The organism is Stenomitos frigidus ULC18, from assembly GCF_003003795.1.
Taxonomy (GTDB): domain Bacteria; phylum Cyanobacteriota; class Cyanobacteriia; order Leptolyngbyales; family Leptolyngbyaceae; genus Stenomitos; species Stenomitos frigidus_A.
The window spans coordinates 1-57,671 of sequence record NZ_PVWK01000010.1 but is presented as its reverse complement, the minus strand read 5'-3'; the positions used below and the strand labels follow the sequence as shown (position 1 = coordinate 57,671).

General features: G+C 52.1%; 47 protein-coding genes (1 of these 47 running past the window's edge). 23 read left to right on the top strand and 24 right to left on the bottom strand.

The genetic code is table 11. From position 1 onward, the window contains the following. Positions 1–1,046, bottom strand: the 5' portion of a protein-coding gene (locus C7B82_RS33515; protein ID WP_245939682.1) for an S-layer homology domain-containing protein. 94 nt of this gene lie to the left of the window's left edge; 1,046 of the gene's 1,140 nt are visible here — the first part of the coding sequence; the start codon lies at positions 1,044–1,046; its stop codon lies beyond the left edge, outside the window. 306 nt (positions 1,047–1,352) lie between these two features. Next, positions 1,353–2,351: a zinc-dependent alcohol dehydrogenase family protein gene (locus C7B82_RS01540; protein ID WP_106254547.1), complete on the bottom strand. Its 999-nt coding sequence runs from the start codon at positions 2,349–2,351 to the stop codon at positions 1,353–1,355. Positions 2,352–3,037: 686 nt separating this feature from the next. Between C7B82_RS01540 and C7B82_RS01535 the strand changes: the two genes are divergently transcribed. After that, complete coding sequence (locus C7B82_RS01535; RefSeq protein WP_106254546.1) at positions 3,038–3,259, top strand: DUF4327 family protein; 222 nt, start codon at positions 3,038–3,040, stop codon at positions 3,257–3,259. Between the two features lie 28 nt (positions 3,260–3,287). On the opposite strand, the gene C7B82_RS01530 is transcribed toward C7B82_RS01535, so the two are convergent. Both C7B82_RS01530 and C7B82_RS01525 read right to left on the bottom strand, forming a co-directional pair. After that, positions 3,288–3,665 carry a hypothetical protein gene (locus C7B82_RS01530; protein ID WP_106254545.1) on the bottom strand — a complete coding sequence of 126 codons (378 nt, stop codon included), beginning with the start codon at positions 3,663–3,665 and terminating at the stop codon, positions 3,288–3,290. A 218-nt stretch (positions 3,666–3,883) separates the two neighbouring features. Next, positions 3,884–4,234, bottom strand: coding sequence for a hypothetical protein (locus C7B82_RS01525; protein WP_106254544.1), 351 nt, complete (start codon positions 4,232–4,234; stop codon positions 3,884–3,886). A 110-nt stretch (positions 4,235–4,344) separates the two neighbouring features. Between C7B82_RS01525 and C7B82_RS32910 the strand changes: the two genes are divergently transcribed. The 4 genes from C7B82_RS32910 (at position 4,345) to C7B82_RS01510 (ending at position 7,775) form a co-directional block, all read left to right on the top strand. Further along, positions 4,345–4,485, top strand: coding sequence for a hypothetical protein (locus C7B82_RS32910; RefSeq protein ID WP_219903877.1), 141 nt, complete (start codon positions 4,345–4,347; stop codon positions 4,483–4,485). Between the two features lie 8 nt (positions 4,486–4,493). Then, positions 4,494–5,423, top strand: a complete 930-nt coding sequence (gene cdf31 / locus C7B82_RS01520) for a CDF family zinc efflux transporter Cdf31 (protein WP_106254561.1) — start codon at positions 4,494–4,496, stop codon at positions 5,421–5,423. Positions 5,424–5,705: 282 nt separating this feature from the next. Beyond that, positions 5,706–7,277, top strand: a complete 1,572-nt coding sequence (locus C7B82_RS01515; protein WP_106254543.1) for a metallophosphoesterase family protein — start codon at positions 5,706–5,708, stop codon at positions 7,275–7,277. A gap of 306 nt (positions 7,278–7,583) precedes the next feature. Next, positions 7,584–7,775 (top strand): hypothetical protein, encoded by a 192-nt coding sequence (locus tag C7B82_RS01510; protein ID WP_106254542.1) that lies wholly within the window; start codon positions 7,584–7,586, stop codon positions 7,773–7,775. Between the two features lie 300 nt (positions 7,776–8,075). On the opposite strand, the gene C7B82_RS01505 is transcribed toward C7B82_RS01510, so the two are convergent. Then, positions 8,076–9,674, bottom strand: a complete 1,599-nt coding sequence (locus C7B82_RS01505) for an Hsp70 family protein (RefSeq protein WP_106254541.1) — start codon at positions 9,672–9,674, stop codon at positions 8,076–8,078. A gap of 171 nt (positions 9,675–9,845) precedes the next feature. Continuing rightward, positions 9,846–12,032, bottom strand: coding sequence for a type I DNA topoisomerase (gene topA, locus C7B82_RS01500; protein ID WP_106254540.1), 2,187 nt, complete (start codon positions 12,030–12,032; stop codon positions 9,846–9,848). Positions 12,033–13,032: 1,000 nt separating this feature from the next. Between topA and C7B82_RS01495 the strand changes: the two genes are divergently transcribed. Next, the gene (locus tag C7B82_RS01495) at positions 13,033–14,385 is read left to right on the top strand and encodes a cytochrome P450 (RefSeq protein WP_106254539.1); all 1,353 of its coding nucleotides are present in this window, start codon (positions 13,033–13,035) and stop codon (positions 14,383–14,385) included. A 44-nt stretch (positions 14,386–14,429) separates the two neighbouring features. Here C7B82_RS01495 and C7B82_RS01490 read toward each other — a convergent pair whose 3' ends face one another. Further along, the gene (locus C7B82_RS01490) at positions 14,430–15,326 is read right to left on the bottom strand and encodes a pentapeptide repeat-containing protein (RefSeq protein WP_106254538.1); all 897 of its coding nucleotides are present in this window, start codon (positions 15,324–15,326) and stop codon (positions 14,430–14,432) included. A 134-nt stretch (positions 15,327–15,460) separates the two neighbouring features. Between C7B82_RS01490 and C7B82_RS01485 the strand changes: the two genes are divergently transcribed. Beyond that, positions 15,461–17,164, top strand: a complete 1,704-nt coding sequence (locus C7B82_RS01485) for an aldehyde dehydrogenase family protein (RefSeq protein ID WP_106254537.1) — start codon at positions 15,461–15,463, stop codon at positions 17,162–17,164. 84 nt (positions 17,165–17,248) lie between these two features. Here the strand turns inward: C7B82_RS01485 and C7B82_RS01480 are convergent, their stop codons facing one another. After that, positions 17,249–18,148 (bottom strand): DMT family transporter, encoded by a 900-nt coding sequence (locus tag C7B82_RS01480; protein ID WP_245939681.1) that lies wholly within the window; start codon positions 18,146–18,148, stop codon positions 17,249–17,251. A 135-nt stretch (positions 18,149–18,283) separates the two neighbouring features. Continuing rightward, positions 18,284–18,583: a ferredoxin gene (locus C7B82_RS01475; RefSeq protein WP_106254536.1), complete on the bottom strand. Its 300-nt coding sequence runs from the start codon at positions 18,581–18,583 to the stop codon at positions 18,284–18,286. Between the two features lie 642 nt (positions 18,584–19,225). Here C7B82_RS01475 and C7B82_RS01470 point away from each other — a divergent pair. Next, positions 19,226–20,278 carry a Fe(3+) ABC transporter substrate-binding protein gene (locus C7B82_RS01470; protein ID WP_281258902.1) on the top strand — a complete coding sequence of 351 codons (1,053 nt, stop codon included), beginning with the start codon at positions 19,226–19,228 and terminating at the stop codon, positions 20,276–20,278. A 219-nt stretch (positions 20,279–20,497) separates the two neighbouring features. Here the strand turns inward: C7B82_RS01470 and C7B82_RS01465 are convergent, their stop codons facing one another. Further along, the gene (locus tag C7B82_RS01465; protein ID WP_106254534.1) at positions 20,498–22,186 is read right to left on the bottom strand and encodes an ABC transporter permease; all 1,689 of its coding nucleotides are present in this window, start codon (positions 22,184–22,186) and stop codon (positions 20,498–20,500) included. 113 nt (positions 22,187–22,299) lie between these two features. Between C7B82_RS01465 and C7B82_RS01460 the strand changes: the two genes are divergently transcribed. From C7B82_RS01460 to C7B82_RS01445, 4 genes are all read left to right on the top strand, one after another. Then, a complete protein-coding gene (locus C7B82_RS01460; RefSeq protein WP_106254533.1) occupies positions 22,300–23,379 on the top strand; it encodes an ABC transporter ATP-binding protein in 1,080 nt (359 codons plus the stop codon). A 406-nt stretch (positions 23,380–23,785) separates the two neighbouring features. Continuing rightward, positions 23,786–25,492, top strand: coding sequence for an iron uptake porin (locus C7B82_RS01455; protein WP_106254532.1), 1,707 nt, complete (start codon positions 23,786–23,788; stop codon positions 25,490–25,492). 163 nt (positions 25,493–25,655) lie between these two features. After that, complete coding sequence (locus C7B82_RS01450) at positions 25,656–27,437, top strand: ABC transporter ATP-binding protein (protein WP_106254531.1); 1,782 nt, start codon at positions 25,656–25,658, stop codon at positions 27,435–27,437. Positions 27,438–27,441: 4 nt separating this feature from the next. Beyond that, positions 27,442–28,275: a hypothetical protein gene (locus C7B82_RS01445; protein WP_146141018.1), complete on the top strand. Its 834-nt coding sequence runs from the start codon at positions 27,442–27,444 to the stop codon at positions 28,273–28,275. Between the two features lie 13 nt (positions 28,276–28,288). On the opposite strand, the gene C7B82_RS01440 is transcribed toward C7B82_RS01445, so the two are convergent. Then, a complete protein-coding gene (locus tag C7B82_RS01440) occupies positions 28,289–30,109 on the bottom strand; it encodes an ABC transporter ATP-binding protein (protein ID WP_106254529.1) in 1,821 nt (606 codons plus the stop codon). A gap of 371 nt (positions 30,110–30,480) precedes the next feature. Here C7B82_RS01440 and C7B82_RS01435 point away from each other — a divergent pair, with 371 nt between their 5' ends. Then, positions 30,481–34,305, top strand: coding sequence for a glycerophosphodiester phosphodiesterase family protein (locus C7B82_RS01435; protein ID WP_106254528.1), 3,825 nt, complete (start codon positions 30,481–30,483; stop codon positions 34,303–34,305). Positions 34,306–34,853: 548 nt separating this feature from the next. Here C7B82_RS01435 and C7B82_RS01430 read toward each other — a convergent pair. The 3 genes from C7B82_RS01430 to C7B82_RS01420 all read right to left on the bottom strand — a co-directional run bounded on the left by C7B82_RS01430 (position 34,854) and on the right by C7B82_RS01420 (position 35,935). After that, positions 34,854–35,213 (bottom strand): HepT-like ribonuclease domain-containing protein, encoded by a 360-nt coding sequence (locus C7B82_RS01430; RefSeq protein WP_106254527.1) that lies wholly within the window; start codon positions 35,211–35,213, stop codon positions 34,854–34,856. Next, a complete protein-coding gene (locus C7B82_RS01425; protein WP_245939680.1) occupies positions 35,194–35,541 on the bottom strand; it encodes a nucleotidyltransferase family protein in 348 nt (115 codons plus the stop codon). The genes C7B82_RS01430 and C7B82_RS01425 overlap by 20 nt, the downstream gene beginning before the upstream one ends. Positions 35,542–35,734: 193 nt before the next feature. Further along, positions 35,735–35,935, bottom strand: coding sequence for a hypothetical protein (locus tag C7B82_RS01420; protein ID WP_106254526.1), 201 nt, complete (start codon positions 35,933–35,935; stop codon positions 35,735–35,737). 130 nt (positions 35,936–36,065) lie between these two features. Between C7B82_RS01420 and C7B82_RS34090 the strand changes: the two genes are divergently transcribed. Further along, positions 36,066–38,939: an NACHT domain-containing protein gene (locus C7B82_RS34090; protein WP_146141017.1), complete on the top strand. Its 2,874-nt coding sequence runs from the start codon at positions 36,066–36,068 to the stop codon at positions 38,937–38,939. 217 nt (positions 38,940–39,156) lie between these two features. Then, entirely contained in the window at positions 39,157–39,735 is a 579-nt protein-coding gene (locus C7B82_RS01400) for a Uma2 family endonuclease (protein ID WP_106254525.1), read from the top strand. A 252-nt stretch (positions 39,736–39,987) separates the two neighbouring features. On the opposite strand, the gene C7B82_RS01395 is transcribed toward C7B82_RS01400, so the two are convergent. Next, complete coding sequence (locus C7B82_RS01395; protein ID WP_106254558.1) at positions 39,988–40,692, bottom strand: CADD family putative folate metabolism protein; 705 nt, start codon at positions 40,690–40,692, stop codon at positions 39,988–39,990. Between the two features lie 377 nt (positions 40,693–41,069). Here C7B82_RS01395 and C7B82_RS01390 point away from each other — a divergent pair, with 377 nt between their 5' ends. Continuing rightward, entirely contained in the window at positions 41,070–42,719 is a 1,650-nt protein-coding gene (locus C7B82_RS01390; protein ID WP_146141016.1) for a protein kinase domain-containing protein, read from the top strand. A 129-nt stretch (positions 42,720–42,848) separates the two neighbouring features. Here the strand turns inward: C7B82_RS01390 and C7B82_RS01385 are convergent, their stop codons facing one another. Then, on the bottom strand, positions 42,849–43,505 hold the full coding sequence (locus tag C7B82_RS01385; RefSeq protein ID WP_106254523.1) for a sigma-70 family RNA polymerase sigma factor: 657 nt from the start codon (positions 43,503–43,505) through the stop codon (positions 42,849–42,851). Between the two features lie 238 nt (positions 43,506–43,743). Then, positions 43,744–43,881, bottom strand: coding sequence for a hypothetical protein (locus C7B82_RS01380; RefSeq protein WP_181357304.1), 138 nt, complete (start codon positions 43,879–43,881; stop codon positions 43,744–43,746). 83 nt (positions 43,882–43,964) lie between these two features. Here C7B82_RS01380 and mtnA point away from each other — a divergent pair, with 83 nt between their 5' ends. Beyond that, a complete protein-coding gene (gene mtnA, locus C7B82_RS01375) occupies positions 43,965–45,050 on the top strand; it encodes an S-methyl-5-thioribose-1-phosphate isomerase (protein ID WP_106254521.1) in 1,086 nt (361 codons plus the stop codon). Positions 45,051–45,126: 76 nt separating this feature from the next. Here the strand turns inward: mtnA and C7B82_RS01370 are convergent, their stop codons facing one another. From C7B82_RS01370 to C7B82_RS01350, 5 genes are all read right to left on the bottom strand, one after another. Then, the gene (locus C7B82_RS01370; RefSeq protein ID WP_106254520.1) at positions 45,127–46,305 is read right to left on the bottom strand and encodes a nucleotidyltransferase family protein; all 1,179 of its coding nucleotides are present in this window, start codon (positions 46,303–46,305) and stop codon (positions 45,127–45,129) included. A 281-nt stretch (positions 46,306–46,586) separates the two neighbouring features. After that, a complete protein-coding gene (locus C7B82_RS01365; RefSeq protein ID WP_106254519.1) occupies positions 46,587–47,432 on the bottom strand; it encodes a segregation/condensation protein A in 846 nt (281 codons plus the stop codon). 202 nt (positions 47,433–47,634) lie between these two features. Next, positions 47,635–48,006, bottom strand: a complete 372-nt coding sequence (locus tag C7B82_RS01360) for a lipopolysaccharide assembly protein LapA domain-containing protein (RefSeq protein WP_106254518.1) — start codon at positions 48,004–48,006, stop codon at positions 47,635–47,637. Positions 48,007–48,428: 422 nt separating this feature from the next. Then, positions 48,429–49,511, bottom strand: coding sequence for an AI-2E family transporter (locus C7B82_RS01355; protein ID WP_106254517.1), 1,083 nt, complete (start codon positions 49,509–49,511; stop codon positions 48,429–48,431). Positions 49,512–49,855: 344 nt separating this feature from the next. Beyond that, on the bottom strand, positions 49,856–51,319 hold the full coding sequence (locus tag C7B82_RS01350; protein ID WP_106254516.1) for a TM0106 family RecB-like putative nuclease: 1,464 nt from the start codon (positions 51,317–51,319) through the stop codon (positions 49,856–49,858). A 108-nt stretch (positions 51,320–51,427) separates the two neighbouring features. Here C7B82_RS01350 and C7B82_RS01345 point away from each other — a divergent pair, with 108 nt between their 5' ends. Next, positions 51,428–52,624: an aminotransferase class V-fold PLP-dependent enzyme gene (locus tag C7B82_RS01345; RefSeq protein ID WP_106254557.1), complete on the top strand. Its 1,197-nt coding sequence runs from the start codon at positions 51,428–51,430 to the stop codon at positions 52,622–52,624. A gap of 12 nt (positions 52,625–52,636) precedes the next feature. Next, entirely contained in the window at positions 52,637–53,770 is a 1,134-nt protein-coding gene (locus tag C7B82_RS01340) for a glycosyl transferase (RefSeq protein WP_339375092.1), read from the top strand. A 54-nt stretch (positions 53,771–53,824) separates the two neighbouring features. Here the strand turns inward: C7B82_RS01340 and C7B82_RS01335 are convergent, their stop codons facing one another. Further along, the gene (locus tag C7B82_RS01335; protein WP_106254515.1) at positions 53,825–54,421 is read right to left on the bottom strand and encodes a porin; all 597 of its coding nucleotides are present in this window, start codon (positions 54,419–54,421) and stop codon (positions 53,825–53,827) included. A gap of 201 nt (positions 54,422–54,622) precedes the next feature. On the opposite strand from C7B82_RS01335, the gene C7B82_RS01330 reads away from it, so the two are divergent. Next, a complete protein-coding gene (locus tag C7B82_RS01330; RefSeq protein ID WP_181357303.1) occupies positions 54,623–54,865 on the top strand; it encodes an RNA-binding S4 domain-containing protein in 243 nt (80 codons plus the stop codon). Positions 54,866–54,917: 52 nt separating this feature from the next. Here C7B82_RS01330 and purS read toward each other — a convergent pair whose 3' ends face one another. After that, entirely contained in the window at positions 54,918–55,199 is a 282-nt protein-coding gene (purS, locus tag C7B82_RS01325) for a phosphoribosylformylglycinamidine synthase subunit PurS (protein ID WP_106254514.1), read from the bottom strand. On the opposite strand from purS, the gene C7B82_RS31840 reads away from it, so the two are divergent. From C7B82_RS31840 to C7B82_RS01315, 3 genes are all read left to right on the top strand, one after another. Then, positions 55,187–55,327 carry a hypothetical protein gene (locus C7B82_RS31840; protein ID WP_181357306.1) on the top strand — a complete coding sequence of 47 codons (141 nt, stop codon included), beginning with the start codon at positions 55,187–55,189 and terminating at the stop codon, positions 55,325–55,327. The two genes, purS and C7B82_RS31840, sit on opposite strands and share 13 nt — an antisense overlap. A 128-nt stretch (positions 55,328–55,455) precedes the next feature. Then, complete coding sequence (locus tag C7B82_RS01320; protein WP_106254513.1) at positions 55,456–55,863, top strand: Fur family transcriptional regulator; 408 nt, start codon at positions 55,456–55,458, stop codon at positions 55,861–55,863. Positions 55,864–55,946: 83 nt separating this feature from the next. After that, complete coding sequence (locus tag C7B82_RS01315; RefSeq protein WP_106254512.1) at positions 55,947–57,281, top strand: ATP-binding protein; 1,335 nt, start codon at positions 55,947–55,949, stop codon at positions 57,279–57,281. Positions 57,282–57,671 lie beyond the last annotated feature (390 nt).

Genomic DNA, 57,671 nt, shown 5'->3' with positions numbered 1-57,671 from the left:
GCGGGAGGGATGAAGAGTTTGTCACCTTGCTGAAGGACAATATCGCGGCTACGATCGCCCTTCTCAAGCAATTGCCGAACATCCACATTGATGACTTGTCTGGCGGATGTCTCACTAATCCGATGGATTTGTACTTGACGCAGATCAGCACCGTCTAACGCCCCACCGGCTCGTTGAATCGCGCGACTCACGGTTGGCACACCAGCATCTGCCGGCGAATCGACTCGGCTACCGTTGGCAACAGTATAGATCCCAGGACGGGGCACCGCGCCACTCACTTGGACGGCCATCGTTAACGGTGCTGATTGTCCTGTTGCGAGCGCCTGGTAAATGAAAGCCGCTGCATCGGCACGTGTGGGAGTGCGATCGGGGTGAAGCTGTTGCAACTCTCTGTAAGAGACCGGCGATGTTGTGAAGGCTTTCTGCGTCATCAAGGCAAACTGACCCGCTGTTACACTCTCATCAGGACGAAAGCTGCCATCATGAAAGCCTCGTACAACGCCCTTTGCCGCTAACGACTCGATAAAGCTTTGAGCCCAGTGCCCTTTGAGATCGGATAGTGGCGTGTTGACGGACGTGAAGGGTAATGATTGAGTGCTGCCAACCCGCAGTCTGCTCTGCTCGAGCATGTCTGCTTTCTTCTGATCGTCTGCATCAGATAGCGCCATGCCAGGAGCATTCTGCATGGCTCCGTTGTCAAAGCTCGGACGGTTTAACCGAGTTGGCAGTGATCGCATCGTTGGCGGCACATTAACCATTGGTAAATTCCTTAAAGAAGCGGTACGACCAGCCTCTGCTGCGGTTTGTCTAGCTTTTGCAAGCGCACTGGTGCGACCATCAATCGTTGCTAACGGCAGGGTTTCAGGAGCCGCGATCGCACTGTTAGTAGGTGTCTTTGCCGGCTCTGCTTTCGTAGCATCCTTCTTAGCATCGGATGCTGAGTCATCATCGGGATGGAACAGATGGGGGAAGAGTGCAGCACAACCGTGATACAAAGCAAACGTAGCCAACGTGCTACAAACAACGGTTGTTGCAGTTGTTGTCATGGGGATACGCATAAACTTAGTTCAATAATGGGGCTTGAGTGTCTGGTAGCGCGACTAAAGGCATGCGCAGCAAACTAAGGACGCGTTAAACAACAGCGCTCATCCGCAGGCGATCGAGGATTCACAGGAACTACTACCCAATACGGTACTTCGCTCGACCATCAGGACAGAATGTTGAATTATCGGTTTGGGAGTGGTTAGAAGTGAGGAGTCAGGAGTCAGTGGTCAGTATTGTATTCCTAGCTGATGGCTGATGGCTGATAGTTGACCGCTGATAGCTAACCGCTGACCGCTTTCCCCGCCTCACTAATCCATCACCAAGACGAGCTTGCCTGTCGTTGAACCAGATTCGATCGCCTGATGTGCTGCTGCTGCTTCAGCAAGGGGAAAGGTCTGACCCACGTGCAGCTTGAGGTGTCCTGCATCAATTAACTCGGCACACTGCTGCAAAATAGCTGCCTGCGACTGCTGCACTGCCATTAAGCCCTGCAGCATCGGCAGTAGCATCAGCTCAAAACTCACACGCTGGTTGCGGGTGCGCGCCAGTTTCCAGTTGGTAGCGGGATCAGCATCGAGAATGGTCACAATGTCGCCGTAAAATTTCGTGGCAGCAAAGGATTGACCGAGCGCAGCCCCACCAACTGTGTCAAAGGCAACATCCACGCCCTGTCCATGTGTCCAATTCATGACGGCCTGTGCAACCTCTGTGTCTTTGTAAAAAAGGACTTGACTCGCACCTCGATCGCGTACAAACACTGCTTTGGCTTCTGTGCTGACGGTGGTACAAACTTCAGCACCGCGCCATTTTGCTAGCTGAATGGCGACATGCCCGACACCACCAGCCCCTGCATGAATGAGCACACGTTGTCCTGCCTGGAGCCTCGCACGATCGAATAACGCTTCCCATGCCGTAATGAGCACTAGAGGTGCGGCAGCTGCTTCAGCAAAGCTCATCGTGGTGGGTTTGTGAGCGGCAAAGCGGGCATCCACGATCGCCCATTCTGCATAGTTGCCGGGATGCCCACCCAGACCACCATTGCAGAAATAGACCTCGTCTCCTGGTTGAAACTGGCGCACTGACGCGCCCACGGCTTCGACAATGCCAGCGCCATCACAGCCCAAAATGGCAGGCAGGCGATCGGGGAAAAAGGTGCCTCGTCGCCGCAGCTTCGTGTCGATCGGGTTCACTCCAGCTGCTTTCAGGCGCACTAAGACTTCTGTCTCTTGCTGAATCGTTGGCTCCAGCACTTCGCCTAGCTGCAAAACGTCTGGTTCTCCAGGAGCCGTCATCAAAGCCGCTTTCACAGGATATCTCTCAAGTTCACAATATGTCTTACTTTAGGAGATTTCCAAGGAAAATTTACCCTTGGGTAGGGGCCGGTTTGACACCAAAGCGATCGGATGGAGGCAAAGACGCTGACGCTGGCAAAACCTGCCCTCTACCAAGCGGCACCTTTTTTTCAGAAAGGGCCACCGACAAGTGTTTTCATCTGGTGAGACATTTTCATCTGGTGAGACAACAGTGAAGGGTTAGGAGCGCAGCGGTGATACGAGCCGTTTGTGATCATCGGAGCGAATCGATGTGGTGACGATCACACGCAAAAAATCGCACAAGGTGGGAAACTAAGAGCTTCTTGGCGGTCATGGCAACCTCCAAGTGGCTCAAAATTTCTGGCTGTCACATAACATTTGTTAATATATCGCAACAGAGTTTTCAATGTCTCGCTGAACCTACCGAGGACTAGGCGTTCTAAGATCAGAGTTCAGCGGAAATTAGTTAGGGTTTGATGACTTTTTCAACGGTTCTTAATACAATCAAAGAGGGTTTAGCGCGAAAATGAAATTAGTTCGGTATAGAGGACTACATTCTTTTTCCGCTAAATTTAACGATCAGTTTTTATCTATTTTCTACTCCTAAAACTACTTTCAGTCACTCTATACAAGCTCTTTGCTTCTCACCAAACCTCCATTAGCCAGTATCAAGGGTGATTATGCTTCAGTCTGCACAGTATTCTCTCGATATGATCCAAGACGAGGCACGCGAGCTCGTCCATAAAGGTAAAGTTAGTCGTCAACAGCCGATTTATCTTCTCTGCCAGTTCATTCCTGCCCGCGAATGGGCGTTCGTTGAATGCGAACTAGAACGCTGCAACTTTTTGCTGCGCGATCGCATCGGCGATTTAGTTGGTCGCGAGCATTGGGACAACGACTAACTGAGCACGGCTAGGGTTTTTGAGCGGGTCAGGAGGATGTTTCTTGATTTCTGATCCGTTCTAGCTCAGCACGCATCGCGACGATTTGCGCCGTTAGTTCCTGTAGCTCTAGCTGAATATCGGGTGGAGCAGAGGGCGTCGTTGCTGTCGTACCAGTCGTTCCCGAAGGCGTGGATGGCTGTGCCCGCTGATTAAGCAGCGTATCCACAAAGTTACGCGCCTCTTGCTCAGTCACTTCGCCCTTTTGCGCCCATTGTGCTGATAGCTCGCTCCACTCCTGGTTTAGCTTGGAGAGGTTCTCATGTCGCTTTTCCGAATCTTGCAGCACTTCTACTAAGGAGGCTGTAGCGCCAAGCGTCACGCGAAACCCTTGTTGAACCAGTTGCACAAAAGTGTCAGAATTCATCTCAACCGTATCCTTTAAGCATCATGCGAACAGTCTAAGCCTATTCTACAAATACAGGCATGAGACGCCAGAGTTCGGAGAAAAAAGCAGATTTTGGTTGTAGCTAACTGATTTTTTGCAGCCACGCCTTTGTTGGCTAAACCTTTGACTAAAATCGTTGAATGAGATCAGCGCCTCGTTTTTCGGGCTTGCTTTCACCGTTGCGCACGTTACCAACTCTAGGCAGTTTGCTCGATATATTGGTTGAGGTCTTCTATCAAACGGCTGAGTTCCGCTTCGGTGGTCAGGCGAATACGATCGTCCCGTAGCGTAATCAAGACTTTTGCCGCAAACGGAGTGGGCCAGATATTGGGGTTACAAAAAATTTCGAGAAAGACTTCACCCGTATATTGGTATTCCATCGGCTTTTGCGGTGTCTTGCGTCCTCCAGGAACAGTCTTTGTGGCTGTGGCTTTGAGGCTGTCCATCAAATGCGAGAGCGATAGCTGTAAAGCTTGAGCCGCTTGAGGCGTGAAGCTAATTGCGACAGACCCCTCAACCAGGTTAATTGTGAACCGAGATGCAGTCATACGTGTTGGAATCCAACGATCGGCACTCTAAATGGTACTGGTGATAGTAACTGAAAAGATCTTCTCTTTAGAATCAGTGACAGAACCGAGCAAACAAGCCACAGCGATGAGTGAGCCGTACTGTCACCAAACGGTTGCTGCCATTGAGCGATCGCAGCATTAGCCAGCTACTGCAAAAGATTGTTTTTAAGCACCTAAGCCCAGTGGTGAAGGAACGAGTGCTGTCCTACAGTGAGAGGAAACGAGTTTGATCAAACCTGTGGCTGTAGATAATCGATCACATGTGCGTCGGGTGTTGCTGATCACTCTGCTGCTCAACCTCTTTGTCATGGTGCTAAAGGCTGGAGTGGGCTGGCTGACTGGCTCGCTCAGCCTGCTGGCCGATGCCCTGCATAGCGTTACTGATAGCGCTAACAATGTGATGGGCTTAATTGCCAGTCGCTTTTCCTCTCCCGAACCCGATCGCGACCATCCGTATGGGCACCAAAAGTTTGAAGCCGTTGGTGCACTGGGCATTGCGGCTTTTCTGGGTATTGCCTGCTTCGAGATTTTGCAAGGCGCGATCGAGCACTTACTCACGCCTCGTCACACGCCTGTAAAAATTTCTCCCCAAGAACTCTGGATACTGCTGATCGTGCTGGGCGTGAATATTTTTGTGGCCTTTTACGAACGTCGTGAAGGCTTGCGGGTTGGGAGCCCCATTTTAGTTGCCGATGCCAAACACACGATGAGCGACATTTGGGTCACGATTAGCGTGATGGGCGGCTTAATCGGCGTCTGGGCATGGGGGTTGCAGTGGTTAGACGTGGTGCTGGCGTTTCCGGTTGCCATTCTAGTGTTTTACAGCGGTTGGTCAGTGCTTAAAGAGAATCTACCGTCGCTGGTTGATGAAGTGGCGATCGCGCCTGAAGCCATTCACGCGATCGCCATGCAGGTTCCTGGTGTGCTGAACTGCCATGACATTGCGTCTAGAGGCGTAGTGGGTCGGCAAACCTTTATCGAGATGCACCTGATTGTCAGCGCCCCGGACGTCGAAACCGCGCATCAAATGACCGAAGATTTGGAAGCACGCCTGGAAGCACGCTTTGGCCCAGCTCGCATCCTGATCCACGTTGAGCCACCCGGTTACACGTCCGATCAAATTACCTATGAGTCCCCTAAAAGCGGGGTTGAGAAGGGAAGACCCTAGAAGCTTGACCTGTAAGAGCTTTGCTGACATTCACAGCACCTTTTCAGCTTGTGCCGCCCTTTAAAGACGAAAGCCCCAAGTTGCCCTGGGGTTTTGGAGTCATCAGCTCTTTGCACTTATGACGGTATAGGAAACCGCCCACTTTTAACTCTGCCTAAAGACGGAGGAGTAGCTAGAAATTTAGATAACGCTTGATTTAGGCGATGTTATCTCGATCGTGACCACGAATCCGGGCGATCGCCGACAATAGCATCAGACGCTGCAACAGGGAGCAAAGCTGTAATGGAATTTGTGATCGACCCACCGATCGCCACTAAAATCCGCAAGATGGAGCAACGGGTGCGCTGGCGTGAACCCGCGATCGAGCAGCGGGGCATCGATCAGACTCGTTTGGTGCTGGATGATGGGCAGGACGACAAGGCCGAATTTTCCTTTATGGTGCTGGGCGACAGTGGCTCTGGGCCACATCGAGGGCATAACCCACAGCGACGCATCGCCGAACAAATGTTGGAGCATCAGGAGGCCTGCCGCTTTGTGTTGCATACAGGGGATGTCATCTACCTGACGGGATCGAGCGCCTATTATCCGCCTAACTTTATTGAGCCGTATCGAGAGTTTCTAGTGGGGGGCGACAATTTCAAGCGCCTTGCCTACGATCGCATGGTCTTTAACCTGCCGTTTCTACCCATTCCCGGCAACCACGACTACTACGACATGCCTCTGCTCTATGGCATGCTGTCGCAGCTCACGCTACCGCTGCGTCAATTGTTCCAGTCGAGTCTTGACCTGGATGTGAGTTGGCGTGGCTCTGTGCAGGGCAATGCCTATGCCCGCGCTTTTCTCGACTATCTCAAAGCGCTCAAGCCCGCCGAGTTAGAGCACCATCTAGACAAGCACTACACTGCGAAAACGGAAACGGGGCGCTGCTTGAGCTATCAGCCAGGACATTTTACCCGACTGCCCAATCGTTACTACACGTTTCGATCGGGCGGCGTTGATTTTTTTGCGCTGGATTCAAACACGATCAATGCGCCGATCCCGCTGCCCGATAACCCTGCTGGCGCAAAATACCGTCGTCACCTGGAGCAGCAGCGAGATGATGTCGATAATCAGGTGCAGGAAATTTTGTTGACCCTTGCCAAGCTTAACCCTGACGAACCAGACGATGCGGAGCGGATGGATGATCTGCAAGCCAAGCTCGAACAGCTCACTGAAGTGGCCAAAGACATTACTAAGCAGTTGGAATCCAATGAAACCACCGAAACGGATTTGCACCAATTAGATTGGCTCCAACAAACGTTGATTGAGTCGTGGCAGACCGATGGAGTGAGAGGACGGGTGCTCTTTTTCCATCATCCAGCGTATGTCACCGAGGCAACCAAGTGGCACCAGGCACAAACGTTGGCAGTGCGCTATCGACTGCGACAAGTGTTGGATGCGGTGGCGGCAACGGTTGGCGATCGCGCACAGGGTCGTCCGATCGTGGATCTGGTGTTGAATGGGCATGCCCATTGTCTAGAGTATCTGCGCACATTAGAAACGGGGCATGCTGATGCCAATACGAATTGGATTGTCTGCGGTGGCAGTGGCTTCAGTTTGCGGCGGCAGCGTGAAGAAGGACCTGACGTAAGGGAATTTTTTGGGCAGTCAGGTGTCGATGAAGAACGGTTAGTTGCTCGATCGAAGCTCTTTGTCGGACGCAGTGGTCAGGGATCACATCGGCGACGGCCCTATTCGTTCATTCGGATTGATGTGCAGGCAGGAACGCCACCAACCTTTGTCGTACGCCCGTATATAGCCGAACGGTTTCACAGGCAATGGCATGATTACGCCCTCGACCCATTTACGATTTAGCCTTTCCTACAGAGCCTTGGTGGTTTACCCAGGTGAAAAGCGCTGTCAGTTAGGGGTTCTATAGGAGGCGCACGGCTGTGCGCCCCCACCCAAAAATGACGCTTTCATTAATTCTCCTTCCGAAGTCACTCGAAGCCATTTTTCACCCGAATGAAGTACCGCTGATTCCAGGAACCTCAAACATTGCGGCTGTAGCACCCAGAGAACGGCTTCATCCCCCACTGACCACAACGATGAACCAGCGTTTGCTGCCAATCCAGCCGTGCATCCTAACTACCTGGCAACCGCCACAAAGGAGAACAAGCAATGAAATTATTGCTGAGTTTTTTGGAATTTATTGAGTTTTTAGTCACACCCTTCGGGTTAGCTGTTGGCCTTTGGGCTAGCTTCTACTTTCCTCTGGTACAGCTACTCAATTTCAACCTGGAATTAGCGTCACTGCTACCAGGAATTCTGGCGGTCAATGTTTATTTTGCACTGATGCAATTAAGTGATTAAGTCGGTAGACGAAGCCACGCAGTAGAAGCACTCCGTCAAACTGACATGCAAAACCGTCAGCGTTCAGCAGGTTTAGTGCACTCAAATCTTTCACCTTTCCCAATTACTTGCCCTCAAAAGCATTCGGGGCTAGTAGCCTAAACCCCTTGAAATGGGTTGAAAGTCTGATTGATGAAGCACTTCAGTCCGTTTTAACGGACTTTGCCTGTTAGCCCGCAATTCATTGCAGGGCGGTTGTTGCAAGTGTTGCAAGATGTCAGATGAATGTCATTCGCTGCTTTACCAACGAACGATCGCTGCTTAACGCAGTTGCACAACCGGTTGATCATCGATCAGCGTTTGCAGGGCTAGCAGGTCTTCAACCGTGATGCGGAGAAAGCGCTGGTCATCGACGCGAAACAAGACCTTAACGCGATCGCTTCCTGGATGTCCTGGCGGCTCAAGTTTGGCAATTTTGCGGGCACCATCGCGATCGTTCAGCGGTTGTACTTGAGTTTGGCTGCTGTCAAGGCGCCGAGTCACCAGGCGATCGCCGTCGAAGTAGACTTCTGTTTGGTTGGCTTCTATACCCAGTTCGCCGATCACTAATTCAATACTGGGCTGGTTGTCCACCGACGCACCGAGCAACAGTTCTACCGGATTAGCCATCGGGTAGGCTTGCCCCGCTTTAATGAGTGGATGCCAGTTGTGGCAGCTATGGCGACGATCCCAGTAGCGAATGCCATAGCCGTGATAAAGAAAGTCTTTGACTTCAATACCCTGGCTGAGCTGAAGTGCACCGTGTGCGATCGCCTCAAAGGGCTTTTCACAGCGCACTTTTCCCGCTTCAAAGTATTGCTGCACCCAGGTTTGCACGGCTGGAATTTGTGCAGTGCCACCGACTAACAGCACCGCATCAATATCGGTCAGTTCTACCCCCTGTCGTCGGGCTTGCTGCACGACCTGCGAGAGGGCGGCATTGAGCCGCTCAAAAAACAGACGCTGCGTCAGGATGTCTTCAAACTGGTCGCGGCTCAACTGTAGTTCATAGCTTTCGAAGGTCTCGTCGTTAAAGTACACTTCCTGTGCCTGCGTTTGCAACGAAAGCTGAATTTTGAGCCGTTCCGCCAAGCGTGTGGTTAGTGCAGTCGCTGCTAGTCCTTGCGTTTCGGCAAAATAGTCCACCAACCAGTGGTCGATATCCGAACCACCAAGATTTTGTCCTGCCTTCGCCAACACTCTGGCTATTTTCGGCTGTTGACCGGATTGTTCAGCAAACGATTTTTGCCCCCACTTGAGGATAAAGCCGAGTGGTTTTGTCCTCAAGTGGGCACTGTCGAGCCGCACCAGGGAGAGATCTAGCGTACCGCCACCAAAATCAATCACCAGCAACAGTTCTCGATCGGCTAAGCCATAACCTAGCGCTGCTGCCGTTGGTTCGTCTAGCATCCGCACCTGCTCTAGTTGCAGCGACTCGCATACTTGCCCCAACCAGAGGCGATAGGCTTCAAAGCTGTCTACGGGCACGGTAAACACGATCGATTGGCGTGCGTCTGGTTCAATCGTTTTCAGCTGCTGCACAAGCTGAGCTAGAAACCATTGCCCGATCTGCTCAAAGCGAATGGTATGTCCATCCAATTCTGGTAGAAAGCCCTGGACGCTGGAGCCGATACCACGCTTGAAGTTGCGAAAGAAACGCAGATCAGTGGACAAATCAAGGGCACGATCGCGCACGGCCTGTCCTACCACAACCTTGCCCTGGCTCGCATCTTCGACATAAAGCAAGCTAGGAATCAGGGGCGGGTTTTGACCAGAGCGATCGCTAATACCCGGTAGAGAGAGTGTTTCTGGTTGCTGCGTCGCCCGATTCCAGCGGGCAATGACGGTGTTGCTAGTCCCAAAGTCGATCGCGATGCCCATGCCGTCTCAACTAAGCTCAAATGCGTGTCTCTTTAAGACAATAGCAATTAGTGGGGATTCAAGAGCAGGCAACCCAATGCTGGGAGTCTTCTACTAAGCAAATGAAGAGAGGCGATCGCGAAGAGAAACTGAAAGTGTGATGCCTGCTTCGAAACTAAGGCCACCGATCGTTTACGTCACTAAGGTTTCCAGCTTCAGCGTCCCAAATTTTGGTGACCAAAACTCCTCGCGGCTCTCAAAAAAAGCGACGTCTTTGCATTTTCCCCGTCGATGCTCCAGTAGCGAACAGCGCAACATCACCTTCTCCTTCCCATCCTTTGTGTAGGTATAGCGCTCCAACAACGCTCCACAAACAGGACAAGACATATTTGTAAACGTCTCTGGGTCAGGCGTGCGCTGAGCATAGGGCAGTTCATACCGCTTCCCCTTAGCATTCCAGAACATCGCTGTGCCGCATCCTGCCACTCCACATTTAAGAAAATGATCGGCTTTGAGCTTCTTAGACTTCGATGGCACCTTGATCATCGCTTCGCCACACTTGGGGCAGGCTGTTTTCGTCACCGTTCCTGGCGGCTTGGCTGGTTTCGGATTTGTCTTGGCACCCTTTAGTTGCGATGGTTGCATCCCCTTCGAGAGCAAAAGTTGACCCGCTTTCTCCAGTGCCGGGGCAAAATAGGTGCGATGCCAATGCGTCAGATACCCCTGCCAGTCTTGCTTGCCCTGAGCAATGGTGTCTAATGCTAGCTCCATTTGGGCTGTAAATTCTGGTTGCAGTAAGTCTGGTAGCAGCGTTTCCAAGGCGTTGTCTAGCTCCATGCCCAAGGCAGTGGGCTGGAGTTTTGCTTTTTCCACCTGCACATACTCCCGCTCTTTGAGCGTCTTGATGGTCGGCGCGTAGGTGCTGGGTCGTCCAATGCCTTTCCGTTCCATCAACTGTACAAGCTTTGGTTCGGTATAGCGGGGCGGCGGTTGAGTTTGCTTTTTGTCTGCTGCTGCCTGTTTTAAGGTGAGTCCTTGTCCCTGCTGCAACACTGGCAGTTGGGTATCGGCACTCAAATTATTCCAGTAGTGAGTGTAACCAGGGAATTCCACAACCTGCCCTCGTGCTTCCCAATTAATCGCTCCAGAGCATGTGACAACTCGCGTTTTTCGCAATCGGGCAGGGCAACATTGGGATGCGATCGCGCGGTTCCAAATCAGCTCATACAGTTTGGCCTCGTCACCACTGAGCTGAGTTTGCAGTTGTGTGGGCACCCGATCGATCGCCGTTGGACGAATCGCTTCATGGGCTTCCTGTGCGCCTTTGACTGCCCGATGTCGTGTAGTTTGCTGGGGCACATTCTGGGGATCATGCTGCTCTAGATACTGACGTACCGACGCACAGAAGGGTGCTGCTAACAGCACCGAATCCGTTCGCATGTAAGTGATGTGCCCCGCTTCGTAGAGCGACTGTGCCACTTTCATCGTTTTATCGGGGCTGAAGCGGAGTTTGGTGCCTGCTGCCTGCTGCAAGGAGGAGGTGATAAAGGGAGGCGGAGCCGCTTGCGTCGTTGTCTTTCCTTCTACTGTGGCTACTTGATGCGGGGTTGATCGGGCGATCGCCAATAATCGATCGGCCTCTGCCTGACTGGTCACTTGATCCGATTCCTGGCTGTTCTTGCCTTCGGCAGCATCATCGGGTGGCTCTCCAGGCGTTGGGGCCTTGGGACGGCTTTGAGGACGGGTGGGGGCGCGATAGAAGGCTTTGAACCCTTCTTGATACTCCACCCAAACGCTCCAATAGTCGTGTGGCTGAAAGGCTTGAATCTCTTTTTCTCTGGTACATAGCAAATGGAGAGTGGCACTTTGTACCCGTCCCATTGATTTAGCACCAATGTTAAGTCGCCACACCACATGCTTACTGCCCTTGTAGCCCACCAACTTATCGAGACAATCGCGTGCTCGTCCGGCAGCAATCAGCGATTGGTCGAGCGATCGGGGATGGGCGATCGCGGCTTGCACGGCTTGTGGAGTGATTTCGCTATACACGACCCGTTGAGGGTTTTTCAGCTTCAATGCCTGTTGCAAATGCCAGCCGATCGTTTCCCCTTCGCGATCGGGGTCAGTAGCAATGTAAACCGCATCCGCCTGCTTGACCGCCTGGCGCAATTCTGCCAACACCTTCTGCCCTCTGGCTTCTCTGGGCTCATAGCGACACTCCACCCGATTGTCGAGCAGGTCGAAGCCCAGCGCGTCCTCGCCGTCATTTGCCAGTTCGCGCACATGTCCCATACTGGCTTTGACCTGCCAACCCGCCCCCAAGATCTGACTCAGCTTCTTGGACTTACCCGGACTCTCAATCAGCAACAGCTTTGCCATCGGCGTACACATAAAGCGTCCCCTTCATAGTACAGGCGATCTATGTCGGTGACAGCAATTCAGTGCAAAACAGCAATCCGCGCTCCCATAGCAATTTTTGTTTGAATCAGCCACATCAACTGAGTGTGAGCGGGACGCTCACGCCCGCGATCAAGATGTAAGTACAAAGCATTCGCTCCGCGTTTCTTGTACGCTGCGAGGCTTTACGCACTGTGGCTGACCCGTTTGCAAACGGCTGTAAGGGGCTGTAAAGAAATAACGTCATGGACTGTAGCGGTTAGCTGTCAGCGGTCAGCCATTGGAGAAAAGCTGACCGCTGATGGCTGATCGCTAATCCAAAAGTATGCAGTTATTTTTTAACAAGTCCTAAGTGTGCCTAAGGCCATAAGAAAGCCCCCACAAGTAAACAAGCAGGGGCAGTTAAGGTGTTAAGCGTCTCAATTGAGATGTTAGGTGTATTAAGATACTGCCCAGGGTGAGAGAAATTGTGTATCGTAAGTTGCAAAAAGAGGCTTAGAGTCGAACGATTAGGCAGCCTAGCGACCACTGCCCCGCTCTTCGAGGGTCGGGTTGTCTTGGATGACTTGTGCTGTGGAACAGGCTTGCATGGTTGAAGAAGCTGAGAGAGACATGGACTAAGTGATCCTACGAGGGCTACACTTCCTGTTACGGCAGTTTGCCCACTTGGTCAGGACTCTTTTTGCTCTGCAAGGCCTTTCATTGCTTAGCAATTCTCTACACCAAACGGAGCGCCTAGTAGTGCATGAAAAGCCCCCAGCAATTTGCCAGGTGACATAGCATTCGATCGTTCAGAGTTTGAAAAGACTCATCTCAAAAAATCGATCGCTCATGGTAATGACGGAGACTAACGTTCATACGATCGGCCAGTTCCAGATGCTCTCAATGTTATATGATGTCGCCCAAGCTCAAGCCCGCCGAAGTGATTGCGAGCCACAGTTACGATAAAGTGCAAGAGTTGCGACTCTAGGCGGCTACTGCCATGAGCAAAGATTTACACCAACTCTCCAGACCCAAGGGCTCGTTGCTGTTCGGCAACACCGTTGACTTTGCCAGTGATCCCCTCGGCTTTCTAACCCATTGCGCGCAAGCCTATGAGGAAATGGTGCCTTTACGGTTTCTCTTTTCGCGCGCTTGCTTGCTGACCCAACCCGAACATATTGATCAAGTCCTCAAGCAACCGGAGCTTTTCACTAAAAATACGCCTGCCTGGCAAGCGGTTCGCAGCTTGGTCGGAGACGGGCTGCTGACCAGCGAAGGTGCCTTTTGGTCGCGTCAACGTCGGCTCACACAGCCCGTGTTCCATCAACAACGGATTGCCGCGTATGGCGAGACGATGGTGCTTTACACTGAGCGTCTGCTTCAGACCTGGCAAGACGGGGACGTTCGTGATATCCATCAGGACATGATGCAGTTAACGTTAAACATCGTCACAAAGACTCTGTTTAATGTAGATATGAGTGGGGTGGCAGCGCAAACCATTGCCCAGACGCTAGAAGTGGCAATGGAGTGGTTTACCAGTCGGCGCAAACAGGCCTTTCTGCCACTCACTGGATTACCGACTGCCATCAATCGTCGCTACAAGCAGGCGCTTCAGACAATGGATCAGACGATTTATGCCTTGATCCAGCAACGCCACCAGAGCAAAGATGATCCTGGCGACCTACTTTCTCTATTGCTGCAGGCTCAGGATGAAGACGGTAGCCGGATGAGCGATCGCCAGTTACGCGATGAGCTGACCACGTTGATCCTGGCAGGACATGAAACCACTGCAAATGCCTTGTCCTGGGTCTGGATGCTGCTAGCCCAAAACCCTGCTGTCGAAAGCAAATTAGCGAGAGAGTTACAAACCGTGCTGGGCGATCGTGCTCCCACATTGGCAGATCTGCCCCAGTTACGCTATACCGAGCAAATCATTAAAGAAGCGTTGCGGCTTTACCCACCCCTCTTTTCCCTTGCCCGTTCCCCCGTTCGAGACTGTGATCTGGCTGGCTATCGCATTCCAGCCGGGCGTATTCTCCTCTTTAGTCCCTGGGTCATGCATCGTAGTGCGCGCTATTTCGCTGAGCCGTTGCAATTTCAGCCCGAACGGTGGGAGCAAGACCTGGAAAAACAATTACCCAAAGGCGTTTACTTTCCCTTTGGCGATGGCCCTCGCGTTTGTATGGGTAAGAGCTTTGCCTTGATGGAAGCCGTCTTGCTGCTCGCCACGATCGCCCAAAAATGCCAGCTCATGCTGTTGCCTGATCAGCAGTTGACGCCGCTGCCATCCATGACCCTTCGTCCTCAAACCGGAATTCACGTCCGGGTAGCAAAGCGTACAACGGTCAATTGAGCGGTACTGCTGTAATACATGAGACTCGTTAGCCGCGCCTTCCCTTACGGCAAAAAGAATTGCAATAGCGTCGCAAAAGCACTGAGCAGATTTAGCCCAAAGCCGTTGCCTGATTTTGGTTGGGCAGGAGGTGTTTCCAGGGTTTTAACCGACTGTTGGATACTTTGCGCTGTCTTTGTATCGCCCTGTGCCGTGAAGAGTTTGTCTGCTTGCTTGAGGTCGGCGATCGCCCCTAACCGATCGTTCGTCTGCAGTCTCGCCATCCCTCGTCCCAGATATGCTGGAGCAAAGTTTGGTTGACGCTCTAACACGTGGGTAAAGTTAGTCACGGCTGAAGCATAGTTTTTCGCCTCGCTATCCGTCACTGCCCAACGGTAAAAGTCCTCTGGCTTGCCCACATCATTCATCAAGCCGATCGCTCCTTGCAACTGGGCATTGTCCAGGCTTGCTCCTTGAAAGGTGGCGTTTGTGAGAGCGGCGTAGCGCAGATCAGCGGCTGCTAGATTAGCTCCATCCAGTTTTGCTTCGGTCAAATTAGCACCCGACAAACTGGCACCGATCAGAATGGCACCGCGCAGATCGGCTCCCTGTAAATTTGCCCGACTGAGATTGGCCCGACTCAAGTTCGCCCGTTGCAGATTGGCGCCATGCAGATCGGCATACACCAGGCCAGCGTTGCTTAAATCACAGCCACTACATTGCCTGGTTGACAGCAGCGTTTGCACTTGCTCTAAGCTTTCGGCCTGCGCTGGCAGCACCATACTCAACGCTGCCAGCAAGGCTGCGCATTCCACTGAAACGGTTGTGTGCATCTGCAAACGTTTGAAGCTCATAGCGATCGCCTGAATGCTGTAAAGAGCGGCTCCACTATTTAACTCTAAGTTCACGTTGACGGCACAGCGACTTCCCATACTCAAGTGAAATTTGTACTGTTTATGCATGGTCGAAGAAACCGTTTTTTCGTGAAAAGATGTTATCTGAGATCCTAGTTGCGTCCAGACGTCGTAAGTTTAAACGTCTGTAGGGACAGGGCACTGCCCTGTCCCTACGCAAAACGTTACACCGTTGTCTCCCTATGGTTACCAGGCAAACCAACCCAGTAAACAGTACGTCGTTAGCGCAAGCAGACGCGATCGTCACTCGCTTGTCCAGCCATAAAGACGATTGGGTACGAGTGAGTATTGCCGATCGCATTGCCTATCTTGAGCGCTGCCTGGATGAGGTGATGGCAGTTGCGCAGGACTGGGCAGACGCGTGTTGTCGTGCGAAAGGGATTAATCCGGAGGCAACGCTGGCAGGGGAAGAATGGTTTGTGGGTCCAGCCGCTACTTTAGGCAATTTGCGCTGGCTCATCAACACCCTCAAAGCTAACGGGCAACCATCAGTCAAGCTCCGTGCTTACAACGAGCAGACGATCGCCCAGGTCTTTCCCAATACCTTGATGGAACGCTTGCTCTGGCTTGGGTTTGCAGGAGAGGTCTGGATGCAACCAGGGAAAGCAGCAACGCAGGGGATGGTTTATCGGCAACCGTCGCCAGAAGGAACGTTGGCCTTGGTGTTGGGTGCGGGGAACGTGTCCGCGATCGCGCCGATGGATGCACTTTATAAGCTCTTTGCGGAAGATGCAGTGGTGTTGCTCAAGATGAATCCTGTCAACGAATATATGGGACCCATTTTAGAAGCAGCCTTTCGATCGTTGCAGCAAGATGGTTTTTTTGAGGTGGTTTATGGAGGCGCAGATCTCGGTCGTCACCTGTGTCAGCATCCCCTGGTCGATACCATTCACATCACAGGGTCGCACCAGACTCATGATGCGATCGTCTGGGGCGACACCCCTACAGAGCAAGCCCAGCGCCAGTCAGCCAAACAGCCCCGCACGACAAAACCGATCACCTCTGAGTTGGGATGCGTGACGCCAGTCATCGTGGTTCCTGGTGACTGGACAACGGCAGATATCGCCTTTCAAGCGCGACACATTGCTGGGATGGTGGTTCATAATGCCAGTTTTAACTGTGCTGCCGCAAAAGTCGTTGTGACCGCGAAGGGTTGGGCACAGCGAGACGCCTTCTTAGCACAATTGCAACAGGAATTAGCCCAAACGCCAGCCCGAAACGCCTACTACCCAGGTGCAAAAGCGCGCTATCAGGCCTTTTTAGAACGATACCCACACGCGATCGCGTTACCGACATTGGCTAACGGGTCGGCATCATTACAGCCGCAGGACGCCCTTCCGTGGGCCTTGATTCCTGATGTGACACCCCAGGCAGGAGAGTACGGACTCACGCAAGAAGCGTTTTGTGGCGTGCTGGCAGAGGTTAGTTTAGACACGTCAGAGCCTGGGGCATTTCTCGCACAGGCCGTTGACTTTGTGAATGAACAGGTTTGGGGCAACTTGTCCTGCACGGTGCTGATAGACTCGCAAACGCAACGGCAATGGCGCAAGGAGTTAGAGAGTGCGATCGCCCAACTGCACTATGGCGCGATCGGGGTCAACGTGTGGTCGGGTGTCCTCTTTTCGCTGAGCGTTTTTCCGTGGGGTGCTTTTCCAGGCAATCCACTCCACGACATTACGTCTGGTCAAGGGTTTGTCCACAACGTCTATTTGTTTGAACAGCCGCAGAAAGCGGTGCTACGCGCTCCGTTTCGCATTTTGCCCCTCCCGATCTGGTTTGCGCGTCACCAAAATTTGTTAGCGCTTGCCCAGCACTTCACGGCTTTCCAGGCGCATCCATCCTGGCAACGCTTTTTTAGGGTGGTTCTAGCAGCAGTGCGGGGATAAACAAAGGCATGTTAAAGCTCTCAGCCATTAGCTTTCAGCCATTAGCTTTTAGCCATTAGCTTTCAGTAGAAGAGTGGGCGGAAATTAGGCTGCGACTTGAGGTGATGGTTTCATTGCCTGGAGTGCATTTAACGCCAACGCGATCGCAATAAACCCCATGCCTGCGGCTTCCAGCAGTGTTGGCTGCTCGCCGAGTTGTAACCAGGCAGCCATAACGCCAACAACGGGATTTAGCAGCACACCTAAACCTGCCGTGCCAGCAGAGAGTCGGTTGAGTACATAGAGCCAGAGCAATGTGGCGATCGCGGTACCCGGAATCACGTTATACAGTAGCGCGATGATAAACGGGCTAGACCACACGATCGGCGTGGAGGGAGCCAGCAACGCCGCTACGATCAACGGTACCGCACCAGCCACCGTTTGCCATGCGGTGAACGATAGTAAGTCGAGCTTGACCGTCTGACGGACTCGCTTCGCAATGATGGCGCCACCAGCCCAACACACACCGGCTAATAGTGCCAACACTTTACTGGCGATCGTGCCATGCAGGTGTGGGATATCCAGGATCAGCAACAAACCAGTGATGCTAAGGGCGATCGCAACCCACTGCAAGCCCCGAACACGCTCGCGCAAAAACAACCACGCAAACAACAGCGTCCACAACGGCATCGTGTAGACCAAGACCGACGTTCTACCTGCGCTACCACTGACGAGTGCCCAGGTTGCAAAGCCATACACTCCCGAAATTTGCAGGACACCTGCCCAAAACGTTGCCGGAATCTCCTTTGGCAGCAGGGGCTTGCGCAACCATACCAACGCTAACAACAAACTCAACGCGCCCAGCGTAATGCGCAACGCTGCAAATTGAAAGGGCGGCGCATACTGTACAGCAATCTTCATCTGCACCCAGTTGTAGCCCCAGATGAGCGCCAGCGCCAAAAGCGCCAGCAAGGCAGTCCAACGAGCAGGTTCCGGCTTTGACACGATGAGCAATCTCTAAGGGATCTGAAGCAGCGAGCGGTCAGCGATGAGTCCAAGGTTGGCGACTGATCGCTGGCCGCTGACTGCTTCCCAATGCCACGAGCTTATTGTTGCAATAAGCCCGAAGCAACCACTGTCCTACATGAGTGCATCTTCTGCATGGGTTTGAATCGTGCAGTTCGACGTGGGGTAGGCGTAGCAAGTCAGCACATTGCCAGCCGCAATTTGATCATCATCCAAAAAGGATTGATCAGACTGATCAACAGAGCCTTCGAGCAGTTTGCCATTGCAAGAAGAACAAGAGCCAGCGCGGCAGGAATACGGTAAATCGATCCCGTTGTCTTCAGCGGCATCAAGAATGTATTGGTCGTCAGGAACGTCAATAGTCGTGTCTAAACCTTCTTCTTCATTGACGAGCCTGACTTGATAAGTTGCCATGTCGTAATCCTTCGATTGATCTTGAATTGAAACGACGATCGCTATTGCTCAGAGATCGCCTTTGTAGTCTGCCTTGAATGGTGTACCAGTAGCAATTAATCTCCAGATGGACGGCGTTTCGTTGCTGCTGCTGCCTCAATCAAACTCTGTTCTGGCACGCTCTTTAGCCTCAAAGTTCTTGGCACTCGCGTTGTCGATGTTGCGCGACAGAAACAATGACGTGACTCGGTTCTTGTCGCGTTTGACCCTTCCAGATGTCTTATGCGCGATCGCCTTGTCCTCACCCATTATTCATAGAATTTCTCATTAATTATCTCTATAGCTTCTATTTACTAGCCTCTATATGCAATACAGAAAAACACTTCATTAAACTGGGCTAATGCCACTGCACCAAAAAAACATTACACACACAACTGCCTCAAATGTCTGGCTAAGAAGCTTTTCAGCGTTCTTCGTCTGCACTCCTCGCTTTTCGACTCAAAGTTTGCTACCGCCATTGAGCCACTACTTGACATTACCTCGACTTGATCGTAGGTTTCTTTATTGAGGATTAATCTCAACTAGAGTTTCTTGGGAACACTATTTTTTGAGATTCTTTACAAGATTGAGACAACACAGGAGCAGTGTGAATCAGCTATGAATATGACGAGGCGAGTTTTCTTAGGTGCTGGCGCAGCAGCCGTAGCGGTGGCAGGTGGTTGTGCCAGGCGATCGGGTGTGGAGGAAGCCCAGACGAATCGAGTGGTTAATCTCTACTCGGCGCGCCACTACGATACAGATAATGCTCTCTATGAAAGCTTTACGCAAAAAACAGGCATTAAGGTCAATCTGGTTGAGGCAGAGGCTGACAAGCTGATTGAGCGGCTGAGAAGCGAAGGGGCAAACAGTCCTGCCGATGTCTTGATTACCGTCGATGCAGGGCGCTTGTGGCGGGCGCAAGAGGCGGGACTTTTACAGCCTGTAACGTCACAGGTTTTGCAGACGACTGTACCCAAAAGCCTGCAAGAAGAGGGTGGGCATTGGTTTGGTCTTTCCAGACGGGCACGGGTGATCGTTTATAACAAAGAGAAGGTGAAACCGTCAGACTTATCGACCTACGAAGATTTGACCAATCCGAAGTGGAAAGGCCGGTTTGTCGTGCGATCGTCGAGTAGCGTTTACAACCAATCTTTGACAGGCGCACTGCTGGCAGCGCTGAAGCCACAAAAAACGGAAGCCTGGGCAAAAGGTCTAGTCGCCAATTTTGCACGGCCACCTGAGGGAAATGATACGGCGCAAATTAAAGCAGTAGCCACAGGCATTGGCGATATAACCCTTGTCAACACGTACTACGTGGCTCGCCTTTTGAACTCGAAGAAGGCAGACGAGCAAGCGATCGCTGCCAAAGTTGGCGTGTTTTTCCCCAACCAAGGTAACGGCGATCGCGGGGCTCACGTCAACATCTGCGGCGGTGGCGTCGTGAAAACTGCACCCAACCGGGATGCTGCCGTGCAGTTTTTAGAACACATGGTCAGCCCAGCTGCTCAGGAGATTTTTGCTAGCCGCAGCTACGAATACCCGGTGACGGAACAAGCCGCGATCGACCCTGCTGTCAAGGGCTTTGGCCCGTTCAAAGCCGATGCGCTCAACGCCGCGATCTATGGTCGCAATAATGCCGAAGCCTTACAGTTGATGGATCGGGCCGGATGGACATAAGGCTGAGGGAGAGTTTTGAGTTTTGAGTGGGGAGTTCTGAGGCAGGAATTACAGCAATTTTCGTTTGAATAAGCTACATCAACGTAGTGTAAGCGTCTCGCTCACGCCTGCGAACAAGATACTTCCGCTGTGGCTGACCCATTTGCAAACGGCTGTAAATTTAACTCTTGCCTCAGAACTCCTGCCTCCTGCCCCTCTACTCCCCACTCCCTACTTCCCCTACCGTCGCGATTGGCTCATGCCCGCGCTGAGCAGAATCACGGGGATGATCCCAACCAGGACAATGGCTAAAGCCGAGCCTGAGGCGTCTGCCAGGCGTTCATCGGATGCTAAGTTATAAACCTGCACGGCTAAGGTGTCGAAATTGAATGGACGCACAATTAACGTTGCGGGTAGCTCTTTAATGACATCAACAAACACCAGTACCATTGCTGCCAGTAGCCCCCGGCTCATCAGCGGTAGGTGAATGCGCGCCAGCATGCTAGTGGTACTATGCCCCAGGCTGCGAGCGGCATCATCCAGGCTAGGCTTGATGTTGGTCAGGCTTGCATCCACCGTGCTGAAAGAGAGTGCCAGAAAGCGGACGAGATAGGCAAAGATGAGTGCGGCGATCGTGCCACTCAGCAACAAGCCTGTCGAAACGCCGAAGGTCGATCGCATCCACGCGTCGATCGCATTGTCGAAGGCACCGATAGGAACTAGAATGCCCACTGCAATGACGGCTCCGGGCACGGCATAGCCCATTGAGGCCAGTTGGGTTGCCAATCGCATCGCCAGCGTGCGTTGTAGCCGCAAGCCATAGGCCATGATGACAGCAAGGACGACTGCTAGCCCTGCCGTGACTGCTGCCAGAGTGAGGCTGTTGGTGGCAAATTGCCAAAAACGACGGTCAAACGCTTGCTCAGCATTCTCAAAGCTCATTTGCAACAAAAGCGCCCCTGGCAGTAAGAAACCGAAACCAATGGGTAGAGTGCAGGCAATCCAGGCGGCGATCGCCCGCGCTCCCCGTATCCGATAGCGGGATAGTGCCTGTTCACGCTGAGCCGTTTGATAGTAACGCGCTTGCCCACGTGACCAGCGCTCTAGCAACACCAGCCCAAAGATAAACAGCAATAACACCGCTGCCAGCTGGGTGGCGGCCAGTCGTTCATTCATGCCAAACCAGGTGCGGTAAATGCCCGTCGTGAAGGTATCGACCGCAAAGAATTGAACGGTGCCATAATCGCCTAACGTTTCCATCAACGCCAACGCCAGCCCTGCCATAATGGCGGGACGTGCCAAGGGCAACGCTACTCTAACAAAACTCTGCCAGGCTCCACAGCCCAGACAACGACTGGCTTCTAGCGTATTGACTGACTGGCCTAGAAAGGCTGTTCGCGCTAATAAATAGACGTAGGGATACAGCACCAGCACCAACATCACGATCGCGCCCCATAGCGATCGCACATTTGGGAACCAATAGTCTTGGACAGTCCGCCAGCCAAACCAGGCTCTTAGTAAAGTTTGTACCGGACCGTAGTACTCTAAAAACTCGGTGTAGGTATACGCCAGAATGTAAGCGGGAGCTGCCAGTGGTAACAAAAGCGCCCACTCAAACAAACGCCTGCCTGGGAAACGGCACATCGTCACCAGCCAGGCAGTGCCCGTGCCAATAATCACCACTCCAAGACCCACTCCTAGCATGAGCCAGAGCGAGTTCGCAATATAGGTCGACAACACGGTCGCGGCTAAGTGGCTCCACACCGCGTTTGCGTTGGTAAAGACGCCGCCTAACACCACCAGAATGGGCAAGGAAATGAATGCCGCTATCGCGACAACCAGCATCGTCCAACCGCTCAAGCGACTCCGTTTGCCAGACAATGGATGGCTATCAACACGGAGATTTTGCATCAGGTCTTGCCGCCTCATAGAGTTTCATCTATGCGTGAGAGTAATTTCAAAGATTACTTTACTATGGGGCCAGAATTGTTGATGATAAATCTCAATAAGATGCTCTTGACAGACGAAGGTAACGACAGTACATGGTTCAATCGGTTATTCTGCGGCTCGAAGGCATCACCCGGCAGTTTTCCCGCTCATCAGCGCCCGCCGTCAACAATCTGACCCTACAGCTCAATCAGGGCGATCTGTTGGGACTGTTGGGTCCCTCTGGCTGCGGCAAAACAACGCTGCTGCGGCTTATTGCTGGGTTTGAGTCACCCCAAGCGGGGATGGTTACAATGGCAGACCGCACAGTGGCTGGAGCGGGGCATTGGGTCTTGCCCGAAGACCGTGATATGGGGATGGTGTTTCAGGATTACGCCCTCTTTCCGCATTTGACGGTGGCAAAGAATGTCGCCTTTGGTCTCGAAAAGCGTCAGCATCAGGGGTCGCGGCACACCACCAAACAGGTGAAGCACTTGACGCAAGAGGCGATCGCCCAAGTTGGGCTCACAGGACTAGAAAACCGCTACCCCCATGAGCTCTCCGGTGGTCAGCAGCAGCGCGTTGCCCTCGCCCGTGCGCTGGCTCCTCAACCAGATCTCATTCTGCTCGATGAGCCGTTGAGCAACCTGGATAGCCATATTCGTTTGAGGTTGCGCCAGGAGGTACGCGAGATTCTCAAGGCAACTGGAACCTCTGGCGTACTGGTGACCCACGATCAGGAAGAAGCTCTGTCGATCGCCGATTGGGTGGCCGTGATGCGAAACGGCCATTTGGAGCAATTTGGTACACCCGAAACCATTTATCAAACGCCTGCGACCCGGTTTGTGGCTGAATTTGTGACGCAAGCCAATATGCTGCCTGCAACGCGAAAGGGCGACGTTTGGGAAACAGAGATTGGTTGCTTTGGGGGCAAGTGGCAGGAGGCAGAAGAGAACGCCCGAATCGCAGACCTGATGATTCGGCAGGAAGATCTACTTTTAGAACCAAGTGAGGCGGGCGCGTTGGTCATTCGCGATCGCCAATTTTTGGGACGTGAACATCGCTACTCCTTAGTTTGTCTCTCTGGACGCGAACTGTATGCTCGCCTTCCAGCAGACAAAGCCATTCCCATTGGCACTCGCGTCAACGTACAGGTCACGACATCCGCTCTACAAGTTTTTCCGTCAGGCTATTGAAAGAGTCTCTCAATAAGGCTTGACAAGCGCACAGCATTAAAGGTAAAAAGATTTATCGCTAACTATTCTCATTAGATGGTGATCCCCTGATGGGCAGGCTTGCTGCCTTGTTAGCTCTATTTCTGTACGCAAAGGCGCTCTTCAACGCATCCAGCGCGATATCCTCCATAGCCCAGCAAGTCGGCGATGAAACGCCTGCATAAGGGGGTGGGGGGGATAGCAGACGGCAAGTATACGTTTTAGTCTATTTGCGGGTAGACTAAAGTGCTCACAAGAATGATAATCGTTCTCGTCTGCAGTATCACCTGGCAATGGAAGCTCGATCAGTACAAGCTTCGCTCTCATGCAGCAACCTGCATGAGGCATTATTCGTGCGTCCTTTAGACAATGTGTGAGGCATCCTTTCATGTTCAAACAGTTTGTTCACTCCCTGCTATTCAGCCCAGTGCTCCTTGGTACTGCGGTTGTCGCTGCGTCGGCGCAAGGACTCCAACCAACACTCAACAGTCCTTCCTCCGAGAAGCTGGCCGCTCAATCAGCTTTGATGCAAGGCAAGGAGGCGATCGCAACCAGCCAGCCAGTATCCCAGTCGCCGTCTAAGAGCCTTGAAACCCACGATCGTGCTCTACTGGCACAAGTGGCGCAAGAGCCCGACGATGCCTTTGCTCAGGTAACATCCGTGTCGCAACTGACGGATGTTAAACCGACCGACTGGGCGTTTCAGGCACTGCAATCGTTAGTGGAGCGCTATGGCTGCATTGTGGGCTATCCCGACAAAACCTATCGAGGGAATCGGGCGCTGACTCGTTACGAATTTGCGGCTGGTTTGAACGCATGCATGGATCGCATCAACGAACTCATCGCCGCCGGTACGGCTGACCTGGTGAAGAAAGAAGATCTGGCCGTCTTGCAGAACTTACAGGAAGGCTTTGCAGCCGAATTGGCAACCTTACGTGGTCGCGTGGATGGCTTAGAAACCCGCACTGCAACGTTGGAAAAGCAGCAGTTTTCCACGACGACGAAACTTAACGCTGAGGCGATCTTTGCCGTGGCAGGTGTGGCTACAGGCGACACGGTCAACGGTAACGCCGTGCAAAAGAATACGGTGCTAGGCGATCGCATCCGGCTCAATTTTGATACCAGCTTTAACGGCGAAGACCTACTGCGTGTGCGGTTGCAAGCGTTTAATTTGAATCCCTTCTCGTCTAATGCCACCTTTACACCCGAGGGCGATCTTCGGTTAGCTGTAACTGACGGTGGTACTAATTCTGTCGAAATTGATGCCCTGCTGTACCAGTTCAAGCTCGGTGAAAAGACGTCCATCGTGCTGGAAGCTAATGCGGGTGCGATCGATGACTTTACGGATACCATCAATCCCTTTCTGGATGGTGATGGCGGTAGCGGTGCGTTGTCTCAGTTTGGCACCCGCAACTCCATTTATTACCTGCTGAACGGTGCTGGCATTGGCATCAAGCATGAATTTAGTGAAAAGCTGGAGCTGAGTTTAGGCTATCTGGCGAACGATGCCGCTTCACCGAACGCTGGTAGCGGGCTGTTTAACGGTGCCTTTGGCGCGATCGCGCAGCTCACGTTTAGGCCGTTTGAGCCACTGGCGATCGGACTCACCTACATCCACGCTTACAACAATGATTTCAGAGCCAATGGCAGTGGTGGCAGCAACAACGCCAATCTTGGCAACCTGGGCGAGGCTTTCAATAGCGACTCGTTTGGGCTCTCAGCGTCGTTCCAGTTGAATCCCAACATTGTCATTAATGGCTCTGTTGGTTACACAACGGCTAACGTATTGAGCGGTACCAAAGGCAGCGTCGATATCTGGAACTGGGCCGTTGGGCTTGCGTTTCCCGATCTCTTCCGCAAAGGTAGCATTGCAGGCATTGTAGTGGGGATGGAACCGAAAGTAACCAGCGCCAGCAGTCGCCTTAACTTTTTGGAAGATCGCGATACTTCATTGCATGTGGAAGGCTTTTACCAGTTCCAACTGACCGACAATATTGCAATCACACCCGGCATTATTTGGCTTACCGCACCGGATCACAACAGCAATAATGATGGCATTGTGATTGGTGTGATTCGGACAACCTTTGTTTTCTAAAAGCGGTCAGTGGTCAGCGGTCAGTGGTCAGCGGTCAGCGGTCAGCAGTCAGCGGTCATAGAAAAGCTGATAGCTGATAGCTGATAGCTGATAGCTGAATTCTTCCTGAGCGCTGTACTCTAGGGACAGTTGGGCACATCGCAAGTCGTTGCAAAGGAACCGCATGAGAGGTACAGGCCCCATCGTGGCATCGGAGGAAAAGGCAACACAGCAACGTTCGACGCTTCGGCGCTTTTTACAGTATCTAAGTCCCTATCGCAAAGAAATGCCGATCGCGATCGCGATGGTGATGCTTGGGGCGGCAACACAGGTGATTGGCCCGTTTCTGTTGGGTTGGTCGATCGACCATTTGATTCAGCGCGGTAATTTAACAGGGTTGCTGCTGCTGTTGGGCTTGCTGGCGCTGATCTACATCCTTGGCGTCTGGGCGATTCGGGGGCAGATCTGGCGCGTGGGTTCCATCATGCAGCGATTGTTGGCGCACCTGCGACAGGATATTTTTGTCAAAATTCAGAGTTTGCCGCTGAGCTTTTTCGATCGCAGTGAGGCGGGAGATTTAATGAGCCGCTTGCTGAATGACGTTAACACTGTCAATCAGGCCTTTGGGCAGACGATCGCGCAGATGCTTGGCAATACCTTTAGTCTGGTTGGGATTGTCATCGCGATGCTGGCGATTAACCTGCAACTTGGCTTGCTCAGCAACCTGGTGGTGCCGCTGATGATCTTTACCACAGGGTTGTTTGCTCGGTGGGCACGGGCGCGCTTTCGCGTGACAAGACAGACGATCGGCGACCTTTCCGCCAAGCTCGAAGAAGACATTGGCAGCGTGCGCGAGGCACAGGCATTTAATCGCGTACAGATGAACATTGAAGAGTTTGACTTGCTCAATGCGGCGAACCGCGATGCCAATGTAGAGGCTGTGGCGATTACGGCGGCGTTTCTGCCATCGATCGATTTTCTCAATACGCTTGCAACGGCGGCGGTGCTGGCCTATGGCGGGTATTTGGCAGTCACTGGGGCGGCCACGATCGGCGTGGTTACTGCCTTTTTGCTCTATGTGCAGCAGTTCTTTCGCCCCATTCAGATTCTCAGCCAGTTCTACACTCAGGCACAATCCGCTTTTGCTGGGTTGGAACGCATCTTCTCATTACTGGATGAGCCATCCCAACTAAACGATGCACCTAACGCCACAGAAATGCCGCCGATCCAGGGCAAGGTCACGTTTGAACATGTTGCTTTTGGCTATACGCCAGAGAAACTTGTCCTGACAGACGTGAATCTCACGGCAAACCCCGGTCAGATGATTGCCCTCGTGGGGCCTACGGGCGCAGGCAAAAGCACGGTTATTAACTTAATTCTGCGCTTCTATGATGTGTCTGGTGGCGCGGTCAAAATTGACGACATTGATGTTCGCAGTGTGACGCAAGCGAGCCTGCGCCGACAGATTGGCATTGTGCTGCAAGACAATATTCTCTTCAGCGGCACCGTTGCCGAAAACATTGCGTTTGGTGCATCACACGCAACCCATGCTCAGATCGAAATAGCCGCACAGTTGGCGAATGTGCATGAGTTCATCACCTCGCTTCCACAAGGGTATGCCACACAGTTAGGCGAACGTGGCGCACCGCTCAGCCAGGGACAACGGCAACTCGTGAGTATTGCCCGTGCAGTCTTGATTGATCCTCGTGTGTTGATTCTGGATGAAGCGACGAGCAGTATTGATACACGGACGGAAGCGCTGGTACAGGATGCGATCGCCCGACTACTCAAAGGTCGCACCAGTTTTGTCATTGCCCATCGCCTGAGCACCGTCACGCAAGCCGATCAGGTCTTAGTCATCCAGCAAGGTCAAATCGTTGAACGGGGCACCCACGCTGAGTTGGTCGCACAACAGGGGGTTTACGCGAATCTGTACGCCCTACAATTGGGTGCAGCTAGTAAGTAGTTTGATGCCCCGGCAAAGTTTCCAACGAGTGTTTTTGATGATTGGCGTTGCTACGACCCTCGCAGTTTGGCTTCAAGGCACGCAATGGATCAAGAGCCCTGAAAAGGCGTTTGGCGTGTTACAAAAGCAAACAGTTCTTCAACAACACTCTGTGGGAATCGCTGATCACGTTGTCGCACAGGCATCAGGGTTTGCCCCATCGTCTGTTTATGGGCAAGGGGCAGTCCACGGGTTTACCCTCTTGATTAATCCAGAAGTGATGACGCACAAGGCGGCCGCTCAAGAGATATGGCAAGAACTAAATTGGCAACTTTTACAAATTACTCGCGTTATACCTGCGAAACCGCTGGCCACCTTACAAAAGGTACGGATCTGGGTAGAGTGGGAAAAACGGAAAAATGGGGCGGCTGAATTTCACCCCTCTGCCGAATGGCTCAGGCAGAACGGCTACAACCCTGAGAAGGCGGGTTGTGTTGAAGTGGCCAACACCCGTAACTTTGTACTTTGGTCTCGTACCGCCCAGCCCTGGATGCTTTTGCACGAGCTTGCTCATGCCTATCATCACCACATACTGGGCGATGGGCATGCGGGTATTGAGGCCGCCTACAAGCACGCAGTCGATCGCAAGTTGTATGAGTCCGTTGCTTACATTCAAGGCGGCAAAAAGCAAGCCTATGCGCTGACAAATAGCAAGGAGTACTTTGCCGAGTTGTCAGAGTCCTATTTTGGCAAGAACGATTTCTACCCGTTCACACGCGCTGAATTAAAACGGCATGATCCAGTCGGCTACCATCTGATGGAACAAGCCTGGGGCAATCCGAGGGGCACCGATCGATAAGGAGCGTTGTTAGCTAGGTTTCCAGCATTTGCAACTGATAGAGGCTGGCATACAGTCCACCTTGACTGAGCAGTTCTTCGTGGCTACCCGATTCAACCAGTTGACCACGCTTGAGGACGAGAATGCGATCGCAGTTGCGAATCGTAGACAAGCGATGCGCAATGATAATCGCCGTGCGGTTTTCCAGTAAGTGATCCAGTGCGTCTTGAATCAGCGCTTCGGTGCCCACATCCAGGCTGGCTGTGGCTTCATCCAGTACCAGAATGCGGGGTTCGCGAATGGCAGCACGAGCAAAGGCAAGCAGTTGCTTTTGTCCCCCCGACAGGTTGGTACCGCGTTCTCGCAGCAACGTATCGTAGCCTTGAGGCAGCTCCTCAATGAGGGCAGAAACATTGGTGCGCTCAGCCGCCGATTGAATGGCTGCAAAGGGATACGTTTCACCCAGGGTAATGTTGCTCTTAACATCGCCAGCAAACACAAACCCATCTTGCAGAATTACGCCCATATGTCGGCGCAGTTCGGTTTGCGGCAGATCGCGAATATTCACGCCATCCACCAGAATGCAGCCTTCGGTGGCTTCATACAAGCGGCTCAGCAGACGGATGATGGAACTTTTGCCTGCACCTGTGGGACCGACGAGCGCCACTTTTTCACCCGGTTTAATGGTGAAGTTAAGGTCATGCAGGACGTATTCCCCTTCTTTGTAGGCAAAGGAGACATGCTCAAAGCGGATTTCGCCTGTGGTGGACTCAGGACTGCTGTCCAGCGTTTTAGGATGTTCGGGGTCGCGGATGTCGATCGGCTCATTAAAGATATCGCTCACCCGTTCCACAGCCGTAAACCCGGCTTGAATCGCCGTAAACTTTTCTGCAAACTGGCGCAGCGGGTCGAACAGGCGTTGGGCAAACAGGATAAACGTTGAAAGCTGTCCTAGATTCAGCGTTTTACCCAAAATGAACAGACCACCCACCCACAGCACTGCTGCGATCGCGGCTAGCGAGATCCATTCCAACGTGGCAGAAATAGCTGAATCGTGAAAGATGGTTTTGTCTACTTCTTTGATGTAGCGCTTGTTAATGGTGCGAAACAAGTCAGCATTAAAGGCTTCGCGACGAAAGAGTTGTACAACACCAATGCCTACGATATTTTCTTGCAGCATCGAGTTCAGGGTTGATAGTTCCTCACGCGCTTTGTAGTTGGCTTTGCGATATTGCTGCTGAAAGTAAATAATCAGTACGGTCGCTGGAATGAGCATGGCTGTAAGCAACAGAGCCAATTGCCATTGCAACAAGAACATCGCGATCGCTAGCACGATGATCGAGAATAAATCGCCCAGAATCCCGATCGCGCCGGTTGAGAAGACATCGCCCAACGCTTCCACATCACTGGTGAGTCGCGTAATCAGCCGTCCCACAGGGGTGCGATCGAAAAAGCGCATCGCCAACGACGTGACGTGATGAAACAAATCGGCGCGAATGTCCGCCGTAATGCGCTGCCCCATTTTTTGCACCAGAAACCCCTGCCGCGCATCAAAAAGCGTGCGCAAAATCAGCGTTAGCAGCAGCAAACCCGCAAGCAAATTGATGCCATCCGTCAGAGACATTTGGCGCAGAAACGTCCAGATAGTTTGCTCTTGCCGAATGAGCGAAATCGCTTCGCCAATCAAAATTGGCTGCATGGCTCCAGCGATCGCAGTGGGCACCAGTAGCGCAAACGACCATGCCAGCAAGCGTTTGTCGCGCAGCCCATACTCTGCTAACCGCAAGAACAACCGCCAGTCTGTCTCCTGTACGCGGCGCTTAGGTTTCGTTTGGGGTGCGATCGATCCAGCCATAGGGTAGAGCCAATTGAAAAGAGCGAGTAGAAAGAAACATGCTTTCCAACTGTAGCGTAGCGAGCTTTACTCACACCGCGTAACGTTTGCAACAGATCCTCTTGCAACAAAAATCAGTCAAGTCTTTGCAGCAAAGGTTCATCAAATCTACACACTTGCATGCAGCAGAATGACTGCCTTTTTAACGGCGCGTTAGGCGTGCCTTAAAGTCCCTGTGGGATGTATGGAGATTGGGAGAACGCTCCTACTTTCTGTGAACGGACAGCAACCGTTTAGCCCTTAGTGGCATCAGGGGTCGCACAAGGACGATTTCGTCTTATGAGCGCACTTACCACCATTCGCACATCTACCATTCATCATCTCCAAAAACTATGGCAGACGTAACACTCAAAGGCTTTGCCTCGCTCCCAGCCGATACCTTTGCTGACGGCCCCGCAGCCGGAAATGGCGGTATTGCTGCTAATGGTCGCACAGGCCCCTTCCCCGGTCAGCCTGTACAGGGCTTTAGCGGCGTACAGTTTGCCGATAACAATCGCTTCTGGTTTATGCCAGATAACGGCTTTGGTGCCAAGGGTAACAGCGCTGATTTTCTACTGCGAATCTATCAAGTGAATCCTAGTTTTCAGGGTGCAGAAGCGTCTGGTGACGGCCGCGTGACGGTTGGGAACTTCATCCAGCTGCGCGACCCAGACAAAAAGATTTCGTTTAGTATCACCAATGGGAAAACAAGCGATCGCTTCCTGACCGGTGCCGATTTCGACATCGAATCGTTTGTGATTGCCAAAGACGGCACAATCTGGATTGGCGACGAGTTTGGTCCCTTTCTGCTGCACTTTGACGCGACGGGCAAACTGCTGGAAGCACCCGTACCGACTCCAAACATCAACCCGCTACCCACGCTCAATGGACAAGCCCCGATCGTTATTGGGCACCGAGGCGCGAGTGGCGATCGTCCCGAACATACGCTGGAGTCCTACAAACTGGCGATCCAGCGCGGTGCCGATTTCATCGAGCCGGACCTGGTGGTCACCAAAGACGGCGTACTGATTGCCCGTCACGAACCCGATATTACAGGCACAACGGATGTTGCCAGCCGTCCTGAATTTGCCGATCGCAAGACCACCAAACTGCTGGATGGTGCGCCCGTCACAGGCTGGTTTGCCGAAGATTTCACCCTGGCTGAGATCAAAACACTGCGAGCCGTAGAGCGCTTATCTTTCCGCGAACAGACCTTCAACGGCGTGTTTGAGATTCCCACGCTGGATGAAATCATCGCGTTGGTGAAGCAGACCGAGAAAGATACGGGTAAGAAGATTGGCATCTACCCCGAAACCAAGCATCCCACCTACTTCGCTGAGAAAGGCTTCAACACCAGCCAGTTGCTCGTAGATACGCTGGTTAAGAATGACTTTACCGACCCTAGCCGCATCTTCATTCAGTCCTTTGAAGTCAGCAACCTGAAAGCTTTGCATGACACCATCATGCCAAACGCTGGGATTGATATTCCCCTGGTGCAGTTGATCGATGCGTATGATGTTGCAGATGATGGCACCCTTCTGTATGAGGATGTGAATGCCCGTCCATACGATTTTGCAGTAGCAGGCGATACCCGTACTTACGGTGACTTGATCACCCCAGCGGGACTGGCCGAAATTGCAACTTACGCCGATGGCATTGGCCCCTGGAAGCGGCAGATTGTGTCCGTCAAAATCGTCGATAAAGATGGTGATGGCAAGGCCGATGACCTCAACGGCGATGGCGTGATCAACGATGCCGACAAAGTGACCTTAGCACCCACTTCGCTAGTTACTGATGCTCATAATGTCGGTTTATTAGTACATCCCTACACCTTCCGCAACGAGGGACGGTATCTTGCATCGGACTACAACGGCAACCCTGAGTTGGAGTTGCGCCAGTTCATCAATCTCGGTGTGGATGGTTTCTTTGATGACTTCCCTGGCACGGGCGACCTGGTGCGCGATCAGATTGTTTCGCCGTTTGTCCGATCGCCCCAAAACCCCGATGTGCTCAAGCAGCCGACCTTCGATACTCTATCTGGCAAAGCGCCGATCGTCATTGGGCATCGCGGTGCATCCGGCGAACGTCCAGAGCATACCCTCGCGTCTTACAAAGTGGCGATCGCGGGTGGAGCCGATTTTATCGAACCGGATCTGGTCGTCACCAAAGATGGCGTGCTGATTGCGCGTCACGAGCCCATGTTGGCCGTGCTCAATGCCGATGGCACCGTTAACCTGACGAATACCAGCACCGACATTTACAAGCGCCCAGAGTTTGCCGATCGTCTCACCACCAAAACCCTGGATGGCGTGGCAGTCAAAGGCTGGTTCGCTGAAGACTTTACCCTGGCCGAAATCAAGACGCTGAATGCGATCGAGCGCCTACCAGCCCTGCGCGGTACTGCATACGACAACGATGGTTTGAAAGTCCCCACCTTCCAGGAAGTCATCGACCTGGTGAAGCAGTACGAGAAAGAAACGGGTCGCAAAATCGGCATCTACCCCGAAACCAAGCATCCGACATTCTTCGCCAATCAGGGCTTTAACACCAGCCAGTTGCTTGTTGATACGTTGGTGAAAAACAACTTCACCGATCCCAGTCGCGTGTACATTCAATCCTTCGAGGTCAGCAACCTCCAGGATTTGAAAACAAACATCCTGCCGAAAGCGGGCGTTAATCTGCCGATCATCCAGCTAACAAGCGCATCGGGTAGCCCGTATGACTTCGTAGCGAAAGGTGACAAACGCACTTATGCTGACCTGACCACAGCCAATGGATTGAAAGAGGTTGCCACTTATGCCACTGGCATTGGACCCGATAAGCGTCAGATTGTGCCTGCTAGCACGGTCGATCGCAACAACGATGGTCTGCCTGATGACCTCAACGGCGATAACCAGATTAGCGATGCCGATCGCGTCTTGGGTGCTCCCACCAACTTGATCCAGAATGCGCACAGCGCTGGCTTGCTGGTTCACCTCTACACCCTCCGTAACGAGTCCTTCTTCCTGGCTTCGGATTACGAGAACAATCCCATCAAAGAGTTCCAGCAATTCATTGATTTGGGTGTGGATGGCTTCTTCACGGACTTCCCTGGCACGGGGCGCAATGTGCTGATCAATGATTACTTTGCTGGCACAGGCTATACTCCCGGCGCTAGCAACAACTACAACCCGAACCTGCCCTATAACTCTGACTCCAATCAGCCTTACTACGGCAATTTGGTGGTGGCGAACTTGGGTCGCTCCAAAGGCTTTGAAGGGATGGCAATCAGCCCCGACAAGTCTACGCTGTATCCGTTGCTAGAAGGAACCGTTGTGGGTGATCCAGCAGGTGCACTGCGGATTTATGAGTTTGATGTGGCAACCAAGCAATATGAAGGGTTGGTCGGTTACTACAAGCTCGAAAACCCCGCAAACGCGATCGGCGATTTTACCGTCGTCAACGATCACGAATACCTGGTGATTGAGCGGGACGAAAACCAGGGAGCTGCGGCTCAGTTCAAGAAGATCTTCAAGGTCGATTTTGCTCAGCAGGATGCCAATGGTTTCGTTGCTAAAACGGAAATCGCGAACCTGCTCGACATCAAAGACCCTAACGATCTCAACAAAGACGGCAGCACCACTTACAACATGCCGTTCCAAACGATCGAAGATGTCCTTGTGATCGACGCCAATACGATTCTGGTTGCCAACGACAACAACTATCCGTTCTCAGTGGGTCGTCCACCCGCGATCGACAACAACGAGATTGTCTTACTGCAACTGGGACAACCCCTCAACCTCGACCCACGGGTCGGTTTGGCAGGGCTCAACATCCAGTCTTATGAGGGTACAGAAGGAAACGATCGCCTTCGGGGTGATCAACTCGATGACTACATTGATGCGGGTGCAGGCGACGATTTCCTGAGAGGCGGCAAGGGCAACAACTTCCTGAAAGGTGGTGAAGGAAGCGACACCTTTGTATTGGCGAAGGGTGGTACCCAAACGATCGCTGACTTCGAAAGCGGCACGGATCTCATTGCACTACCAGCAGGTTTGGGCTTTAACAAGCTCTCGATCGTGCAAGGTACGGCACTGAACGCAAATGACACCCTCATTCAACGTCAGGGCAAAACCTTAGCCGTGCTGTCGGGCATCCAGGCAAGCACTATCACCGCTCACGACTTCACCTCAATCTAGTTTCGGCCTGAGGCAAACCTCGGAGGTTTTAATCAGGCATCAAGCATCGTGACCAATCGAGTGGCTTAAACCTCGGAGGTTTTAGTCGAAGGATGTTGCTGAAAAGAGCCGTGGAGATGATCGACGATCATACCCCACGGCTCTTTTCTTATGCAGGACGCAGCGATCGTGGTTAGAACAGCCATGATGGAGTTCGGAACGGCAACGATTGAGTTAAAAGCGCGATCGTCCGAGTAAAAAGCTCAGTGTTCGGAGTTCTAAGCTCGGAGCATGGAGTTCGGAACAGCAACGACTGAGTTAAAAGCTCGGTAATCTGAGTTCTGAGGTGCAACGATGGAGCAAAAAGCTTGGTTGCCTCAGTAAAAAGCTCAGTTGTGCCAGTAAAACACTCGACGTTCTACGGTCTGAACGGCTACGACTGAATACAAAGCTCGGTTGTCTGAATCAAACGCTCGGTGATCCGAGTTCTGAGGTTGAAAGGGGTTGTTTGGAGGGCGATCGCAAGAACAAATGCAGTAGTTGATACTTGCTTGCAGCCTCGATGCCTTCTACGTTTGCGCGTCAGGTAAGGGAGGTAATAGAGGTTCTAGCTGTGTCAAAAGCGTTGCCAGTTCAGTAGTAATGATACTCCAGATGACATCTTGCTGAATCTCGTCGTAGCGGTGAATGATGATGTTGCGCAAGCCAATAGTTCTACGCCAGTCAATCTGTGGATGGGTCTGTCGCAAGCCATCAGAGACTCTGCCTGCGGCTTCTCCCAGAATTTCGAGTTGTCTTTCGACTGCACTTTGAATCAGGATGCTTGCCTGGTAGTCATCGAAGGTCAAGCCAGTGGTGAAGTCTTGCATCCGACGGATCGCCTGCACCATATCCCAAATTGAGGCGGCATCACGGTTGTTCGCTTGCATAAATGATTTGACGAGTGTTCATAATTTCAGCGCGACGGTAGGGGTTTTTCAATCCGCGTTTGTCTATTAAATCAACGTCGCGGTTAAACAGGGTTTCCAGTGCTTGCTGCATGTCCATCCAATCAAACAGACTCAAACCATGATTGGGAGCGAGGGTTACTAAAACATCAATATCGCTGTCATCCCGAAAGTCATCCCGCAAGACGGAGCCGAACACGGCAAATTCTATGACATGCCACTGATGACAGAAGTCAATGATTTGCGATCGCGTGACATGACAGCGATCGCTCATAATGGTTTGCCATTGAGTGGTCATTGTTTCTTCCACAGCAAACTCTGCTTCCCTCTCTCAGAAGCATAGTCTAAGTACAGAAGCATCGATACGGTGAAGCATGTTCGCGAAGTCTCAAGCTCAAAAGTCGGAGTTTCGGGTTCAGAGCTTGATTAACCGTGCTCAGAGGTTACAAGGTGAGGGTTGGAAGACGATCGCCAACCCTCGGTAAACTTGGCTAGTCAGAATATCATTGTTCTGTATGGTTATCTCCGTCTTCATCGTTGAGCAGTCCAAAAATAGCGGTCGTCCCGGCGATCGCGATCGCATTCGCGGTGTTGCTCAGTTGTTTCTGGATGTCCGTGGGGTTGGGCAGTGTGGCAAGGGAAAGGCTGGTGCCTGCGGCGGTAGCGGTGATGACAGTGGCAAGGGTAAGCAACGGCTTTTTCATGGCGCGAACTCCTGATTAACATGTTTCCAGTCTGCTCAAGCCATACGGAGTGCGGTGTTCAGCCACTGTTCAGTGAGTGTTCAAGTGTGTTCACGGGAGACCATCATTGTTCGTGCAGATAGAATAGTGGGTGAGTGAAAACGTTGAGGCAGCGGTAGGGATGGAGCGATCGCGTAAGTTAGCTTTGACAGATTGGACACAGGCGAACAACGCGCTCCATCAGTATTTCGTGGGTAACAAGTCGCAGCTAGCCGATCATCTCGATATGTCCCGCACAACCGTAACGGCTTTTTTCAAGCAGCAGCCTGTGAGGGAAGCCGAGTTTCGTAAGGTTTGCCTTGCGCTACGGTTGAACTGGGAGGACGTTTCGGCAATCAAGACAATGCCTCCGCAAGCTGAAGATGCAGCAGTCGAGCCAACCGTTTCTCAAGCCGACAACAAGTTTGAATCACTCGTTCAGCAAGTTCGAGAACACTGCCGTCAGAAAATCCTTAGCCAACATAGTCGAATGCGCTTGCTGAGCGGAGAGGAGATTGGGGTTGACCAGCTTTATGTGGATGTGTGGCTGCTGAACCGATCGCCCCGCACGTTTCAGGTATCTGAAGATAAGCTGTTGCAAACCTTTGATTTGCGGAATGATCGCCTGGGACTGGGCGATCGCATCAAACGCAATCCAGGATTTGAGATTGCCAATGCCAACTCAAAACTCCTGATTCTGGGCAAACCCGGTGCAGGGAAAACAACCTTTCTTAAGCATCTGGCAATGGATTGGTGCAAGGGGCAGTTTCAGCCAGACTTGATTGCGGTCTTCATCGAGCTTCGCCGTATTCGGGATAGAGAATGGCAGTTGCTGGACGCGATCGGGAAGGAATTGGGACTGGATGAAGGGCGTCAGCTTAGAACATTGAAGCAGCAAATTCAGCAGCTACGACGAAGCCCTTTTAGCTCTCTAGAAGAGGATAAAGAAAAAGAAAACCAAATTAAAGGATTCCAACAGAAGTTAGACGCATTAGCACTACAAATTTTGCTGGAGGAGGGCAAGCTTTTAGTGCTGATGGATGGATTAGACGAAGTGCTAACGAATGAACTGCGGCACAGCGTACAAGATCAACTCCGAAAGTCAATAGACGAGTATCCCAACAATCGATGGATTCTGACCTGCCGCACCCAGATTATTGAGTCAATTCCGGATGGATTCACCTCGGTGGAAGTTGCGGATTTTAGCCTAGAGCAGGTAAAGCAGTTTGTTCAGAATTGGTTTCAGGCGAGTGGGCAATCGGGTACAGAGGCATCACAGCAGGGGGAAAGGTTCGATAATGCCGCAACCAGAAATTCGGCAGTGAAGGAACTCGCAGTGACTCCGGTGCTGCTGAGTCTGATGTGTTTAGTCCTTCACGATGAGGGAGAAATGCCCTCCCAGATGACTGATCTCTACAAACGAGGGATTCGGTTACTGCTGGAGAAATGGAATGATGCCAAGGTGATCGAAGGCTGGGAAGTGGGCAATGAAACCTATCGTGAATTGAATGTGGAGCAAAAAGAAGCCCTGCTAAACGAGATTGCTGCTCGCAAATTTGAGAGCCCAGAAAACTTCGTTTTGTTTCAACAGAACGAGATTGCCGCTCAGATTGCTGAATTTCTCCACCTTGCTAACCGTAAAGAAGGTGTTGCAGTTCTGAAAGCGGTGGAAGCCCAGCATGGGTTGTTGATCGAACGGGCAGATGAGTTATGGTCATTTTCCCACCTCACGTTTCAGGAACATTTCACTGTGCAATGGCTGACTCAACTGCCTCCAGCACAACTGGCTAAAAGGATTGCTGATCCGCAATGGCAGGAGGTTGTCGAGCAATTGGTGAAATCGCAACAGCCTATTGATTGCTTATTGCGCCTGATTAAACAATCCATTGATCATTCAATCTCAGGTGAACCCGGGTTGAATCAATTTCTAACCTGGGTCTTACAAAAAGCAGGCTCTATCCGGACTAACGATAGACCCGCTGCCCTTCGAGCTTTCTATTTTGGCTTCGACTGTGCTAGTGTCGGCGTCCTCGCCCGCGACATCCCCCGCACCCTCGACCTCGACCTTGCCCACGCCCTTGCCCGCGACACCTCCCGCGCTCTCGCCCGCGTTCTCGCCCTTGCCCGCGCTCTCGCCCTTGCCCTCGACCTCGACCTCGACCTTGCCCGCGCTCTTGACTACAACTTTGACTATGCACTCGCAATCAAACTGGAACAGTTGAGGGCTCAATTACCTTCACCGGAAAACTGGCAGCACTTCCAGCAATGGTGGCAGGCTCAAGGGCAACCGTGGTTGGAATGCCGACAACAAATGATGATTGAGCTTCGAAACATCGGTCATGATTGGCAGTTTAGTGAGCAACAAAAACAACAGCTTCAACGTTACTACGATGCCAACCACTTCCTCGTTAAACTGATGCAGATTGAGGGCGCGGTGAGCGAGGATGTCCGGGCTGAAATTGAAGACACGCTCTTGCTGCCCTGGGATGAACTACAACGCCGTCAGCCCGATGTGTATCGGCAACCGCAATCTACCAGTCCCTCACCTGTCAGAGTGTTCATTGCCTATTCCCATGAAGATGAAGACCTGCGGGAGGAGTTGGATCGCCATCTTGCCAATCTCAAGCGTCAGGACAAAATTCAAGCATGGCACAGGGGAGCAATCGAAGCCGGAGCCGAATGGGATGCTGCCATCAAACAACAACTGGAAACGGCTCAAATTATTCTCTTGTTGATTAGCGCCCACTTCATTGCGTCTAACGACTGCTATGACCTGCTGCAACAAGCACTCCAGCGACACAGTGCAGGAACGGCTCGTGTCATTCCCGTTATCCTCAAACCCACCGATCTGCGAGGCAGTCCCTTCAGCCATCTCTCATCATTACCGACTGATGGCAGACCCATTACGCTATGGCATAACCGGGACGAAGCATTTTTGAATGTGGTGGACGGTATTCGAGGGGCGATTGAGTCACTTGAAAGATGAAAGAATGATCTAACCGCTAAGTTATTTTCTTCTCGATCAATGACTCAATATAAATCAGTGACTGTGCAAACGTTCGTAGCAAGCCCAAGTCTTCTAACCTTTCTACAGTTTGTTGAAGAAATCAGTGCCCAAATTCTCAAAGAAGAATGGGAAAGGCTACCTCAAAATTTGTCTAAGAACAGTCATTAAAGCAGTTGGAGGTTTAACTTTTATCATTATGCAAGCTGAAGAGAAAAAGCAGTATACCCCTGAAGAGTATCTGGAACTTGAAGCCACCGCAGAGGAGCGGCATGCATATCTTGATGGAGAAATCATTCTGATGCCTGGTGGAATGCCTAACCATAATCGGATTACTGGTAATTTCTATGCAGCCCTAAATTTTGCCCTGAAACGGCAACCCTACGATGTGTTTGTCACCGATCAACGGTTGTGGATTCCTCGCAAGCGCCTCTACACCTATCCTGATGTCATGATCATTCAAGGCGAACTGCAACTTCAGGAAGGGCGAAAAGACACCCTCACCAACCCAATAATGATTGCCGAGGTGCTGTCAAACTCAACGGAAGCGTATGACCGTAGCGGCAAGTTTGCAGCCTATCGCACTATTCCATCGTTTCAAGAGTATGTCTTAATCGATCAATACGATCATCACGTTGAGCAATACTCCAAAACCGAACCCCGTAAGTGGATTTTTTCTGAGTATGACGGTGGAGAAGCGATCCTCTCGCTCAACTCTGTCCCGCTTGAAATCACCCTCGCGGATCTTTACGACAAGGTCGCCTTTGAGGCAGAGTAGCATCGACCTCCATCCCTCATCTGTCACCCTTTGATCTCGAAAGCCTGACTGCTAACCCCGAACCTCCGACCTCCGAACTTGGAGCTTTGACCTCCGAACCTGAAACTCCGAGCTACGAACACGGAACTTCGAGTCCAAAGCTCAAAATATTGACCTCAACGCTTGACACTCCAACCACAGAATACGGAACTTCAAGATCAGACCTTTAAAAGAGAAATCGGGTTTCTCCAAGAAACCCGATTTCTGAGTTCGTTATGCTGCTACAGGTGCCGCCACGATGTCCTGGCAGTATGTTTCATACACGCCATCCAGGAATTGCCAGAGGGCATCAGCCGCTTTTTCGGCGACCTGAAGCACTTCGGCTTCCTTCTCTGGCGTATCAGCGTACTGCTCAATGAGCTTCTGTGACGTTGCGGTATGCCACACATCCGCCTGCTGATGCACCGTGAAAAACTGATAGTCGTCAGGGTTGGTCATGCCGTAGAACTGCTTCAGTCCATCCACCTTGACCGCTGCAATAGCGGGAATCTGCGATTCATAAGCGTACAGCGCCGCCAGCCCAGCGTAGAAGGGCGAAGTCAGGCAGAGTTGACGGAACGTATCGACCAGATTGGTTGTGGTTTCCAGTGCAGACGTTTCTGTCAGTTCAGCATCCGTTGCACCCAGAGCCTCAGCAAAGCGCTTCCACAGGGCGGGATGATTATGCTCGCCACGCTCTTCTTCGATCAGGTTCTCAAGAATTTCCTGACGCACTCCGATCGCATTGTCAAACGAGGGCGTGTTGAAGTGTACAGCACTCAAATAAGTCGGAAACGCCAGCACATTCTGAAAATACTGAATGGCATAGTGTTTCAGGTGCGTGCGAGTCAGCTTTCCTTCTGTCCAGGCAATGTAAAAGGGATGGGTGAGCAGATGTTTGCGATCGACAATTGCTTTCAGTTCTTCGTGTAGTGCCATAGTTCCACCAGGTAAACGACGAGAGCTATCAATGTAGTGCTGTCGCTGATTCTCAGATGTCAGTGTACCGTGTTTCTCTTCGATCGGCCGTGTTTCTCTTTGATCGAATGGAGTGATCGACACGTCAGTGTATGACTTGGAAAAAACAGTGTTCTCAACCTTAAGTTTGAGACGATAATAACTCATAAAAACGGTACGCTTTTAGTACAAGCGTTCTATAATTTTGTCAACCTTCAAACAACTGAGTTTGGCGGTTGCGCTGCAGGTGATGACAGCAGACGGATTCCCGTCCAGAATTCAGGTACTCAAACGCTTGCCCCTATTCTGTTTTGCTGTTGGTCTCTTTGTTCGATCGCCCACGTTACGCTAACACTGCTATGCACTCTTCGATCGCCCCTGGAACTCTGCTGGAAAACCGCTACTGTCTCATTGGTGCAGCGGGCCAGAGTAAATTTGGTCAAACCTATCTGGCACGAGACCAGAAACGGCTGAATGAACTCTGCGTCGTCAAAGAATTTATTCCCGCGCAGCAAGATGTGGCAACTGTGGAGCAGTTGCGGCAGCGCTTTCATCAAGACGTGTCGGGGCTGTACGAACTGCAGCATCCCCAGTTGCCTCGCTTGCGGATGATGTTTGCTCAGGAAGAGCGGCTCTACTGGGTGCGTGACTACGTGGAAGGCAAAAGTTACGGTGTGTTGCTAGACGAACGCAAAGCGCAGGGGCAGGTGTTTTCTGAAGCAGAGGTGATTCAGTGTTTGCTCAAAGTGTTGCCCGTGCTCACCTATCTCCACAATCGTGGTGCTGTCCATCGCAATCTTTCGCTCGATACGCTGATTTTGAGGCAGCAAGATCAGTTGCCGATCTTGATTAACTTTGGGCTGGTACAAGAACTGGTTGTACAGCTACAGCTTCACCCGCTCGATCCCCGCATGACGTTGGGGCAGTGGGGCTTTGCGCCGCCAGAACAGTTTCATGGCAAAGCCGAACCCAGCAGCGATCTCTATGCTCTAGCCGTCACTGCGATCGCCCTACTGACGGGTAAAGGGCCAGAGTCACTCTACAACAGCCAGACACAGCAGCTTGACTGGGAACCACTGGTGACAGTGCATCCCACTTTCGCGCGGCTTCTACGTCAGATGCTACAGCTTCAGCCCAAAAAACGTCTCGCCTCGGCAGCACAGGTCGCGAAGATCCTGGAGCCACTGCTATCCACTGCTGCTGTTGGGTCCACACCCGTCGAATCCGCACCCGTCGAGTTCACACCAGTCGAGTTCACACCAGTAGACACGCTTGAAGCAGAGACCAACCAGCCAATGGATGGCTTACAACCGCTGCCAACACGGTTACCCAAAAAACGTGTGCGTCCTAAACGCAAAGGCGATAGCGACCCGCGCGCTTCGGCAGCAATGGTTGTGGGTCTGGTGATGTTGATCACTGCTGTTGCCTGGCGGTTTTTCCCTCACAAACAGCCAGAGGCCAAACCTGCTGCTTCACCGTCTCCAGTAGCCGTTAGTCCAACCGCACAGCCGAAGCCGTCTGCTGCTTCGCCCAAAGCCTCTCCTAGCGTTGAAGCGGTCTCACAAGACGCCTTGCGCGATCGCCGTCGTCAGCTCAACATTGAGTTTCAGTTCCTCACGAATCTGGTAAATGAGGTGTTTTACGCCAAGTATCCTCAACTGCGATCGCGCAACCTTGATGACCCAGAGCAAGCCAAGCTGCGGACAGAATGGAACACGATCGCCAGCAACATCATGGACAAACTGGCAACCTTAAAGCCTGAAACGCGCCAAAAGATGGGGAGCTATCGTCGCGTCAACTACAACGAATGGCTAGCGGCCTTGGGCGAGGCGGGTGCCAAAAGTAGTCCCCGGTTAGATGCATTGGCAGACAGTCGGTTCTTTGAGCTTTTTCCTGAGCAAAAAGGAAAAACACTCAATCCGCGTACGTTTGGGCAAGTCTGGTATGCGATCGCAGATGAGCAACTGAGCACTGCTAAAGCCCAAAAGCCGTCAGCTGCTCAACGGTAATCAGGGATCTACTGGCCATTGATGAGCATGGCATGTCCGTAGGAGGCAGGATGTAGAAAGCAAATACTCAAAACTCTCTAGCATGTGGCGCGAAGCACTACTCAAAACTTTCTCCCCACTCCCTACTCTCTACTCATCCAAATACGGCTGTAACTGAAGCTGCAAGCGCTGACGTGCACGAGCAATACGAGACTTCACCGTGCCCAGGGACGCGCCAGTCAGTGCGGCGATTTCTTCGTAGCTCATGCCCTCGATTTCGCGGAGGACGATCGTGGTGCGGAAGGCTTCGGGCAGATCGGCGATCGCGACCTTGAGTTGATCATAAAATTCTTGCCGACTCAGCTCTTCATCGGGTGCTGGTGTATCGGCAGCGATTTCCCAGTCCATCTCGCCATCACTGAACGTAAGCGGTGCATCCAGGGATAAAGGCGTTGCGTTGCGTTTCCGCTTCCGCAGTTCGTCATAGAACAGATTGGTGGCAATACGGCTCAACCAGCCCTGAAATTTGACTGGTTCGTTGAGTCGTCCAATGTTGCGATAAACACGAATCCAAACTTCCTGAACCAAATCTGCCCGATCTTGCCAATCGGGTGCGAGATGATAGAGAACCTTTTCAACGTGAGACTGATAGCGTCTCAACAGCTCAGCAAAGGCTGTTTTGTCGGGACGATGACCAGTCTGACAACGTAGAACCAGATCGTGGTTTGGCAGATCTTTTACTGACACCGACGCCTGTGTAAGCATTGTCGTAACTGTTGACCAGGATACAGGCAGATAGGAGTCCATTCACAAACCTCACCCAAAGACTCAGTGGTTTTGTTGCCCTTCATCAGAAAATAATCTGTCTTCTAGAGCACGCATTACTCTCAGGTTAGAAGTTGTGGGGATCTTTCCTGCTCTCTCAAGTGCCACTTGTCTAACTGTCAATTTTTGTTGCTGCTTACGTATAATCGCCGTATTTAAAGGGGGGAAGCGTTGAGTTGGTAGAAGACAGGAGGCTGAAGGCAAGAGTAAGCAGACAAAACTACCCGCTGACCACTGACCGCTGACCGCTGACCGCTGACCGCTGACTGCTGGCTGCTGACCACTGACCGCTGACCGCTGACTGCTGACTGCTGACTGCTGACCGCCGACCGCTGACCGCTGACCGCTGACCGCTCACAAATGATTTAAACCGCTACGTCTCTGGTTAAACACCTTGTGGCAGAGTGGTTTTAGTTGCACATCGCGTTAGTTTTGTACCTTATGTCCTCTAACAATCAGGTTTATCCCGTTATCTGGAACGATCAGTCTCCCGCAGAGACGCTGCGTGGGCATGTTTTACTGATTGACCAAACCCGCTTGCCAAACGAATATGCAGTCGTTGAAATTAACCGCTATGAAGATATGGCACGGGCCATCGAAACCATGATTGTCCGTGGTGCGCCAGCGATCGGCGTGGCTGCGGCTTATGGCGTGTATCTCGGTGCGCGGGATATTCAAACAACCGATCGTGGTGAGTTTCTAGCGCAACTGGAACCAATCGCCCAACGGTTGCGCGCAACACGCCCAACGGCAGTGAATTTATTTTGGGCAATCGATCGCATGGTCAAAACAGCTCACCAAACGCTGGGTGCCGTTGCTTACCTAAAGCAAACCCTACTGGACACGGCGAAGGCCATTAACGCCGATGATGTGCAAACCTGCCATCAGATTGGCGATCATGGGCTTGAGGCTTTACCAGCCAGTCCTGATAAATTGCGCCTGCTCACACACTGTAATGCCGGAGCACTGGCAACAGCAGGGTATGGTACAGCCTTGGGCGTGGTTCGTTCGGCATGGCGTGACGGGCGTTTAGAGCGGGTCTACGCTGATGAAACGCGTCCACGCTTGCAAGGTGCAAAGTTGACGGCCTGGGAATGCGTGCAGGAAGGTATTCCTGTCACGGTCATTACCGACAACATGGCGGCACACTGTATGCAGCGAGGGATGATTGATGCGGTGGTGGTCGGAGCCGATCGCATTGCCGCGAATGGTGATGCCGCCAACAAAATTGGCACCTACAGCGTGGCGCTTATCGCCAAAGCGCACAATATTCCTTTTTTTGTCGCAGCTCCGTTATCGACGATCGACTTTGCGATCGCCGATGGTGCTCAAATTCCGATTGAGGAACGCAATCCCAGTGAGGTTCACACCGTTGGTGAAACCCTTCTGTGCCCCACGGGTGCAGAGTTTTACAATCCTGCGTTTGATGTTACCCCAGCTGCATTGATCAAGGCCATCATTACGGAGTACGGTGCGATCGCACCGGCCGCTCTAAAAGATCAACTAGCCTCCAAGCAAGTTGTGTAAAAAGAGGCGTTCCCAATCGGTGTGCCTATCGGGACGTTACCTGTAACGTCCCGACATAAGGTCTTAACGACATGAACTAGACGCCGATGCTTCTGATATCAGCGTTGAGGAGTTCTGCGATCGCCTGCCGTTCGGCTGGAGGATGCGACGGTAGAGCCTGACGAGCATCTGTTATCAGCCAGTCAAGAGACGCGGCCTGTACATCGATCGTGGCTCCCGTCTTATCAACGCAATAGCGACCAAAGACCAGCTTATCCACCAGTCGCACACCGGGACCAAGACGGGCGTATTCAAAGATGACGCTGTTGTCTACGGTTGCTCCACTGCAAATCCAGCAGTTTGGCCCAATCATCGTCGGCCCAATAATGGTGGCGCCGTCTTCGATGTGGGTCATACCCCCGATATACACAGGCCCCTGAATATTCACTTTATCCCAATTGACCGACACATTGAGCCCGGTATAAATGCCCGGTGCCACCTCATGCCCCGGAATCTCGACATTCTTGATCTCGCCGTTCAACACACTGCGAATGGCTCGCCAGTAATCAGGCGTCTTGCCAATATCGACCCACTCAAAGTCCATCGGCACACCATAGAAAGGAGCGCCTTTTTCCACGAGTTTGGGAAAAAGTTGACTACCAATGTCGTATTCTTCACCAGAAGGAATATAGTCAAAAATTTCGGGTTCAAAGATATAAATACCCGTGTTGATGCAGTCGCTGAGTGCCTCTTCGACTGAGGGCTTTTCCTGAAAGGCTTTGATTCGACCCTCATCATCCGTGACCACAACCCCATAGCTGGGGACTTCTTCTTTGGGCACTGTTTTCATGACGATGGTGGCGATCGAACCCTTTTCGCGATGCCATTTGACAGCGGCCGTCAAATCCAGGTCAATCAGCGCGTCACCGCACAGTACAACGAACGTGTCATCAAAGAAGGGAGAGAAGTCTTGGATGCGGCGCATACCACCAGCAGAACCGATCGCCTCACCAACCAGCTCGCCTTCAACAATACGCCCCTCGAACGAATAAGCAATTTGCACGCCAAAGTGCTGACCATCCCGGAAATAGCTTTCAATTTCACTCGCCAGATGGCTCACATTGACCATAATTTCGTTAAACCCATGCTGCCGCAGCAACTCAAGCAAAAACTCCATCACTGGCTTTTGCAGAATCGGAATCATTGGCTTTGGGATGGTGTAAGTGATCGGACGGACACGCGTTCCCTTACCGGCCGCCAGAATCATCGCTTTCATAGATCGTTCATCTCCCCAAACCTTGGCCACTAAAATAGCAGTTAACTGTGTTCAACGCCTTTGAACGCACGGCTCTCAAAGGCAATCCTATGCTGATGCTAGGTGATTTCCAGGATGAGTCAAAGCAAAACGAGTTACTCTTCGTAAAGCCCTATTGAAACCAAATAAATGCTTCATCGCATCTATAGTTAAATTTTGTTACAGACCGACGGATGTCAGACCTTACAGGCGATCGCACGTTTCCATGAGCCCAGCGGATGTCAACCGCAATGTTAACAAACTTAATCAGGCGACGCACGTGCGGCCCAGTCGCTTAGGTCAGCCAAGGCTTCCTCCGAGAGCAGTTGAATCTTGAGATCCTGGTAAAACTCCTCTTGCGACAGCTCTACTTTGGATTGTGCCGACAAGAGCAGCAACGCCCAAAAAATACCGACTCGGTCATGGGTAACATTGCCCGCATGAGGGTCGTGAGGGATGGCTGCTTTGTAGCTGCTGGCTTGCGACCATAGCTCTAGCAGCAAGTCAAAATCGAGCCAGGTTTCTCCCTTCGCAATCGTGTGCCAATTGTCAATAAAAAACTGCTCTAGCGCCATTGCCATTTCTGACAAGTTTTCCTGGTGGGCGAGTTGCGCGATCGCACGAACGGCCTGACTGCGAGACTGCTGCCGGGGACGACGCGCACGTGCTCTCGGAGTCGGATCATCTAGGGCTGTGGCGATCGTGCGCAATTGGTCAATCAACTCTTTGAGGGTGACTCGCCGTCGCTGAGGCGGTTGCGCTACGGCACGACGACGAATCTGGCGCTCCAGATTGGCGGGTAACGCCGAGCCATTCACCCCGTCTGGATCGAGAAACTCCATCTCCTCATCGGCATCGGTTGCAGCCACTGGCTCTGGCTGAGACAGGCTATCGGCTTTCAGCAGCACCAGCATGGAGGCGTACAAAAACGCCTGCCCCGATTGGGATAGAGTGGCTTCGTAAGGTTCGCGCCCGCTACTCAACGGTGCCAACGTACTCAAGAAGCGGTCGATGACTTCAATGACTTTGACATCCCACGGATCAATCTCTCCCCGTTCTGCCAGGTCAATAAGAAAGGCGATCGCGTCCTGTGCAAGGGAAAGGGGCATGAATGAACCTACCGAAGAGAAATTCGGGCAAACCAGGCAGCTGCAATCACAATCAAAACCAGCAGCAGTAACGGCACCCAAAGACTCCAGTGGTTAAGCGGTGTAATCAGGTCGGCAGCCGTCATTTTTTGTATGCTAACTCAGAGTAAGGAGAGTCGGAGCGCACGATCGTGCGCTCCGACCAGAATTTGATCACGGTGTTTTACTGGGCGTAAGCGCCTGTCTCAGCCTCTTGGGTATCACCTTGCCGCGTTTTGGCGGCGGGCAGCAATCGTTGCTGTTCTTCAATTTCCGCTTTGTAGCGTTCCACATTTTCCTCCAGCTCTTGAATCCGGACATCTCTGACTCGCAGATCTTTGCCAGAGTCGATCGCTCGTTGGAGCTGAGCCCAGACGCTAAAAACCCATGCCAGGACTGCGCCAACACCCATTGCCATGATCAGCTCAACGGCAAGCGGCGCTTGCAGTTCAATGCCTTGAGCAATCCGAATCACGGCTGGATCGGTGTTTTCGATGCCAAACAGCACAAGAGCCAGACAAATGACAAAGATGATGACAAAGTTAATTTGTCGCATACTTACTTCCTACGCTTGCGATAGATTGCCTCTGCCCAGAGATTAGACGTGAGCCAGAGGACTGGAAGCGAAGACTGAACAGCACTCAGGGCACCCAAAAGAAAGGATGCTCGAAGTCTACAGTCTCGAAGCCTCAGTCTAAACTCTAGTTACACAATAACTGCTCTCAACAGCTTACTCTTAGACAGGCTGATCAAATTTGTAGCAGACGAAGACGGCAAATAGTTAATGTCGATCGATTGTTTTGAGGTTTGGCAAACACCCTGGAGCGCTCAAAGAGCAGCTTTTGGCCAGGCGGACGCAGGCAGATTGGAGGGGAGGCCATTCACAACTCGAAACGTTTGAAGCTCCATCGGCGTCACCCTCCTCGTTGAGGGACGGCACCGATCGCCACCGACCGACCTTTTTGGCGATCGTTCCTATCACTTATACCGCGAGGCTTTTGAGCTAACGTCTGTGGTCACCACGGGAGACTGCTGACTATACATCGCATCTAGAGTGCCTTTGATGGTACCGGCGATCGGCACCGCGACGAGAACCCCCAGGAAACCGGCCACTTGCAGCCCGGCCAGAAGTGCAATAAAGATCACGATCGGATTAAGTCCGGTAAAGCTGCCCATCATACGGGGTGCGAGCACATTATCGCGAATTTGTTGCACGATCGTAGCGGAACCACCGACCCAGAACGCTAAGCCGAGATCTTGCAGCATAATGAGCAGCGTTACCAACCCAATACCCAGAGTCGCCCCAATGAACGGGATCAACTCGGCGACGCCAATGAGGAGGGCAAACAAGAGCGCAAACGGCACCCTGAATGCCAAAAAAATCGGAATCAGCACAGCTGTCATAAAGATGGCTAACAGCAGTTGGCTGATAAAAAAGTTCTGAAAATTCAACCGCAACGAAATGCTTAATGGGATGCCGATGTGCGGCGGTAAGAAATGGATCAGTCCATGCCAAAGACGATCGCCATAAAGCAACATATAGAACGCCAGCACCAGCACTAAAATGCCGTCAATGAGCCCGCTAACGGTACCCAACGCGACACTCAGTGCCTGTGCTGCCAAGGTCTGGAGCTGACTTTCGATTTGACCATTGATGCGCCCCGTAATGCCCCGCAAATCGAGAGGTAGGTTGCGTGCTTTCGCCCAAGTGTCCAAAGATTGCATGTTTTCGCGACTGGCTTCCAACCAGGCAGGAATCTTCTCAAGGAGTTGGGTGGTTTGCTGGATGAGGAGCGGTACGAGGGTCACACCTGTAATCACCAGCAGCGTGAAGGTCGCCAACAACACAACGATGACCGCCTGGGGTCTGGTCATCCGAGCCCGTTCAAAGAACTGTACTGAATAGTTCAGTAAGAAGGCCAAAATCGCGGCGATCGCAAGCAGCGTGATCAGATGCTCAAAGTAACGGAAAACCTGTGTCAGCAGCCAGACGTTTAACGCCACGATCGGACCGCTCAAACCGAAGATGAATAAACGCTGGAGTTTGGCTGAACGGTGCATCGCAAAACCTGTCGCAAAGGTTTTAAGCAGAAGTGTACAACCCAACTTGCCATAAAACGACCCATCCTGGATCTGGCGGGAGACAGTCTTTCATCTGGCAAGACGTTAGACCTTAACTCTGAAAAGCGCTAGAAGCAGACTGAGCTTTAACTAAGATGTTGTCTGGGCTTCGCAATTTAAGCAAAGCGCTCACGCAACGCACCGACGCATCGGCCGCAAGTTCTTGCAGAAGACTGGCTACCGTTCATGCCTTGCTTAAACTCCAGTACTTTTTGGCGTCTTAATTAAGTTTAGAATTGAAAAGCCACCAGCTAAAAATCCTATGAGTGCGTCTCGAGTTGGACTCAAGCAAGTTCTGCCTGGTAGGTCTCTTGCAAGAAACTTACGAGCCAATCTTTAGCGTGATACGTCGCACGACAATCATCTTCGTTGTAGGTGAGGATTGCATCGAGATAAGTGCGATCGCCCGTTGAGAGCCATTGAGCATACCAGTAAATCGATTGGGCACCATTGGCACTGGGGTCACGCCAGTCAAAACCTAGCCACCGGGCGATCGGCTTTAGCGCATAGCTTTCAACCGGCAGTGTCACCATACGCGTAACCCGCTCGTGCAGGTCAACGAAGCGGGTTAGGAGCGGAAGTATGCGTGGTGGTGGTGTGCCGTAAAGTTTGGCGAGTCGTTCAACCGTCTGGACTTCAAACGGGCAGAAGTGAAAGATCGGAGCAGTGGGATATTGCCAGACCAGATCCAGAAACTGCTCCCACACCAACACTTCGTCTTCAGGTCGCTCGGCAAGGAGCGGGTAGAACGTCTCGGTTTGAGCTGAGCGATCGATCACCAGTACACCATGCAAATAGACCAAATTCAACGCTGGCTCGGCTTCAATATCGAAATAAAGTTCCACTGGCGCGGTGGGTACTTCGTCTAAGAAATTGGGGTTAGTAATACTTTCAATCAACAGCGCCCGGTTGTGCAGCGTCGATCGCGCCTGTCGCACCAGTTTGTAGGCGGTTTCATTACCAAAGCCGGGTAACGGTGCCAGTTGAGCGGCACTCATTTCGGCAACCCCTTTCACCGTTGTCAAATGCAACGCCTGGAGCTGAAGGTAGCGGGTAGGCGTCACGCCGGGTAACAAAGAGAGGTGATGCTCAGTTTTCGCGATCGCGTAGCAATGACCAAACCAATGACACAAGCTACAGCGATTACGCGCAATAAAGACCTCTGGAGCCTCCGATCGCGACAGTACCTGGATGCATTCCTCTAAAATTGCCTGCATCCGCGGCACCATTTCCCACAGGTCTACCGCATAGGCACCCCGTTCTCGCAGCATCAGCCAGGCCGTTTCTGACCAGGCTCCCTGCACCTGCGCCAGCACCAGCATGTGAAAGGCAGTCACAATCTGGTATTCCAGCTTCGGACGCTTGCCTAACTTAATTTCAGTCGGCTCGTATAGCCAATCGCCAAAATGCGATTCCCCCGATCGCTTCACTAACAGATCAGGATTGCTGACCAGCGTGACACCATTCGGGCCTTCTGCCAGCAGCACACCCTGGTAAATGCGCTCGACGCCTTGCTGCATCAGAGCCAAGGTAGCACGTGCGCCTGCATCCCAGTCTCGTGACGCATAGCGGGGTTGGCGAATCTCTTGATCGGCCAGGAGCGATCGCTGGTTGCTTTGGCTATCTTGCAGCAGCTTGAGCAGATAGTCGCTGGGCGGATCTCGCTGGCTGAGATCTCCATACAGGTCTAAAAACGCCCGTCGGCTGCAGCGCTGATAGTTAAGTAGCAGTTCAGCATTCAATAACATGCTTTCAAGCTAACAGGAAAAGTTTAGAGTGACCGTCGTAGAGTGTATCTCTTGTAGAGTGTGTCTCTTGCTAGAATGCTAACGCTTTGTCTCTACCAGTACGTTACCATGACAGGCATTTTTGCTTCCCAAATTTCTCTGGCTAGCTATCGCGAACAGTTTCCTAGTTTAGCCAACAAAGCCTACTTTAACTACGGTGGGCAGGGGCCGATGCCGCAGGTTGCACTGGAGGCAATTCAACAGTCCTATGTCCAAATTCAGCACTTAGGGCCGTTCTCTAGCCAAAGCTATGAGTGGGTTGTAGAAGAGGCCGATCGCACCAGAGGAGCGATCGCGTCAGCGCTGGGAACCACACCGCAAACGATTACGTTGACAGAGAATGTCTCTGCGGGTTGCAACATTGCGCTGTGGGGCATTGACTGGCGATCGGGCGATCATCTTTTGCTCTCTGACTGCGAACATCACAGCGTCATTGCCTCAGTGCAAGAGCTGCAGCGTCGGTTTGGCATTGAAGTGTCTACCTGTCCGCTGCAAGCGACCCTGAATGACGGCGATCCAGTAGCAATTCTGGCGGAACATTTGCGACCCAACACTCGCTTAATTGTCCTCAGCCACATCCTTTGGAACACAGGGCAGCGCCTTCCCCTGGCAGAGATGACGGCAATCTGTCACAGTTACTCCAGCCATCAGCCCATTCGAGTGCTCGTGGATGCGGCACAGTCCGTTGGCATGCTGCCCCTCAACCTGGACGAGCTACAGGCCGATTTCTACGCTTTTACAGGACATAAATGGTGGTGCGGGCCGGAAGGATTGGGTGGGCTGTACGTTCGCCCTGAAGCGCTGGAAGGGCTGCATCCCACTTTTGCTGGCTGGCGAGGCATCACGGTCGATCGCACCGGGCATCCAACGGGATGGAAGCCCAATGGCCTACGCTATGAGATGGCAACGTCTGCCTATCCGCTGTATGCAGGGCTCAGAGCCGCTATTACGGTTCATGACGGATGGGGTACGGCTCAAGACCGCTATCAGCGCCTTCAAACCCTCACTCAACGACTCTGGCAGCAGTTACTCGAGTTGCCAGGTATACACTGCCTACGATCGACGCCACCCGAAACTGGGTTGGTTTCCTTTCAGCTACCGGGTAAGTCCCATACCCAATTGGTGAAGTATCTGGAAGCCAGTGGTTTTATGATTCGCGTGATTCTTGACCCTGATTGTGTTCGCGCCTGCATTCACTACCTCACGCTGGAAGCAGAGATCGACCAATTAGTGGCAGCCATTCAAGAATTTCTGCCCCGTCATTGATTGGGCGTCTGATTGCTACCGACACTCATTGCTACTCAACCTTTTATTGCGATCGCCCGCCAACTCATGCCCCAACCAATTCTTTATGTTGCCATTACCAATCATGGGTTTGGACATGCCACCCGCACGGCTTCTGTGGTTGCCGAAATCCAACGGTTGTGCCCTGAGATTCTGATTATTTTGGTGACAACAGCACCGCGTTGGTTACTGGAGGCTTATATCTCTACCGACTTTATCCATCGTCCCAGAGCCTTTGACATCGGCATTTTGCAAACCGATAGCGTCACGATGGATCAGCCTGGTACGCTGGAACGACTCAAGGAGTTGCGAAAGCAGCAGAACAGTCTGATTGCTTCTGAAGTGAACTTTATCAAGCAGAACCGTGTTGGTTTGGTTCTGGCAGACATTCCGCCGCTAGCTACCCTCATTGCCAAGGCCGCTCAAGTGCCCTGCTGGATGATGAGCAACTTTGGTTGGGATTTCATCTATCGTCCCTGGGGTGGCGAGTTTGTGGAGATGGCAGATTGGATTGGCGAATGCTTTAGCCAGTGCGATCGCCTCTTTCGGCTGCCGTTACATGAACCAATGAGCGCCTTTCCGACCATTACAGATGTGGGTTTGACGGGCGGCACCCCACGCTACAGCGTTGAACAACTGCGAGAAAACTTTGGGTTGAAGACGGATGTCGATCGCACCGTACTGATGACTTTTGGCGGTTTGGGGCTAAACGCGATTCCATACCAGAATTTGCAGCAGTTTGCGGACTGGCAGTTTTTGACGTTCGATCGCAACGCACCTGATCTCCCCAACCTGATCAAAGTGACTGACAATCACTATCGTCCCGTTGACCTCATGCCCGTGTGCGGACGGTTGCTCTCGAAACCAGGCTACAGCACCTTTTCGGAAGCGTGTCGGTTGGGTACGCCGATCGTCTCCATCACCCGCGATGATTTTGCCGAAGCCGCTGTTTTGCTGGACGGCATTCAAGACTATGTACCGTCGCAAGTTCTCACGCCCACCAAGTTTTTTGATAGCGATTGGGACTTTTTGCAGCAACCGTTGCAGCCAGCGCGATCGCAACCCATGATCACAGACGGCAATCAAGACATCGCCCAAGCGGTGATTGATTATTTGATGACACCGTGAGCCGATCGATGAATGCTGTTTAGCACTGAAGCGATCAATACACCTAACCCGCGCTTAACGATTCCGTCCCGCCGAGACAGAGAGTGCCAATATTGTTTCAACATGAAATTTAGTAGCTGGTGAGAACAGTGGCTGTTCTTGTTTTTTCGTGATAGCTTCTAGAGCATCAATCCTGAGGCGCGATACAGCAAATCCAGCGCGATACAACGCCTCCGGTTGTTGCGGCGGTTCCTGTGTTGCGGGGCTCCCAGCACCAGCAAACGTGCGATACTCAACCGCAAAAGCCTCTTGCAAACCCTGAAAGATAGGCAAGTCTGCTTTAGAGACAAACTCGGCATAGCCAGAAGTAATAAGCTCGTTCAATTGGTTTCCTAAATTATTTAAGAGAGACGCAAACTCACACCGAGTCATGGTTGTTTTGTTCACACTGTCTGACGTTACAACTCCATACTTCAGCACCAACGCCTGTAAAGCTTTGATCTGAGCGTCGGTGGGTGGTACTGGTGACGTGCTGTGACAACTCGTTAGTGCCGAAGCTGGTGCAGGCGCTACTGGTGCAGCTTTTGCAGACGCATCGCCCGTTACGACTACTGCAACGGCAGCGATCGCAAACTGGACACACGTTTCCCACGGCTTACTCTGTCTGACCATCGCCCACACTCCACTGACCACTATGCCTGTGATTCTACCAGTCTTCTCAGACTGGATTGGCGATCGCTAACAGGGCTGCCGTTCCGGGAAAAGGGCAACGCAAAGGGTTTGCCTTGAACGCGAGTGCAGTCGTGTGGGGAAGCGGGTTGTAGGGGATAAAGTGTAGGGTGTAGGGAAGCTGCTTACAAAATAGGGGTGGGCATGACAGAGACAGAAATCATTAAGCTAGATCAATTTTTGAAAGTAGTCGGGATGGTGCAGTCTGGAGGGCAGGCGAAACTGCTGATCCAGGCGGGCGAAGTGAAGGTCAATGGTTCGGTGGAGACACGACGAGGACGCAAGCTGGTGTTGGGCGATCGCGTTGCCACGATGGGCAATACCTTTAAGGTCGAACCGTCAACCCTCCAACCGCCCAATGCTGATGAGCCCAATCCGTGGGCATGAATCTCCTCCAGACCCTCTACTTTCTGCGCTCAATCTATTTTCTGCGCTTAATCTATGTACTCATGCCCATAGATGTCGATGCCTCCTTTAGATCAAACCGATAATTCTCAATCACTGGATTCGCCAGCAGTTGATCACAAATGCGATCGAGTTGTTCACGAGCGACCTCTTCACTGTCAGCATTCAAGGTCAATTCAACATATTTGCCGATTCTAATTTGTGCCACATTCTCGTAACCCATATGCTTTAGCCCTGACTGCACGGCTGTTCCGGCTGGATCAAGAACCGACGGTCGCAGAGTAACATAGATTTGAGCCTGGTATGTCTGAGCCACCTTCGTTTCCTGTAATGCAGTTGACGTTATTGATGCTACCGCTTTCTTGGCTCAGTCAGCGGTCAGCGGTCAGCGGTCAGCGGTCAGCCATCAGCGGTCAGCGCTCAGTCATCAGCGGTGAGCGGTGAGCCATCGGCGGTTAGCGGTTAGCGGTTAGCGGTCAGAATAAACTCAAAACTCTCTAGCTTGTCGGCGCAGAGCGCTACGCAAAACTCAAAACTCCTCTTTCCCCCCTTCTCCCCCTTTCTCCTCTCCCATGAAAGCTAGTCGTACTCGTAGCCAGGAACGGATCATCAGTATCCTGAAAAACATCAATCGGGCAATCTCAGCGCAGGATCTGTTCGTTGAACTGCGGAACCGTGATCAGGCGATGGGGTTGGCGACGGTGTATCGGGCGTTAGAAGCGTTGAAGTTGGAGGGTGCGGTACAAGCGCGGACAGTAGCAGGCGGTGAGTCGCTCTACAGTCTGGTGCAGGAAGATAAGCATCATCTCACCTGCTTGCAGTGCGGCGGGTCAATTCCGATCGATGCCTGTCCGGTACATGAACTAGAGACACAGTTAAATCAGGCGTACCAGTTCAAGATTTACTACCACATGCTGGAATTCTTTGGGCTTTGCACACAATGTCAAGCGGCCAATGCGACGAGTGAGCCGATTCATTAGTGCCTTGAGAGATTAATCCAGTGAGACAGATCTAGCCCCGTTCCCAACGCTTTTTTACTCGTCTGCCTTTACTTCTGCCTTTGATGAATACTCACGCGATCGCCCCCGTTCAAACACTTCTCCATCAGGCAGCCTCGCTTCTGGTCTACCAGACCGTTCTTAGTGACGCACCTGGTCAAGCTTTTTTGGCGCTACTGCAAACGATTCGTCATGCAGAGCGCAACACCGCCGCCGACAATACGGAATGTCTGCACGCGTATGGCAATTGGTTCAGTGCGCTGGCAGACTGCAAACAGAGCTGGCAAGACTACCTGCTGACTCAAGTGCTGAATGCTGATAACCCCTTTACTCAACAGGCACAGCGATCGGCTCTACAGGACATATCGCCTGCGTTAGTAGCGGCGGCACGGCACGATCTCCAGGTGCTACAGCAGATTTACACCTGTAGTAGTGATCAGCTAAGCCAATGGGTGAAAGTGGCTGCCCATCTGACAAATAGCCCTGTGGTGTGGAGCTATGAGGAGGCTGCGAATCTGGACTGGTTGCGATCGACATTCCATGAGGCACCCGACTGGGGCGATGGGGTAGAGCCCTTAGCCGCTCACTACCGCAAGCAGGGTGTCGGCCTCTTTGCGCAATACAAAGCCCTGCAATGGCAAGCGGGACAGTTGATTGGCATTGGTTCGCCCGATCGTGTGCAGGTCACAGATTTAGTGGGCTACGACGCTCAAAAAGAAGCCTTGCTGAAGAATACAGCGTTTTTGCTGAAGGGCTATCCTGCGCTGCATGTGCTGCTGTATGGCAGTCGTGGTTCTGGCAAATCCTCGCTGGTGAAAGGGTTACTGCATCGCTATGGGGATGATGGTCTACGTCTGATTGAAGTGGCTAAAGCGGCACTGGCCGATCTACCGGCGATCGTCGAGCAGCTACGAGACTTACCTCAGAAGTTCATTATCTTTGTGGACGACCTATCGTTTGAAGAAGACGATGATGTCTACAAAGCATTGAAGGTCGTGCTGGAAGGGAATCTGACCGCACGATCGCAAAACGTGGTCGTTTACGCCACCTCCAATCGACGGCATCTAATTCGCGAATTCTTTGGCGATCGTCCCCGTCCTAGCGATGGTGATGAAGTCCATGCGTGGGACACCGTACAGGAAAAGCTCTCGTTCAGCGATCGCTTTGGCCTAACTCTAACTTTTGAGCCCGCTAATCAAACGACCTATTTGCAAATCATTCACCATCTCGCTAAGCAAGCTGACATTCAGCTTGACGCAGAGGCGTTAGAATTTCAGGCACTCCAATGGGCGACTCGACATAACGGCCGATCGGGCCGCAGTGCGCGACAGTTTATCGATTTTCTCAGCGCTGAGTTGACAGGAGTGGGGGGTGCGGCAGAAGGTAAAGATAGGAAGTAGGAGACTGGTCACTGACTACCATCTCCAAACTACTGACTCTGTCCAACAGCCAAAAACTAACGACATCATCAGAAAGCAGCCCCACCGCTGCATTTATAAGCCTGGTACCGCATACTATACAGAATTGATCTTCATAAGTAGTAAATTTGGGGAGTTATACTGAAACCTTCTGTCTATCTACCCAAATTAGGATCTTAGGCAAAAGGTTTCAACCTAATAATAGTTATGCCGCGGGTCTTCAGTGGGGCATTTCAAGTTGGTTGGTTGATGTTCAGGAAAAAAGCACCATGACTGAAACAGTTGAAACCCAGATTAAGTAGATCAGGCTTGAAAAGCTCCGGTATGTAAAGTTAGATGGAGGTATCGATTTCAACGATTTGGAGGTGCAGC

Excerpts from the sequence above, each read along its gene's own strand:
- C7B82_RS01535 (WP_106254546.1), top strand. The coding sequence starts at position 3,038 with ATGCTTCAGTCTGCACAGTATTCTCTCGATATGATCCAAGACGAGGCA.
- C7B82_RS01530 (WP_106254545.1), bottom strand. The coding sequence starts at position 3,665 with ATGAATTCTGACACTTTTGTGCAACTGGTTCAACAAGGGTTTCGCGTG.
- C7B82_RS01525 (WP_106254544.1), bottom strand. The coding sequence starts at position 4,234 with ATGACTGCATCTCGGTTCACAATTAACCTGGTTGAGGGGTCTGTCGCA.
- C7B82_RS01515 (WP_106254543.1), top strand. The coding sequence starts at position 5,706 with ATGGAATTTGTGATCGACCCACCGATCGCCACTAAAATCCGCAAGATG.
- C7B82_RS01510 (WP_106254542.1), top strand. The coding sequence starts at position 7,584 with ATGAAATTATTGCTGAGTTTTTTGGAATTTATTGAGTTTTTAGTCACA.
- C7B82_RS01505 (WP_106254541.1), bottom strand. The coding sequence starts at position 9,674 with ATGGGCATCGCGATCGACTTTGGGACTAGCAACACCGTCATTGCCCGC.
- topA (WP_106254540.1), bottom strand. The coding sequence starts at position 12,032 with ATGGCAAAGCTGTTGCTGATTGAGAGTCCGGGTAAGTCCAAGAAGCTG.
- C7B82_RS01495 (WP_106254539.1), top strand. The coding sequence starts at position 13,033 with ATGAGCAAAGATTTACACCAACTCTCCAGACCCAAGGGCTCGTTGCTG.
- C7B82_RS01490 (WP_106254538.1), bottom strand. The coding sequence starts at position 15,326 with ATGCATAAACAGTACAAATTTCACTTGAGTATGGGAAGTCGCTGTGCC.
- C7B82_RS01485 (WP_106254537.1), top strand. The coding sequence starts at position 15,461 with ATGGTTACCAGGCAAACCAACCCAGTAAACAGTACGTCGTTAGCGCAA.
- C7B82_RS01475 (WP_106254536.1), bottom strand. The coding sequence starts at position 18,583 with ATGGCAACTTATCAAGTCAGGCTCGTCAATGAAGAAGAAGGTTTAGAC.
- C7B82_RS01470 (WP_281258902.1), top strand. The coding sequence starts at position 19,226 with ATGACGAGGCGAGTTTTCTTAGGTGCTGGCGCAGCAGCCGTAGCGGTG.
- C7B82_RS01465 (WP_106254534.1), bottom strand. The coding sequence starts at position 22,186 with ATGAGGCGGCAAGACCTGATGCAAAATCTCCGTGTTGATAGCCATCCA.
- C7B82_RS01460 (WP_106254533.1), top strand. The coding sequence starts at position 22,300 with ATGGTTCAATCGGTTATTCTGCGGCTCGAAGGCATCACCCGGCAGTTT.
- C7B82_RS01455 (WP_106254532.1), top strand. The coding sequence starts at position 23,786 with ATGTTCAAACAGTTTGTTCACTCCCTGCTATTCAGCCCAGTGCTCCTT.
- C7B82_RS01450 (WP_106254531.1), top strand. The coding sequence starts at position 25,656 with ATGAGAGGTACAGGCCCCATCGTGGCATCGGAGGAAAAGGCAACACAG.
- C7B82_RS01445 (WP_146141018.1), top strand. The coding sequence starts at position 27,442 with ATGCCCCGGCAAAGTTTCCAACGAGTGTTTTTGATGATTGGCGTTGCT.
- C7B82_RS01440 (WP_106254529.1), bottom strand. The coding sequence starts at position 30,109 with ATGGCTGGATCGATCGCACCCCAAACGAAACCTAAGCGCCGCGTACAG.
- C7B82_RS01435 (WP_106254528.1), top strand. The coding sequence starts at position 30,481 with ATGGCAGACGTAACACTCAAAGGCTTTGCCTCGCTCCCAGCCGATACC.
- C7B82_RS01430 (WP_106254527.1), bottom strand. The coding sequence starts at position 35,213 with ATGCAAGCGAACAACCGTGATGCCGCCTCAATTTGGGATATGGTGCAG.
- C7B82_RS01420 (WP_106254526.1), bottom strand. The coding sequence starts at position 35,935 with ATGAAAAAGCCGTTGCTTACCCTTGCCACTGTCATCACCGCTACCGCC.
- C7B82_RS01400 (WP_106254525.1), top strand. The coding sequence starts at position 39,157 with ATGCAAGCTGAAGAGAAAAAGCAGTATACCCCTGAAGAGTATCTGGAA.
- C7B82_RS01395 (WP_106254558.1), bottom strand. The coding sequence starts at position 40,692 with ATGGCACTACACGAAGAACTGAAAGCAATTGTCGATCGCAAACATCTG.
- C7B82_RS01390 (WP_146141016.1), top strand. The coding sequence starts at position 41,070 with ATGCACTCTTCGATCGCCCCTGGAACTCTGCTGGAAAACCGCTACTGT.
- C7B82_RS01385 (WP_106254523.1), bottom strand. The coding sequence starts at position 43,505 with ATGGACTCCTATCTGCCTGTATCCTGGTCAACAGTTACGACAATGCTT.
- mtnA (WP_106254521.1), top strand. The coding sequence starts at position 43,965 with ATGTCCTCTAACAATCAGGTTTATCCCGTTATCTGGAACGATCAGTCT.
- C7B82_RS01370 (WP_106254520.1), bottom strand. The coding sequence starts at position 46,305 with ATGAAAGCGATGATTCTGGCGGCCGGTAAGGGAACGCGTGTCCGTCCG.
- C7B82_RS01365 (WP_106254519.1), bottom strand. The coding sequence starts at position 47,432 with ATGCCCCTTTCCCTTGCACAGGACGCGATCGCCTTTCTTATTGACCTG.
- C7B82_RS01360 (WP_106254518.1), bottom strand. The coding sequence starts at position 48,006 with ATGCGACAAATTAACTTTGTCATCATCTTTGTCATTTGTCTGGCTCTT.
- C7B82_RS01355 (WP_106254517.1), bottom strand. The coding sequence starts at position 49,511 with ATGCACCGTTCAGCCAAACTCCAGCGTTTATTCATCTTCGGTTTGAGC.
- C7B82_RS01350 (WP_106254516.1), bottom strand. The coding sequence starts at position 51,319 with ATGTTATTGAATGCTGAACTGCTACTTAACTATCAGCGCTGCAGCCGA.
- C7B82_RS01345 (WP_106254557.1), top strand. The coding sequence starts at position 51,428 with ATGACAGGCATTTTTGCTTCCCAAATTTCTCTGGCTAGCTATCGCGAA.
- C7B82_RS01335 (WP_106254515.1), bottom strand. The coding sequence starts at position 54,421 with ATGGTCAGACAGAGTAAGCCGTGGGAAACGTGTGTCCAGTTTGCGATC.
- C7B82_RS01330 (WP_181357303.1), top strand. The coding sequence starts at position 54,623 with ATGACAGAGACAGAAATCATTAAGCTAGATCAATTTTTGAAAGTAGTC.
- C7B82_RS31840 (WP_181357306.1), top strand. The coding sequence starts at position 55,187 with ATGTCTGAGCCACCTTCGTTTCCTGTAATGCAGTTGACGTTATTGATG.
- C7B82_RS01320 (WP_106254513.1), top strand. The coding sequence starts at position 55,456 with ATGAAAGCTAGTCGTACTCGTAGCCAGGAACGGATCATCAGTATCCTG.
- C7B82_RS01315 (WP_106254512.1), top strand. The coding sequence starts at position 55,947 with ATGAATACTCACGCGATCGCCCCCGTTCAAACACTTCTCCATCAGGCA.